Genomic DNA, 57671 nt, shown 5'->3' with positions numbered 1-57671 from the left:
GGACGTCCGGTGGGAGCTGGACAAGTACTTCGGCACGCAGACGACGATCGACCCGTCGGACAACCCGGTGGTCGACCGCCAGGACTACCCGGCCGGCCCCCTCGGCGGCGCGCTGGACTGCGCGGTGCTCGACCTCCCGGCCGCGTTCCAGACCACCTGCGCCTGGGCGGACGGCAACACCGTCGGCATCGTCGTCGACGAGACGGGCGCCAGTGAGCCCGAGGAACTGGCCCGGCGCACGCTGGACATCCGGGCCGCCGTCGAGGTCGAGGCGAAGAAATGACCGACGGCCCGGCCGGAACTGTCGGACACGCCTTGGGGTCGCCGGAATGAAACCCGACCTTGTGGACCCGGCAACGGTCACCACGGAGATGGCCGTGCAGATTCGCACGTGGCGAGTCGACGAGGAGTTCAGCTGGCGCGCCGTGGCCCGGGCCGCCACCGACCTGTGGGGCTCCGAGTACGGCAGCAACCAGATCTATGGCAGGGACCTCTGCGCGGCCGCCGCGAAGGTGCTGGGCGAAGACCCCGACGGGGAACCGTGGAACTGACCCTCGGGGGGTGAGCACAGGAAGTCGGACGGGCCGACTTCCTGTGCGGGCGGCGAACCTTGTGGTCAGTCGCGGGCCAGTGGCGGGGACCAGAGGCCGAGCCACTGGTCGGCGCCGAAGGCCTCGAAGCGCTCCACCTCGGTGAAGCCCAGCTTCGCCGCGAGGCGCATCGAGGGGAGGTTCGCGGTCTGGGTGGCGAGCACCACCGGCTCGCCGGGGAGCACGCCGGCGAACCAGTCGAGTGCCGCCGCACACGCCTCGGCGGCGTAGCCGCGCCCCCACGCCCGCGGCAGGAACAGGTAGCCGAGCTCGGCCCTCTCACCGACCCGGCCGACGCGCCCCGCCTCCTTGCGCAGCAGGACCTGGCCGATCGTCTCCCCGTCCAGATCGACCGCGAGGACGCCGGGGCTGCGGCTGGGCACCCCCGGCATCCCGCGCTCGATCTCGTCACGCGGCCGGGCCCCACCGAGGTAGGTGTTCACCTCCGGCGAGGCCAGCAGCTCGATGAACGCCGCACGGTCCCGAACCTCGGGCTCGCGGAGCACGAGCCGCTCGGTCCTGATCGGGGCGGACGGCGGCCAGGGAAGGGGGCGCACGGTGGTCTCCTGATCCTCTCGGGCGGCGACTTCCGACGCCGTCGAAGATCAGGACGCGCTCCGGCGCGACGCCAGTTGCGTGCGCCCGGAGAACGGGCTCAGCCGTGTGGGTTGGCCGGGGCGGGGAGGGCCAGTTCGCACCAGACGGTCTTGCCGATGTAGCCCTCACCGCGCGGGTGGGCGCCCCAGGAGGTGGAGAGGGAGGCGACGAGTCCGAGGCCACGGCCGGACTCGTCGTCGAAGGTGGCGTGGCGCAGGGTCGGGAGCGTGGCGTTCGCATCGGAGACCTCGATGCGGAGGAGGGAGTCCGTGGGGAGGAGGACGCGGACGCCGATCATCCGGTCGCGCGGGGAACGGGCGTGACGGCAGGCGTTGGTGACGAGTTCGCTGAGGAGGACGAGCCCGGTCTCGGCGGAGTCGACGGGCACCTCCCACTCGAAGGCCTGCCGGATGAAACGGATCCGGGCGCGGCCGGCGCTGCGAGGGAGGCGGGGGAACATCCACTCGACGACATCGACGGGGTGAGTGAGCATCAGAGTCCTTGGGGGCGTACGGACGGCTTCACTCGCAAGAGCTGAGTTCGGCCACTTCACCCTTCAAGCCTCGGCAGGCGGGCATAGCCTCAGCAGTAACGCGATATGTACAGCGAGAGCTTGAACCGCCCTGCGACCAGGGCAGGGAGGAGCACGGGGGCCGTGAGCACGCCGAAGGAAAACCCGATGTCGTGGAAGTACTGCGGCGACCAGCTCAAGCGGTGGCGTACGAAGGCGGGCGTGACCCGGGAGCAGTTGGCCAAGGCGGCCTGCTACGACATCGAGAGCGTGCGGTCGATGGAGGCGGGGAGGCGGCGGCCGTCGCTCAAGCTGCTTCAGGCAGCGGATGAACTGTGCGACGCGAAGGGGATGCTGCTGGGGGCGGCGGACTACCTGACGCCGGAGAAGTTCCCGTCCTACTCGCAGGGCTACACGCACGCCGAGGCCGACGCCATCGCGATCCACACGTACGCAGCCCTCCTCATCCCGGGGCTGCTCCAGACCGAGGAGTACGCCCGCGAGCAGATCAGCCACGCCTGTCCGCCCCTGGACGACGAGACGGTCGAAGCGCGCGTCGCGGGCCGGATGCAACGCCAGGAGAAGCTGGCGAACGCACCGAGGGTGCTGTTCGGCTTCGTGATCTACGAAGCGGCGCTGCGCGCGAAGGTCGGCGGTGCGGAGCTCATGAGGAGGCAGCTCGCGCACATCATCGACGTGAGCAGTCTGCGGAACGTCGCGATTCAGGTGCTCCCCGCGAACCGCGCGGCGTACCCGGCCCTCGCCGGTCCCATCACCCTGCTGGAAACGGCCGAACACGAGCAGCTGGCCTATGTGGAGGGGCACCGAACCGGCGTGCTGCACACCGATCCGGACAAGGTGAACGTCCTCGCACAGCGGCATGGCATGATCCGCACGCAGGCCCTCAGTATCGAGGAGTCCGTAGAGTTCATCGGGAAAGTCTCGGAGGAGCTATGAGCGCCGAAGCCGACTGGTTCAAGTCCAGCTACAGCAGCGACGACGGCGGAGAGTGCATCGAAGTCGCCCCCTCCCCCTCCACCGTCCACGTCCGCGACTCCAAGGACAAGGCCGGTCCGACCCTCGCCTTCTCCCCCGCCGCCTGGTCGGCCTTCGTTGCCTTCGCGGCCGAAGCTCAAGCCACCAAGCCCGAGTGACCCCTTAGTGGAACGGGTGGGCAACCACCTTCCAACCACCCCCGCACGCAGCAGATATGACTTATCGTCACGACTTCTCCACAGGCAGTTCCCCCATGTAGCGTGCGCACTAACGAAACAACCCCCGCCGGTGCAGCAACACCGAACGGGGGTCTGACCGGCACGATCGAAGGCTCGATCCTGTGGCTACCCAGAACTCTACCGTCATGGCCTCCCCCGGATACGGCAAGCAGTCGGCCCCCGGGCAACTCCCCCCGGCGGCGGACGACTTCACTCACCTCCCGGCCCGCGAGGCATACCTCGCCAGCCTGATCAACCAGCTCCCCGACGGCGCCGCGATGGACGTGAAGACCCTCGCCGCACACCAGCCCCTCTTCGGGCAGATGGCCGTCCGCTCGGCTCTCAACAAGCTCTCCACCGCAGGTCACCTGCGCCGTGTCCGGGAACGGGTCAACGCCGAACACCCCCAGTGGGTGTTCCGCACCTACTTCTCCCGAACGCCCCGCTCCGACGCCTGGTGGAACCATTTCCTCGCCACCGGGGGCACCGGGGAGGCGTCAACGGATTCCGCACCCGACCCCCCGGAAGAGCGAACGCGCAACCGCACCCCCCTCACCTCGGTCGCCTATGCCGCCCTCGCCGGCCTCGGCATCGCGGACGCCCGCCTCTCCCTCTCCGCCACCGACTGCGAAGCGCTCGAACCGCTCGCCGCCGAGTGGTTCGCCCGGGGCGCCACCCTGGCCCTCTTCGTGAACGCCCTCACCTCGGGCCTGCCCACCCCGGTCCACAGCGCGGCGGCCCTCACCCGCCGTCGCCTGATCGACAAGCTTCCGCCCGAACGCCCGCATCCGCCGGAAGCCGTCCGCATCCCCGAGTGCACCGACTGCCGGACCCCCTGCCGACCGCAGGTCCTCCTCGGCGGCCTCTGCCGCGCCTGCCGCAGCGGCAGCGGAACCGCGACCCCACCGCCCCGCTCCGGCGGCCTCTCCCCGACCGCCGTCCGCGCGCACGCCGCGCGAGCCCGCCAAGCCATGGTCACATCGCCGCGATCGTGAATATTCACAGGCAATGGCGTTAACCTATGCAAAATCCAAAGGTGAACTAGGTAACAAGCCTTGCATTCCAAGCCGCCTGGTTTGCCCGCATGCTGAGATCCGTGCGATAGTCGAAGCAGCCCAACGGCGGGCGACACCGCACGCCGCCCTGGGCCGATGACTTCGGCGGGCCCGACCTGGCACTGCCGACGCCCATCGCGCGGCACGCACCCCCTTGGCCGGCGCGATGACCTGCAAGGGCCCCCGCCCGCCGGACCACGGCGAATCCGGGGGCCTTGCGTGTTTTCCGGGGAAACCGTCGGCCCCGCCCGGACCCCAGAACCGCGCGGGCCCCAGAGTCACCCGGACCCCGGAGCGGCCCGCCCCGGCCCTCAGAGCCGCTCGCGCACCTTCAGCTCGAACCAGACGCCCTTGCCCCGCGGCAGCAGGTCCGCCCCCCAGCGGTCGGCGAGGTCGTCGACGATCTTCAGCCCCCGCCCCCGCTCGTTCACCGGCCTGGCCTCGGCGAGGATCATGCAGGGCAGCGCCCGGGAGGAGTCCCGGACCTCGATCCGGAGCCAGCCGGGCTTGCGGCTGACGTGCAGGCCGATGGTGCGCCCGGCCGCGTGCCGCACCGCGTTGGCCACCAGCTCGCTGGTGAGCAACTCCCCGGCCTCCAGGCACTGGTGGAGCTCCCAGGACTCCAGGACGGAGAGCACCAGTCTGCGGGCCACCGGGCCGGACTCCGGCCGGGACGGCAGCCGCACCTCGTTGGGCGCCGACTGGTCGCACAGTCTGCCGGAGTACAGCTCCTCCAGTTCCTCGGAGGTGAGCCGCTCCAGCGCCGAGAGCCCGCCGCCCTGGACGTCGATCCAGGACGTTTCGACCACCGCGCCGACTCCGGAAACCAATGACTGATCTGCTTCGCCCCAACCCGCCATGCGGACCATCATTGCGGAACGCAAGCAGCCGCGTACGGACAATGAGCAAACGATCTCCGCGAGTCGGCATATGCCGGAAGCAAGAAGGGGTCACCCGGGCCGACTTCCGTCAATCCCGGGTTGACCCCTCGCATGCCTCAGCAGCCGGTCACCAGTTGCTCCACGGCATGTTCCAGCCGCTCAGCCCGTTCGCCGGGTCGAGCGTCTCCTTCCGGATCGAGTTCTTCACGACCATCACGTCGCCGACCAGCGAGCCGTCGTAGAACTTGCCCATGGAGGTGTTGGCGCCGCCGCCCTCGACGTCCTTGAGGCCCACGCAGCCGTGGCTGACGTTGTCCTCGCCGAAGGTGCTGCTGCTGCTCCAGTAGTTGCCGTGCACGTACGTGCCGGAGTCGGTGAGCCGCATCGAGTGCGGGACCTGGAGGTCGTACGGCGCGCCGGTCATCCCGGGCAGGGTGCTGGACTGCATCCGCACCACGCCCTCCTTGGACATGACCACCATCGTGCCGTTCCAGGTGGGGTGTTCGGGTGCTCCGGCGCTGATGTCGATGTCGCTCGACGCACCGTCCCGTACGACCGTCATCTTGTGTGCCGCGGCGTCAACCGTCGAAACCTGGGACCGCCCGATCGTGAAGGGCTCGTCCCGGTCCGCGCCGTACACCCCCGGGGCGATCTCGACGCTCTTGAGCCGGTAGTGCACGACCACCTTGGTCCCGGGCGCCCAGTACTGCTCCGGGCGGAAGTCCAGCCGACGGTCGTCGAACCAGTGGCCCTTGACCACGGTGCCGTTGTCGGTCTGGAAGGTGATGCCCCGCAGGACCTCGTCCTTGTTCTTGACGTCCTTGCCGAAGTTCACCGAGACGATCATGCCGACGCCGTACGTGGCGTCGTTGTCCACGTTGTCGGAGGCCTTGACGAGCGCCGTCGGCGTCAGCGTGGTGAAGCTGCTGTCCGCCGTGGCGACCGCGCCGTTCGCGTCCGCGGCCATCGCGCTGACCTGGTAGGCGGTGCCCACCTCCAGGCCGGCCGTGGGCGTCCAGGAGGCGCCGTCGGCGGAGATGGTGCCGGGGACCTCCTTGCCCGCCCTGTCGCTCACCTTGACGGTGGTGAGCCTGCCCCCGGTCGCGCCGATCCTGAGCGCGTTCGGCGCCACGTCCACCGAGCCGGCCTTGGGCTCGATGCTCACGGCGGCCGTGGAGACCTTCGGCACCGCGCTGGTGGGCGCCGCCGCGGGCGCCGTCGCCGCGGGCGTGGCAGCGGCCGCGCCGGCCCCCAGATCGGCCTTGGCCGCGCTGCCCCCCGTACCCCCGCCGCAGGCCGCCGTCAGCGTCATCGCCCCGCCGACCAGACCGACCGCCACCACTCTGCGTATCGACCTCAACGTCGATTCCCTCCCTCAGAAGATCCGAGAAACTCCCCGTGGACCCGACGGACCCGACCGGTTGCACGCATCCGGCCACCGGAAAGGTTGCGCCACGCGTGGGGCTCGTCGCCCCGGAAACCGCGGCGGCCCGACCCCAACGGGTGAGGATCGGGCCGCGCGGCGAAGGACTCGCCGGAGGGCCCGGGTATCCGGGCCCTCCGGCGGGTAGGGCCTACCAGTTGGCCCAGTCCACGTTCCAGCCGCCCAGCCCGTTGGAGGGCGCGACGGTCTTCTCCTTGGTGTTCACGACCTTGATCGGGTCGCCGATCATCGAGTCGTTGAAGAACTTGCCCGCGACCGAGCTGTCGCTGCCGCCCTTCACGTCCTGCATCGACACGCAGCCGTGGCTCGCGTTGGTCTTGCCGAACGGGCTGGCCCAGTAGTTGCCGTGCACGAAGGTGCCGGAGGTGGTCAGCCGCATCGCGTGCGGCACGTCCTGGATGTCGTACTCGCCGCCGAGACCGACGGTCTGCGAGTTCATCCGGGTGACCTTCTCCTTGGACATGACCACCATCGTCCCGCCCCAGGACGGCGTGGCGTCCGCGCCCAGGGTGACCGGCAGGGTGGCGCTCTGGCCGTCCCGCTCGACGGTCATCTGGTGCGACTTGGCGTCCGCGGTGGAGATCATCGACCGGCCGATGGTGAACGGCTCGTCCTTGTCCACGTCGCCGTAGATGCCGGGCGCGACCTCGACGTTCTTCAGCCGGTACTTGACGGTCACCTTGGTGCCCGGCGCCCAGTACTGCTCCGGGCGGAAGTCCACCCGGCGGTCGCCGAACCAGTGGCCCTTGACCACGGTGCCGTTGCTGGACTCGATGCTGATGCCCTTGACGACGGCGTCCTTGTTCTTGACGTCCTTGTTGAAGTTCACCGAGACGATCATGCCGACGCCGTAGGTGGCGCCGTCGCTGATGTTGTCGTTGGTGGCGATCTTCTTGTCCGGCGTCAGGGTGGTGAACGAGGTGGTGGACGCGGCCACCAGGCCCTCGCCGTCCTTCGCCTGCGCGTTCACCTTGTACGCCATGCCGACCGCGAGCACCCCCGCGGGCTTCCAGCCGGCACCGTCCGGGGTGATCGCCCCCTCGACCGGCTTGCCGTCCTTGTCGGTCACCTCGACCGTGGTGAGCTTGCCGTTGGAGACGGACACCTGGAGCCCGTTCGGCGGAACGTCCTGAGCACCGTCCTTCGGCTCGACGGCGAGCACCGCGGCCGAGGGCTTCGGCGTGGCCGACCCGCCCCCGTCCGCCGCGGCCGACGCCGAGGCCCCACCGCCGGCCGCCGAACCGCCCGAACCACCCGAACCGCTGCCCTTGTCGTCATTGCAGGCGGCGGTGAGCAGCAGCACCCCTCCCATGACCAGCGCCATCGCACTCCTGCGCCCGTAGCGGTTGGTGGTGCGTATCGCTGCGCCGGCCGTCTTACCCGTCTTCACGGTTTCTCCCCTCCCGGTATTCACTCACTTGACGCGCTGAGTGCCCCCATGAGTTGCACCGTCCGGCCGATCTTTCCGGCCGGACCCCGGACGCGCCGGAGCAGGATAACTAAGCCTTCCGAGTGAAAGCTGAGGGGAGTCGGGTTGACGGCGTGTGAAGCAGCCGTGAAGTCGGGACGGAACGGGACGGAAGCCCCCTCGGGCCCCTGGACGGCCCTTACGGCACGGACGCCACGGCCGGAACGGACGGCGCGAACGACGGCACGGCCGGAACGGACACCAGGGCCGACGGCCCGGCCGGCCCGGACACCGCGGCCGACGGAAGCCCGGCCGACGGAACCCCGGACTCGGCCGCCCCCACCGACGCCGCCTGCGGCAGCGCGCTCCCCGCCACCCACTGCTCCCACGGCACGTTCCAGCCGTTGAGCCCGTTCTGCGGCGGCACGAAGTCCCCGGACGAGGCCGTCACCTCCAGCACGTCCCCCGGGATGGTGTGCTCGAACAGCCAGCCCGCCGGGGAGTCCTTGCTCGCCCCGCCCTTGGCGTCGGCCAGCCCGATGCAGCCGTGGCTGGTGTTGGCGGCGCCGAACACCCTCTGGTCCGCCCAGTAGTTGCCGTGCACGAAGGTGCCGGAGGTGGTGAGCCGCATGGCGTGCGGGACGTCCTTGATGTCGTACTCGTCGCCCATGCCGACGGTCTGCGAGTCCATCCGGGTCACCTTGTACTTCTCCGACACCACCATCACGCCCCGGTAGGTGGAGTGGTCCCGGCTGCCGCCGGAGACCTTGAGCACCCGGACCACCGGGCCGCCCTGGCCGGCCCGGACGGTCAGGGTGTGGGCGTCCAGGTCGACGGTGGAGACCTGCGCCCGGCCGACGGTGAAGTGCAGGTCCCGGCTCTGGGTGCCGAACTCCCCCGGCGCTCCCTGCACGTCCTTGAGCCGCAGCGCCACCGTGACCTTGGTGCCGGCCGCCCAGTACTGCTGCGGGCGGAAGTCCAGCCGCTGGCCGCCGAACCAGTGCGCGGCCACCGGCACCGGCGGGTCGGCGGCGACCTGGACGGCCTTCTCCACCGCCGCCCGGTCGGTGATCGGACGGCTGAAGCGCAGCGAGACCGGCATGCCGACGCCGACCGTTGAGCCGTCCTCCGGGGTGAAGAAGGCCACGAAGGTGTGCGCCCGGGCGACGGTCGTGAACGCCGAGTGCTGGGCCGCCTTCTGGCCCTGGTCGTCCTCGGCGACGGAGTCCAGGGTGAACGCGGTGCCGAGCGGCAGCGGGCCGTCCGGCGCCCAGCCGGTGCCGTCCGGGGCGATCGTGCCGGGCACCTCGGTGCCCTTGGCGTCGGCCAGCCGGACGGAGACCAGCCGGCCCTGCGCGGCGTTCACCCGGACGGCGCCCTCCGGCTGCACGTCCTGCGCGCCGTCGGCCGGCGTCACGGTGAGCACCGCCCGGGACGGCGCCGCCGGCGCGGTGCGCCCACCGGCCGCGGCCGCGTCCCCGTCCGGCGCGGCCGTGGAGCCACCGCCGCCGCAACCCGTCAGGACGGCCAGGCAGCAGGCCACCGCCGCCGCGCCCCGCGCCCACACCCGTCCTCGGCGCCGCATCCCGGGGCCCTCCCACTGTTCGCGTCCGACGCCGGGAACAACGAGGCGCATCGACGCGGGGACACGCCGATCGCCCCGGAATCCCCCCGTTCCGTCAACCCGCCACCCTGGCCGCCATCCGCCGGTAAGCCCCCGTTCAACGGCTTCCGATCTGCGCAATCCGGGAAGGAGAAGGTGAACGGGGTCCGGGACACCCCGCCCAGGGAGGGTGCGGCCATGGCGTCAGGGCAGGAGCTGGAAGCCGGGGTACGGCCGGTCGGCGGTCCGCACCGCACCGCCGAACCGCCCTGGCCCGGCAGCTGGCAGCCGCTCGGCGCCCGCTGCCGCACCGACCGGCGCGGCCGCCGGGGCACCAACTTCGCGCTCTGGGCGGCCGGCGCCGAGGCCGTCGAGCTGTGCCTGTTCGACGAGGACGGCCGGGAGAGCCGGCACCACCTCACCGAGCAGGACGTCCAGATCTGGCACGGGTTCCTCCCCGGCGTGCGCCCCGGCACCCGCTACGGCTTCCGCGTGCACGGCCGCTGGGACCCGTGGACCGGCGCCCGCTGGAACCCGGCCAAGCTGCTGCTCGACCCGTACGCCCGTGCCGTGGACGGCTGTTACACCTCGCACGACGCCGTCTGCTCCGCCGTCCGCAACTGGCCCGAGGCGGACGTCGCCGACACCGTCCGGGACAACCGCGACTCCGCGCCGTACGTGCCCAGATCCGTGGTCGTCCACGACGACGACGACTGGTCCGACGACCACCGCCCGAGGACCCCGTGGGCCGAGACGGTGCTCTACGAACTGCACGTGCGCGGCTTCACCATGCGCCACCCCGAGGTCCCGCCGCAGCTGCGCGGCACCTACGCCGGCCTCGCCCACCCCGCCGCCGTCGCCCACCTCACCCGCCTCGGGGTGACCGCCGTCGAGCTGCTGCCGGTGCACCAGCACGCCAGCGAGGACCACCTGCAGGCCCGCGGACTGGTCAACTACTGGGGCTACAACACGATCGGCTACTTCGCCCCGCACGCCGGCTACTCCGCCTCCGGCTCCCGCGGCGGCCAGGTCGGCGAGTTCAAGCGGATGGTCCGCGCCCTGCACGCCGCCGGGATCGAGGTGATCCTGGACGTGGTGTTCAACCACACCGCCGAGGGCGGCGCACTCGGCCCGGCGCTCTCGCTGCGCGGCATCGACAACGCCGCCTACTACCGCCTCCCGCCCAACCGCCCCCGCGGCTACGCCGACTACACCGGCTGCGGCAACACCCTGGACACCCGCCGCCCCCAGGTGATCCGGCTGATCACCGACTCGCTGCGCTACTGGGTCGCCGAGATGGGCGTGGACGGCTTCCGCTTCGACCTGGCCGCCGCGCTGGCCCGCGGCGGCCCGAACGGCGGCGACGCCGTCGACATGGACCACCCCTTCCTCGCCGCCGTCGCCCAGGACCCCCTGCTCAGCCGGGTGAAGCTGATCGCCGAGCCCTGGGACGTGGGCCCGGGCGGCTACCAGGTCGGCGGCTTCCCCTCGCTGTGGGCCGAGTGGAACGACAAGTACCGCGACACCGTCCGGGACTTCTGGCGCGGCGCCCGCCCGGACGTGCGCGAGCTCGGCTACCGCCTCTCCGGCTCCTCCGACCTCTACCAGCGGGCCGGCCGCCGCCCGGGCGCCTCGGTCAACTACGTGACGGCGCACGACGGTTTCACCCTGCGCGACCTGGTCTCCTACGACCGCAAGCACAACGAGGCCAACGGCGAGGACAACCGGGACGGCACCGAGGACAACCGCTCCTGGAACCACGGCGCCGAGGGCGAGACCGCCGACCCGGCGGTCAACTCCCTGCGCCTGCGCCAGCTGCGCAACCTGACGGCCACCCTGCTGCTCTCCGCCGGCGTCCCGATGATCACCGCCGGCGACGAGCTGGGCCGCACCCAGGGCGGCAACAACAACGCCTACTGCCAGGACAACGAGGTCGGCTGGCTGGACTGGTCGCTGCTGGAGCAGCCCGGCTGGCAGGAGCTGTGCGAACTCACCGCCCGGCTGGTCCGGCTCCGCCGGGCCCACCCGGTGCTGCGCCGCCGGGCGTTCTTCTCCGGCCGCGCCACCGCCCCCGGCGGCCGGCCCGACCTCGTCTGGTTCACCCCGCGGGGCACCGAGATGACCGAGGCCGACTGGTTCGCGCCGACCGCCTGCCTCGGCATGCTGCTCTGCGGCACCGCGCTGTCCGAACGGGACGAGGCCGGGCTGCCGCTGAGCGACGACAGCTTCCTGCTGCTGCTCAACGCGGGCCACGAACCGGTGGTGTTCACCCTGCCCGACGAGCCCCGCGCGGCGCCGGCCGCCGGGCGGGAGGCGATGACCGGTCGGGAGACGGCGGCCGGGCGGGAGACGGCGGCCGGCTGGGAGACGGTGGTCGACACCGCCGCGGGCCCGGACGGACCGTGCCCGCGCGGCGCCGTCGTACTGGGCGGGCGCTCGCTGCGGCTGCTGCGCGCGCCCGCCGTCTGAGGGCCCGGGCTCAGCCGCGGGCGTGCCCGAGCTCGACGTTCTCCAGCACCCCGATCGCGTCCGGCACCAGCACCGCCGCCGAGTAGTAGGTGCTGACCAGGTAGGAGGCGATCGCCTTCTCGTCGATGCCCATGAACCGCACGTTCAGGCCCGGCTCCAGCTCGTCCGGGATGCCGACCTGGGTGAGGCCGACCACGCCCTGGTTGTCCTCGCCGACGCGCATCGCGATGAACGCGGTGGTCTGCTGGCCGGACACCGGGATCTTGTTGCACGGGAAGATCGGCACCCCGCGCCAGGTCGGCCGCTGCTTGCCGAGGACGTCGACGGTGGACGGGTAGACGCCGGCCCGGTTGCACTCCCGCTCGAAGGCCGCGATCGCCCGCGGGTGGGCGAACAGGTAGTCGGTGTCACGGCGCATGCTCAGCAGCTCGTCCAGGTCGTCCGGGGTGGGCGCCCCGGCGCGGGTCTGGATCCGCTGGTCGAAGTCGGCGTTGCCGAGCAGGCCGAACTCCGGGTTGTTGATGATCTCGTGCTCCTGCCGCTCCCGCAGGGCCTCGACGGTCAGCCGCAGCTGCTCCTCGGTCTGGTTCATCGGCTGGTTGTAGAGGTCCGCGACCCGGGTGTGCACCTTGAGCACGGTCTGCGCGACGCTCAGCTCGTACTCGCGCGGCTTCAGCTCGTAGTCCACGAAGGCGCCGGGCAGCTCGTACTCGCCCCGGTGGCCGGCCGAGAGGTCGATCCTCGCCTCGCCGTGCTCGTTCTGCGCCTGCGCGACGTCGGCGGCGAAGCCCAGCAGCTGCTCGCGCAGCGGCTCGGAGCGGCCGATCAGCTCCTGGAGCACCGGCCAGGACAGCGTCATCGCGACCCCGGAGGTGTTCGCCCGCACGGTGTACGGCCAGGTGCCGCCGCCCTCGGTGATCGCCTCGTCGCCGAGGTGGTCGCCGTCCGCGAGCGAGCCGAGCACGGTCTGCTCGCCGTACTTGCCGGTGCCGATCCGGTCCACCTTGCCGTGCGCGATCAGGAACACCTCCTCGATCGGCTCCCCCTCCCGCACCAGCACGTCGCCCTGCGCGAAGTCCCGCTGCACGAACCGGCGGGCCATCTCGGCCAGCACCTCCTCGTCCTCGAAACCGCGCAGCGCCGGAACCTCGGCCAGCGAGGGGGCGATCACCGTCACCGCGGAGCCGGTCTTCGCGAAGCTCACCCGGCCCTGCCCGGGGGCGAAGCTCAGCCGCCGGTTGACCCGGTAGGTGCCCGCGCTGACCTGCACCCACGGCAGCATCCTCAGCAGCCAGCGGGAGGTGATCTCCTGCATCTGCGGCTTCGACTTGGTCGTCGTCGCCAGGTTCCGCGCCGCGGTCGTGCTGAGGCTGAGCTGGGCCCGTACCTGCACGATTGCGGAGCCGGGCCCTGGGGTGGGTTCGGTTTCGACCGTCATGTGTGCACTCCTGTCACTCGCGCATCAAAAGGCATCCGTCAGGAGGTGTCATCGGCCGATCAGCAGGGCGCTCGCAAGAGGCGCACGGCGCACTCCTCCCGCACGAACGGCTGCGCGCGCCCCCCGTCCTTGGCGCCCAACCCGGCCATTCGGGTGGCCGGTTCTCGGCGGGCCGCACCGACAGGCGCGAAAAACCGGATGAGAAGTGACGGGCTCTGTGCCTACCCTCACCGCGATGGCCGAGAACAGGCAGGACCACGACAACCCGCCCCAGGGAAGCCCCCGAACCGACGGCCCCGGGGAGCCCGGCAGAACCGGCGAACCCGACGGAACCGGCCGGACCGGGACCGGGCCGCGGCACTCCGCGGTCCGCTCCCTGCTGCGCCTGTGGCCGTACGCCCGCGCCGTCCGCGGCCGGCTGGCCGTCTCGGTGACGGCCGCGACGCTCGCCATGCTGAGCACCCTCGCCGTCCCGGTGGTCCTCGGCCGGATCGTGGACGGCCCGGTCGCCGAGCGCGACCTCGCCGGCCTCTGGCCCCTGGTCGGCCTGCTGCTGATCCTCGGCCTGGTCGAGTCGGCGCTGTTCTACACCCGCCGGGTGGTGCTGGCCCGCCCGCTGGCCGGGCTGGAGACGGCGATGCGCGGGGACCTCTTCGCCAAGCTCCAGCGGCTGCCGGTCTCCTTCCACGACCGCTGGGGCTCCGGCCAGTTGCTCTCCCGGGCCACCGCCGACATGTACACCATGCGGCTGTTCCTGGCCTTCCCGCTGGTCTTCCTGATCGTCAACTCGGTGATGTTCCTGGCCGGCACGGTACTGATGTTCACCCAGGACTGGCGGCTCGCCCTGATCGCCCTGATCCCGGTCGTCCCGCTGTTCGTGGTCACCCGGCGGTTCGAGACCGGCTACTCCGGCGCCACCCGGCGCGCCCAGGACCAGAACGGGGACCTCGCCACCGTGGTCGAGGAGTCCGTCCTCGGCATCCGCATCCTCAAGGCCTTCGGCCGCCACCGCTCGATGGCCGAGCGCTTCCGCGCCCAGTCCCAGGAGCTGCGCCGCACCGAGCTGCGCAAGGCGCACCTGCTCGCCAACCTGTGGGCGATCACCGTCGGCCTGCCGGAGATCGCGCTGGGCTGCGCCCTCGCCGTCGGCGCCTACCTGGTGGCGAACGACGGCCTGAGCGCCGGCACCCTGGTCGCCTTCCTCTCCACCGCGCTCGCGCTGCGCTGGCCCGTCGAGTCGCTCGGCTGGCTGCTCGCCTACGGCAACGACGCGGCCACCGCCACCGACCGCTTCTTCGAAGTGATGGACGAGCCGGAGACCCCGGACCCGGGCACCGCCGCCGAACTCGCCGCCGCGGACGGCATCCGCTTCACCGGCGTCCGCTTCCGCTACCCCGACGCCCCCGGGGACAGCCCCGACCTGCTGGCCGGCATCGACCTGCACGTCCGCAGCGGCGAGACGATGGCCCTGGTCGGCGCCACCGGCAGCGGCAAGACCACGCTCACCGCCCTGCTCCCCCGGCTGTACGACGCCACCGCCGGCACCATCACGCTGGACGGCCGGGACGTCCGCGAGCTGCCCCGGCAGCGGCTGCGCGAACTCGTCGCGGTCGCCTTCGAGGAGCCCACCCTGTTCTCCGCCACCGTCCGGGAGAACGTCCTGATGGGCGCCCCGGGCGCCGGCGAGGAGCAGCTGCGCACCGCCCTCGCCACCGCCCAGGCCGGCTTCGTCGAGAAGCTGCCGCAGGGCCCGGACACCGAGGTCGGCGAGCAGGGGCTGAGCCTGTCCGGCGGCCAGCGCCAGCGCCTCGCGCTGGCCCGCGCGGTGGTCGGCGACCCGGCCTTCCTGGTGCTGGACGACCCGCTCTCCGCCCTGGACGTGCACACCGAGGCCCTGGTCGAGCGGGCGCTGCGCGAGGTCCTCGGCACCACCACCGCCCTGGTCGTCGCCCACCGCCCCAGCACCGTGCTGCTCGCCGACCGGGTCGCGGTGCTGGCCGACGGCCGGATCGCGGCCGTCGGCACCCACCAGGAGCTGCTGCGCGACTGCGCGCACTACCGAGAACTGATGTCGGGCGAGGCCGCCCCGGTGCCCGAGGGCTCCCTCGCGTCGAATGGAGGGCACGCATGACCACCACCGCCGAACCCGTCCGGACCGGGCCCGCCGAGCCGGCCGAGGAGGAGCTGCCCGCGCCTCCCGCCGACGAGGAGGACATCCCCGTCCCGCCGGGTGCTCCCCGGGCGCTGCTGCGCTCGCTGCTCGGCCCGCACCGGGCCCGGATCACCATCGCGATGGTGATCATCCTGGTCCAGCAGGCCGCGCTCCAGTCCGGGCCGCTGCTGGTCGCGGTGGCGATGGACCGCGGCATCCCGGCGCTGCGCGAGCACGACTCCGGCCCGCTGATCGCGGTGGTCGCGGCCTACCTGTTCTGCGCGCTGCTCAGCCCGGTGCTGCAGTGGGCGTTCATCAAGATCAGCGCCCGGGTCAACCAGGACATCGTGCTGGAGCTGCGCGGCCGGATCTTCCGGCACGCCCAGCGGCTCAGCCTGGACTTCCACGAGCGCTACACCTCGGGCCGGATCATCTCCCGCGCCACCAGCGACATCGACGCGCTGCGCGAGCTGCTCTCCGAGGGCCTGCAGGAGCTGCTGACGGTCTTCCTGTCGGTCTGCTACATCTCGGTGCTGCTGCTGGTGCTGGACTGGCGGCTCGGCCTGGTCTCGCTGGCGGCCTTCCTGCCGCTGGCCCTGATCGCCCGCTCCTTCCGCCACCGCTCGCGCCGGGTCTACCGGCGCTCGCGCACCTCGGCGGCCTCGCTGATCGTCCGCTTCACCGAGACCATGAACGGCATCCGTCCGGTGCAGGCCTTCCGCCGCGAGAAGGCCAACGACGCCGCCTTCGCCGTGGTCAACCAGCAGTCCGCCACCGCGACGGCGGACGGCCTGCTGGAGATCGCCCGCTACGTCGGCCTCTCCCGCGCCACCGCCAACCTGTGGACCACCGGCGTGGTGCTGCTCGGCGCCTACCTGGTCGTGGACGACGCGCTGGAGCTGGGCGTGCTCACCGCCTTCGCGCTCTACCTGCGCCGGCTCTTCGACCCGATCGACCAGCTGGCGATGTTCCTGAACAGCTACCAGTCGGCCGCCGCCGCCCTGGAGAAGATCTCCGGCCTGCTCGCACACGAGCCGACCGTCGCCGAGCCGGCCGAGCCCGTCGAGCTGCCCCGGGCCGACGGCAAGGGCCGGGCGGTGGCCTTCGAGGGCACCCGCTTCGCCTACCGGACCGGCAAGGAGGTGCTGCCGCCCTTCGACCTGTCGATCCCGGCCGGGCAGACGGTGGCGGTGGTCGGCGCGACCGGCGCGGGCAAGTCGACGGTCGCCAAGCTGCTGGCCCGCTTCTACGACCCGACCGACGGCCGGATCCGGCTGGACGGCGTGGAGCTGCGCGACCTGGCCACCCCCGAGCTGCGGCGCGGGGTGGTGATGGTCACCCAGGAGTCCTTCCTGTTCTCCGGCACCGTCGCCGAGAACATCGCGATCGGCCGCCCCGGCGCCACCCGCGCGGAGGTCGAGCAGGCCGCCCGCGACATCGGCGCGTACGGGTTCATCGCCGCCCTGCCGGACGGCTTCGACACCGACGTGCGCAAGCGCGGCGGCCGGATCTCGGCCGGCCAGCGCCAGCTGGTGGCCTTCGCCCGCGCCCTGCTGGCCGACCCGGCGGTGCTGATCCTGGACGAGGCGACCAGCTCGCTGGACGTCCCCGGGGAGCAGGCCGTGCAGCGGGCGATGCGCACCGTGCTGGCCGGCCGGACGGCGGTGATCATCGCCCACCGGCTCTCCACCGTGGAGATCGCCGACCGTGTCCTGGTGATGGATCAGGGCCGGATCGTGGAAGATGGCTCCCCACAGGAGCTGATCGACGGCTCCGGCCGTTTCGCCGCCCTCCACCGGGCCTGGCGGGACAGCCTGGTCTAGGGCCCTCCGGGCCCCCATGAATGTGCCCGCCCGGGTGCGCCGTCACGCACCCGGCCGGGCCTCCCCACTTCCCGACCGGACCTACGGGCCCGGCCGCGGCCGCGGTTCACGGCCGCCCCGCGGGCCGCCGCCGTCCCCGCCGGGACGCACGGCAGCCGCCCGCGGGGTCAGCGCAGCAGTCCGGCGTCCATCCCGGCCGACTCGGCCGGCAGGGCGACCAGCCCCAGCTCGGCCGGCGAGGCCAGCCGGGGGTGCGCGGGCAGCACCCGGACGGTGTAGCCGAACGGGCCGGTCCGGCACAGCTCCAACGAGCCCTCGTACCGGGTGCGGCCGTCCAGGTCCGGACCGCCGACCGGCTTGAGGGCGAGCAGGCAGGCGTCCGAGATCCGGTCCCGTTCGTCCACCCGGCCGGAGACCGCCTGCACCTCGACGTCGCCCGGTTCCAGCGTCCCGAGCGCGACCTGCACCCGCAGCGCCAGCGAGCTGCCCAGCTCCTGCGCCTCGGCCGGGCAGTCCGCCTCGACGTGCTCGACCCGGACGGCCGGCCACGCCTCCCGGACCTTCGCCTTCCAGACCGCCAGCTCGCGCGCGCCCGTGAACCGCCCGGTCGCGTGCTGCCCCGCCAGCTCCCGCTGGGCCTGCGCCGCCGGGGCGTACAGCCGTTCGACGTACTCCCGGACCATCCGCCCGGCCAGCACCTTGGGCCCGAGGGTGACCAGGGTGTGCCGGACCATGGCGATCCACTGCTGCGGCAGCCCGTCGGCGTCCCGGTCGTAGAACCGGGCGGCGACCTGGTTCTCGATCAGGTCGTAGAGCGCGGCCGCCTCGATGTCGTCGCGCCGCTCGGCCTCGCCGCTGTCCGGGTCGAGCGCCCCGCCGCTCTCGTCGGCGGTGGGGATCGCCCAGCCGTTGCGGCCGTCGAACCACTCGTCCCACCAGCCGTCCAGGACGGACAGGTTGAGGCAGCCGTTGAGCGCGGCCTTCATCCCGGAGGTGCCGCAGGCCTCCAGCGGGCGCAGCGGGTTGTTCAGCCAGACGTCGCAGCCCGGGTAGAGGCGCTGGGCCATCGCCATGTCGTAGTCCGGCAGGAAGACGATCCGGTGCCGCACCGCCGGGTCGTCGGCGAAGGCGACCATCTGCTGGATCAGCCGCTTGCCGCCGTCGTCGGCCGGGTGGGCCTTGCCGGCGACGACGATCTGCACCGGCCGGGTGGGGTGCAGCAGCAGTCCGCGCAGCCGCTCCGGGTCGCGCAGCATCAGGGTGAGCCGCTTGTACGAGGGCACCCGGCGGGCGAAGCCGATGGTGAGCACGTCGGGGTCGAGCACCGAGGAGACCCAGCCGAGCTCGGCCGCGCCGGCCCCGCGCCGGCGCCAGGAGTCGTGCAGCCGGCGGCGGGCCTCCTCCACCAGCTGGGCCCGCAGGGTGCGCCGCAGCTCCCAGACCTCGGTGTTGCCGATGCGTTCCAGTCCGCTCCAGCGCCGGGTCTCGCCGGTGGTCATCGCCTCCTCGGCGCGCTCGGCGCCGAGTTCGGCGGCGCCGAGCCGGACCACCGCCGGGTCGATCCAGGTGGCGGCGTGCACGCCGTTGGTGACCGAGGTGATCGGCACCTCCGCGGGGTCGAAGCCGGGCCACAGGCCGTTGAACATCGAGCGGCTGACCTCGCCGTGCAGGGTGGAGACCCCGTTGGCGCGCTGGGCGAGCCGCAGGCCCATGGCGGCCATGTTGAAGAGCTTCGGGTCCCCGTCGGGCCAGCTCTCGGCGCCGAGCGCGAGCACCTGGTCGACCGGTACGCCCGGCAGCGTGGCGTCGCCGCCGAAGTGGCGGGCGACCAGCTCGCGGTCGAAGCGGTCGATGCCGGCCGGGACGGGCGTGTGGGTGGTGAAGAGGGTGCCGGCCCGGACGGCCTCCAGGGCGGCGGCGAAGTCGAGGCCGGCCCGGCCGTCGGCGATCAGTTCGCGGATGCGTTCGACGCCGAGGAAGCCGGCGTGGCCCTCGTTGGTGTGGAAGACGTCGGGGGCGGGGTGCCCGGTGAGCCGGCAGTAGGTGCGCACGGCCCGGACGCCGCCGATGCCGAGCAGCATCTCCTGGAGCAGCCGGTGCTCGCTGCCGCCGCCGTACAGCCGGTCGGTGACGTCCCGCTCGGCCGGCGAGTTGGCCTCGATGTCGGAGTCGAGCAGCAGCAGCGGGACCCGCCCGACCTGGGCCTTCCAGATGTGGGCGGCCAGGGTGCGGCCGCCGGGCAGGGCGAGGTCGACCCGGCCGGGGGTGCCGTCGGCCTCCCGCAGCAGGCTGACCGCGAGTTCGTCCGGATCGAGCAGCGGATAGCGCTCCTGCTGCCAGCCGTCCCGGCTCAGGGACTGCCGGAAGTAGCCGTGCCGGTAGAACAGGCCGACGCCGACGACCGGCACGCCGAGGTCGCTGGCGGCCTTGAGGTGGTCGCCGGCCAGGATGCCGAGTCCGCCGGAGTACTGGGGCAGCGCGGCGGCGATGCCGTACTCGGGCGAGAAGTAGGCGATCGCGGCGGGCAGCGGGGCGGCGTCGGACTGCTGTTGGTTCTGGTACCAGCGGGGGCCGGTGAGGTACTCGCGCAGGTCGTCGGCGAGGTCGCCGAGTCTGCGCAGGAAGCGCCGGTCCGTGGCGAGTGCGGCCAGTCGGGCGGCCGGGACGTCCCCGAGCAGCCGTACCGGGTCCTCGCCGGTCGCGGCCCAGACCTCCGGGTCCACGGACCGGAAGAGGTCCCTGGTCTCGGGGTGCCAGGACCAGCGCAGGTTGAGGGCCAGCTCGTGCAACGGCTGGAGTTGTTCGGGCAGGACGGTGCGGACGGTGAATCTGCGGATTGCCTTCACGGCGTGAAGCGTAGCCTCGGCGGTCGGCCCGACAGTGCGTCAAGTGGGCTATTGGGCATCCGTTCGGGCTATTGATGAGATCGCATTCGGCGCATTGGTCTGCACGAGGGGCGCGCGAGGCGCACATTTCGGGGGCCCGCGCTACCAATACGTGAACTCTTCGGTACGACTCCATTTCCGGGGGCCCGTCCACCCGGGAGAAGGCCCGAAACTACTGTCGTACCGCTGCAAAAACCTTGTCGCCGGTGCGAGGATGACCGAAGGTCGTTGGTGCTGTGGGGAGAGCGACGACGGGTGGCGTCCCCCGCGAAGCAGCACGTCCGAATCCTTTTCGCGTTGGCCGTTCCCGTCCTTCTTAGCCCATTCGGCGCTCACCGCGCACGGACGCGTGTCCTGACGCCCGGCCCGCTCGTTCACGGGTGGACCGGGTCGGCCGGGGCGTGGCCCGCGCGGGCGTGCGCCGGGACGTACACGGGCTCCGGGGCGTCCCACCACCGGCTCGGCGGGCGCCGGGCAGGTTGCCGGGAACAGCGGCGCGGGCAGGCTCCGGTGGCACGTCCTCCCCACCCAGCAGTCCTCCGGTACTCCCCCGGCCCGACCCCGGCCCGCGGGGAGCTGCCGCCGATCTCGGGCAGGAGCTTGGCATGCACGGCGACACGCGGGACCAGTCCACACCGGTGGCCGAAGGCCTCGACGCAGCGGTCGCGGAATCCGCCGGACGGATGGATTCTGACACTCGGACAGATCCGGCGATGCCGGCGCCGAGGACGTCCGGGGCGGTCGGTGGCGGATCCTCCGAAGCCCAGCCCCCCGCGGCACAGCCCTCCGCGACCCGACACCCCGGGAGCGAGGAGGACCGGACCGCGGCGCCCCGCCGGCGCACCACCACGCGCCGCACCACCGCCACCGCGTCGGCCACCACCCCGAAGGCCGGCACTGGGGCCGATCCCGCGCCGCGCCGCCGGACGGCCGCGGCCAAGGCGCCCGCCGAACCGGCGACCGCCCGCCGGACCGCGGCCGAACCCGCCGGGAGGACCGTCGGCAAGGCCGCCGCCAAGCCCTCCACCAAGCCCTCCGCCAAGCCCTCCGCCAAGCCCTCCGCCCGCAAGACGACAGAGAGCGACACCGTGATCGGCCGCATCCCCGTCCTGGACGTCAGTCCCCTCGTCGACGCCGGCCGCCGCCCGGCCAAGGCCGTCGTCGGCGAGACCTTCCCGGTTACCGCGACCGTCTTCCGCGAGGGCCACGACGCCGTCAACGCCAACGTGGTGCTGCGCGACCCGCGCGGCCGCAGCGGCCCGTGGACGCCGATGCGCGAACTGGCCGAGGGCACCGACCGCTGGGGCGCGTACGTCACCCCGACCGCGCCCGGGCGCTGGTCGTACCTGGTGGAGGCGTGGAGCGACCCGGTCGCCACCTGGCGCAGGACCGCCGCGGTGAAGCTGCCCGCCGGGATCGACACCGCGCTGGTCCTGGAGGAGGGCGCCCGGCTGCTGGAGCGGGCCGCGGCCGGGGTGCCCAAGAAGGAGGGCCGCGCCGACGTGCTGGCCGCCGCCGACGCGCTGCGCGACCCGACCCTGCCGCCGCTGTCCCGGCTGGCCGCCGCGCTCGCCCCCGAGGTGCTCGACGTGCTGGTCCGCCACCCGCTGCGCGAGCTGCTCAGCGCCTCCCGCCCGCTGCCGCTCCAGGTGGACCGCGAACGCGCGCTGTTCGGCTCCTGGTACGAGTTCTTCCCCCGCTCGGAGGGCGCCGTGGTGGACCCGGCCGGCGTCGAGCCGCCGCGCCCGGGCAACCTGCGCACCGCCGCCGAGCGGCTGCCGGCCGTCGCCGCGATGGGCTTCGACGTGGTCTACCTGCCGCCGGTCCACCCGATCGGCCGAGCCTTCCGCAAGGGGCCGGAGAACACCCTGACGGCCGGTCCGCACGACGTCGGCTCGCCCTGGGCGATCGGCTCCCCCGAGGGCGGCCACGACGCGGTCCACCCGGACCTCGGCACCATCGAGGACTTCGACCACTTCGTCGCCGAGGCCCGGGCGCTGCACCTGGAGGTGGCGCTGGACTTCGCCCTCCAGTGCTCCCCCGACCACCCCTGGGTGAACAAGCACCCGGAATGGTTCAGCCACCGCGCGGACGGCACCATCGCGTACGCCGAGAATCCGCCGAAGAAGTACCAGGACATCTTTCCGGTCAACTTCGACCAGGACATGGACGGAATCGTCAAGGAAACCATCCGGATCCTCCGGTTCTGGATGTCCCACGGCATCCGGATCTTCCGGGTCGACAACCCGCACACCAAACCGGTGGCGTTCTGGGAGAACGTGCTCGCCGACGTCGCCCGGACCGACCCCGACGTCGTGTTCCTGGCGGAGGCCTTCACCCGCCCGGCGATGATGCACACCCTGGCGAAGATCGGATTCCACCAGTCGTACACGTACTTCACCTGGCGCACCACCAAACCGGAACTCACCGAGTACCTCACCGAACTCACCGGTGACGCCGCCGCCTACATGCGGCCCAACTTCTTCGCCAACACCCCGGACATCCTGCACGCGTACCTCCAGCACGGCGGCCGGGCCGCCTTCGCGGTCCGCGCGGTGCTCGCCGCCACCCTCTCCCCCAGCTACGGCGTCTACGCCGGCTACGAGCTGTACGAGGACGAGCCGGCCCACCCGGGCTCCGAGGAGTACCTGCACTCGGAGAAGTACGAACTGCGCCCGCGCGACTGGAGCCGCACCGACACCCTGGCCCCGCTGCTGACCGTGCTGAACCGGCTGCGCCGCCGCCACCCCGCCCTCCAGCAGCTGCGCGACCTGCGCTTCCACCCCACCGACAACGACCAGGTGCTCGCCTACTCCAAGACCGCGACCACCCCCGAGGGGCTCACCGACCAGGTCATCACCGTGGTGAACCTCGACCCGCACCACGTCCAGGAGGCCACCGTCACGCTGGACGGCGACGGCCCGTACGCGGTGCACGACGAGCTCACCGGCGCCGTCTTCACCTGGGGCCGGCACAACTACGTCCGGCTCGATCCCTCAGCCGAGCCGGCTCACCTCCTCACGGTTCGGAGGAACCCAGCGTGACAGTGAACGAGCCCGTCCCCGACACCTTCCCCGAGACCTCGAAGAAGACGCTCGACCCCGACTGGTTCAAGCGTGCGGTCTTCTACGAGGTGCTGGTGCGGTCCTTCCAGGACAGCAACGGCGACGGGGTCGGGGACCTCAAGGGGCTCACGGCCAAGCTCGACTACCTCCAGTGGCTCGGGATCGACTGCCTCTGGCTCCCCCCGTTCTTCGCCTCGCCCCTGCGCGACGGCGGGTACGACGTGTCCGACTACACCTCGGTGCTGCCGGAGTTCGGCGACCTCGCCGACTTCATGGAGTTCGTCGACGCCGCCCACGCCCGCGGCATGCGCATCGTCATCGACTTCGTCATGAACCACACCAGCGACCAGCACCCGTGGTTCCAGGCCTCCCGGACGGACCCGGACGGGCCGTACGGCGACTTCTACATGTGGGCCGACGACGACAAGCAGTACCCGGACGCCCGGATCATCTTCGTCGACACCGAGACGTCCAACTGGACCTACGACCCCGTCCGCAAGCAGTACTTCTGGCACCGCTTCTTCTCGCACCAGCCGGATCTCAACTACGACAACCCCCGGGTCCAGGACGAGATGATCGCCGGGCTGCGGTTCTGGCTCGACCTCGGCATCGACGGCTTCCGGCTGGACGCGGTGCCGTACCTGTTCGCCCGCGAGGGCACCAACTGCGAGAACCTGCCGGAGACCCACGAGTTCCTCCAACGGGTCCGCAAGGAGATCGACGCCAACTACCCGGACACCGTGCTGCTCGCCGAGGCGAACCAGTGGCCGGAGGACGTCGTCGACTACTTCGGCGACTTCGCCTCCGGCGGCGACGAGTGCCACATGGCGTTCCACTTCCCGGTGATGCCGCGGATCTTCATGGCGGTGCGCCGGGAGTCCCGCTACCCGGTGTCGGAGATCCTCGCCAAGACCCCGCAGATCCCCGGCGGCTGCCAGTGGGGGATCTTCCTGCGCAACCACGACGAGCTGACCCTGGAGATGGTCACCGACGAGGAGCGCGACTACATGTACGCGGAGTACGCCAAGGACCCGCGGATGCGCGCCAACGTGGGCATCCGCCGCCGGCTCGCCCCGCTGCTGGAGAACGACCGCAACCAGATCGAGCTGTTCACCGCCCTGCTGCTCTCCCTGCCCGGCTCCCCGGTGCTCTACTACGGGGACGAGATCGGCATGGGCGACAACATCTGGCTCGGCGACCGGGACGGCGTGCGCACCCCGATGCAGTGGACCCCGGACCGCAACGCGGGTTTCTCCTCCGCCGACCCGGGCAGGCTCAGTCTGCCGCCCATCATGGACCCGGTGTACGGCTACCAGGTGACCAACGTCGAGGCGCAGCAGAGCAGTTCGAGTTCGCTGCTGCACTGGACGCGTCGCATGATCGAGATCCGCAAGCTCAATCCGGCGTTCGGCCTCGGCGGCTACGCCGAACTGCCCTCCAGCAACCCCGCCGTACTGGCCTTCGTGCGCGAGCACGAGGGGGACCTGGTCATGTGCGTGAACAACTTCTCGCGGTTCGCGCAGCCGACCGAGCTGGACCTGCGGCAGTACGGCGGGCGGTATCCGGTCGAGCTGATCGGCGGGGTGCGCTTCCCGTCGATCGGCGAGTGGCCCTACCTGCTCACCCTGGCCGGGCACGGCTTCTACTGGTTCCAGCTCCGGCAGCCCCCGCGCCTGAGCGGGACCAGGCGATCGAAGTAACGATCCGCCGCACGCCGCACACCAGCGTGAACAGCACCATCAGACCCTCCGGGGGCGCGAGTTGAACCCCCGCGCCCCCGGAGTTCTCTGCACCACCGCGTACGGAGAACAGCCCAACGGCCACCCACACGAAGGCGTGACACCCGAGCCGTGCTCGCGTGCCGCGACCGCCGCGCCGCCGCAATCCGGAAGACTGACGGACCCGGCCACGACCCGTCGGGCAGTCCGCGTGCTTCCGGGGAAAGGGAGCCATGTCCGAAACCTCCCGTTCTCAAGCCCACCTCCAGGACGGCGCCCCCGCCGGTTCCGCCGCCGCGGCGGGCACCCGGGGCGCCGGGGTCCGGAGAACCGCCCTGGGCGTCAGCGAACTCGTCCAGGCGGCCCTGCCGCTGATCGCGGCGTGGCTGCCCACCCAGCGCTGGTACGCCGGCAAGGGGCGGCCCATCACCGGCCTCACCCCGGTGGTCGGCACCCCGCTGCAGGTCGGCGACCCGGCCCTGCTCCACCTGTTGCTACGGGTCGAGCACGCCACCACGGCCGGCGCCCCGCACGGCGACATCTACCAACTGCTGCTCGGCATCCGCTCCGGCGGGCTCGGGGACATCGGGCCCGGCGCCGTGCTCGGCCGGCTCAGCCAGGGCCCGTACGACGGCGCGACCCTCTACGACGCGGTGCACGACCCGGAACTCACCGGGCGGCTGCTGGAACACCTGGCCACCGGCGACCGCTTCGGCGCGCTGTCCTTCCGCCGCACCCCCGGCTCGGGGCTGCCCGCCAACCTCCCCGGCCGCGCCTCCACCGCCGAGCAGTCCAACAGCTCGGTCATCTACGGCACCTCGTACATCCTCAAGCTGTTCCGCCGCATCCACCCCGGCACCAACCCCGACCTCGAACTCTCGCTCGCGCTCTCGCGGGCCGGGTCCACCCGCATCCCCCGGGTCGCCGCCTGGTTCGAGAGCCGGATGGAACGCGCCGAGCCCGCCACCCTCGGACTGCTGCAGCGCTACCTGCCGGACGCCGAGGACGGCTGGGAACTGGCCCTCGACCAGGTCGGCCGGCTCAAGGGCGACCGGTCCCCGGGCAACTTCGCCATCGAGGCGCACCGGCTCGGCCGGGCCACCGCCGAGGTGCACCGGGTGCTGGCCCGCTCGATGCCGGTCGCCCGGCTCGACCGCACCCAGACCGGACGCCTGGCCGGCGCGATGGCCGACCGGCTGGACAGCGCCGTGGCCGCCGTCCCCGGGCTGCTGCGCTTCCGGGCCGCGCTGCGCGCCGCCTTCCAGCAACTCGCCGACGCCCACCCGGACGGTCTGCCGGTCCAGCGCATCCACGGCGACCTGCACCTCGGACAGGCGATGCGCACCCCGCACGGCTGGGTGCTGCTGGACTTCGAGGGCGAGCCGGCCAAGTCCGTCAACGAGCGCCGCGAGCCGCAGCCGGCCCTGCGCGACGTCGCCGCGATGCTGCGCTCCTTCGACTACGCGGCCGCCCACCTGCTGGCCGGCGGCCCGGTCGACCCGGAGCTGGCCCACCTGGCCGCCGCCTGGGCCCAGCGCAACCGCACCGCCTACTGCGCCGGCTACACCGCCGGCGGCGGCGCCGACCCGGCCGCCTCGCCGGAGCTGATGCGCGCGCTGGAGATCGACAAGGCGGTGTACGAGGTGGTGTACGAGGCCCGGCACCGGCCGAGCTGGCTGCCGATCCCGCTGGCCGCGATCAACCGGCTGGCCCTGTCCGTCTGACCCCCCGCTTCCTGTACCGCCCGCAGGAGTTCGCCCACCCCCGTCGCAGGAGGACCCCGCCGTGACGCCGATCGACCCGACCGGCCGCCCCACCCGCACCGTACCGGCCACCTTCCTGGCCGGACCGCTCCCAGCCGAAGGGCGGGCGGCCGAAGGGCGCGCCGGCCACGACCGCGAAGCGCGCCGGGCGACCGAGGAGGAGGACGCCGGGACCGCCTCCGAGCCTCCGCCCCCGCCCCGGTCCGCCCCCCGGTCCGGCGCCGGAGAACCCCGGGAGGCCGGACGCCCGGCCCCCTCCGGGGCGCTGCGGCTGCCCGAGGCACCATTGCCGCCGTCCGAGGTGGACCGGCTGGTCGGCGGGCAGCACCACGACCCGCACGCCCTGCTCGGCGCACACCCGGTGCTCGGCGGCACGGCGATCCGGGTACTGCGCCCGTTCGCCGAACGGGTGGTCGTGGAGACCACCCAGGGCCCGGCCGAACTCACCCACCAGCAGGGCGGACTGTTCACCGGCCTGGTGGCCGGCGGCGATCCGCCGGACTACACCCTGCTGGTGACGTACCCCGACGGCGAGCCGCTGCGCCAGCACGACGGCTACCGCACCCCGCCCACCCTCGGCGAACTCGACCTGCACCTGATCTCCGAGGGCCGGCACGAACAGCTGTGGCGGGCGCTCGGCTCGCACGTGCGCACCGTCGACGGGGTGGCCGGCACCGCCTTCGCCGTCTGGGCGCCGAACGCCGCCGGGGTGCGGCTGATCGGCGACTTCAACCACTGGAACGGCACCGGGCACCCGATGCGCTCGCTCGGCTCGTCCGGGATCTGGGAGCTGTTCGTCCCCGGCCTCGCCGAGGGCGCCACCTACAAGTACGAGGTGCACACCCGGCAGGGCTGGGTGCTGGACAAGGCCGACCCGCTCGCCCGGGCCGCCCAGTGCCCGCCCGGCACCGCCTCGGTGGTCACCTCCTCCGACCACACGTGGCAGGACGGCGAGTGGATGGCCCGCCGGGCCCGCTCCGCGCACCACCGGGCACCGATGTCGGTGTACGAGCTGCACCTGCCGTCCTGGCGCCCGGACCTCACCACCTACCGCGCCATCGCCGAGGAACTGCCGCGCTACCTCAAGGAGTTGAACTTCACCCACGTGGAGTTCATGCCGGTGATGGAGCACCCCTTCGGCGGCTCCTGGGGCTACCAGGTGTCCGGCTACTACGCCCCCACCGCCCGGCTCGGCGGCCCCGACGACTTCCGCCACCTGGTGGACACCCTGCACCGGCACGGCATCGGCGTGATCGTCGACTGGGTGCCCGCGCACTTCCCCAAGGACGACTTCGCGCTCGCCCGCTTCGACGGCGAGCCGCTGTACGAGCCGGCCGACCCGCTGCGCGCCGAGCACCCGGACTGGGGGACGCTGGAGTTCGACTACGGCCGCAAGGAGGTGCGCAACTTCCTGGTCGCCAACGCGGTGTACTGGTGCGAGGAGTTCCACATCGACGGCCTGCGGGTGGACGCCGTCGCCTCGATGCTCTACCTCGACTACTCCCGCGAGGGCGGCGACTGGACGCCCAACCAGTACGGCGGCCGGGAGAACCTCGACGCGGCCTCCTTCCTCCAGGAGATGAACGCCACCGTCTACCGCCGCTGCCCGGGCGTGATCACCATCGCCGAGGAGTCCACCGCCTGGGACGGGGTCACCCGGCCCACCGACGCCGGCGGCCTCGGCTTCGGGCTGAAGTGGAACATGGGCTGGATGCACGACTCGCTGGTCTACATCTCCAAGGAGCCGGTGCACCGCAAGTACCACCACAACGAGATCACCTTCTCGATGGTGTACGCCTACTCGGAGAACTACGTCCTGCCGATCTCCCACGACGAGGTGGTGCACGGCAAGCAGGCGCTGGTCTCCAAGATGCCCGGTGACTGGTGGCAGCAGCGCGCCAACCACCGCGCCTACCTCGGCTTCATGTGGTCCCACCCGGGCAAGCAACTGCTGTTCATGGGGCAGGAGTTCGCCCAGGGCGCGGAGTGGGACCACGAGCAGGGCCCGCAGTGGTGGGTGCTCGACGAGCAGTGGCCGGCCCACCGGGACCACCTCGGGGTGCGCCGGCTGGTCGGCGACCTCAACCGGTGCTACCTCGACACCCCGGCGCTGTGGGAGCTGGACACCGTCCCGGACGGCTTCCGCTGGCTCGACGGCGGCGCCGCCGAGGACAACCTGCTCTCCTTCGTCCGGTACGCGGCCGACGGCACGCCGCTGGTCGCGGTCTGCAACTTCTCGCCGGTCGTCCGGCACGGGCACCGGGTCGGCCTGCCCCGGCTGGCGGGCCGCGAGCAGCTCTGGGAGGAGGCACTGAACACCGACGCCGAGGAGTACGGCGGCAGCGGCGTCGGCAACTCCCACCCGGTCAAGGCCGAGCCGGTGGAGTGGGACGGCCAGCCCCGCTCCGCCGAACTGGTCCTCCCCCCGCTCTCCACCGTCTGGCTCCGCCCCGCCCGCTGAGCGCCGCGCGGCCGGGGGGCGCGGACGACGCGGCCCCCGGGGGGCCCCCCCCCCCGGCGGGGGGCGGCCCCCCCCGGGGGGGGGGGGGCCCGTCCCCACCCCGGCCCGCCCCGTTGCGGGGGCCCCCACCGGCCGCCCCCCCCCCCCCCGGCCCGCCGCGGGGCCCGGGGCCCCCCCAACGACGAGGCCCCGGGTGCCCGCCCCACCGGGCGGGCACCCGGGAGGGACCTCCGCCCCTTGCCCGAACCCCGCCGTTCTGCTCGCGGACGGCCGTTCGGGGTGCGAAGGTATGGTCGATATGACCACTTTCCGAGACGACGGGACGGAGACACCCACGTGGCGCGCAGCGTGTACGTGACCGGTATCGACCGGGGGGACGGCCGCCAGGCGGTCGAACTCGGGGTCATGGAACTGCTCACCCGCCAGGTGGACCGGGTCGGGGTGTTCCGCCCACTGGTGCACGCCGCCGCGCCCGGGCGGCCGGGCTCCGACCACGTGGTCGAGCTGCTGCACGGCCGCTACCGGATCGACCTGCCGAGCACCGAGCTGTACGGCCTCACCTACGAGGAGGCCGCCGCGCTCCAGGCCGCCATGGGACAGGACGAGCTGGTCTCCGTCCTGGTCGACCGCTTCCACGCGCTGGAGCGGCGCTGCCAGGCCGTGCTGGTGCTCGGCACCGACTTCTCCGACACCAGCATCCCGGACGAACTGGCCTTCAACGCCCGCCTGGCCAACGAGTTCGGCGCCGCCGTGCTGCCCGTGGTCGGCGGGCACGGCGCGGACGCCGAGACGGTCATCGCCGAGGTCCGCAACGCCCACCGGGCGTACACCGACCTCGGCTGCCAGACCCTCGCGATGATCGCCAACCGGGTCTCCCCCGGCGCCGAGCAGCGGATCCGGAGCACCCTCACCGAGAAGCTGCCGATCCCCGCCTACGTCATCCCGGAGGAGCCGGCCCTGGCCGCGCCCACCGTCGCCCAGCTGGTCGAGGCGACCGGCGCCGAGGTGCTGATCGGGGACGCCGCCGGCCTCGCCCGGGACGTGCGCGGCTACGTCTTCGGCGGCGCCATGCTGCCGACCTTCCTGGAAGCGCTGACCGAAGGCGCGCTGGTGGTCACCCCCGGGGACCGCGCCGACCTGGTGATCGGCTCGCTGGCCGCGCACGCCGCCGGCGCCCCGCCGATCGCCGGCGTACTGCTGACGCTCGGCCAGCACCCCGGCCCCAACGTGATGGCACTGGCCGCCCGGCTCGCCCCCGGCACCCCGGTCGCCGTCGTCCCCGAGGGCAGCTGGCCCACCGCCGCCCATCTGACCCACCTGGAGGGCAAGCTCACCCCGGCCAGCCCCCGGAAGGCCGAGATCGCCCTCGGCCTCTTCGAACTGCACGTCGACACCGCCGAGTTGACCAACCTGATCGAGGTCGGCCGGTCCGACCGGGTCACCCCGATGATGTTCGAGCACGAGCTGCTGGAGCGCGCCCGCGGCGCCCGTCGGCACGTCGTCCTGCCCGAGGGCACCGAGGAGCGGGTGCTGCGCGCCGCCGAGATCCTGCTGCGCCGCAACATCTGCGACCTCACCCTGCTCGGCGACGTGGACGCCGTCCGCCGCAAGGCCTCGGCCCTGAGCATCGCCCTCCCCGACGCGGGCACGGCTCCCGGTCACCAGGCCGGGGGGAACCCGGCCGCCGACCGGGCCCAGGTGCGGATCGTCGACCCGGCCACCAGCCCGCTGCGCCGCCAGTTCGCCGAGCTGTACGCGAAGCTGCGCGCCCACAAGGGGATGACCGTCGAGCTGGCGCTGGACGTCGTCACCGACGTCTCGTACTTCGGCACCCTGATGGTCCAGGAGGGCATCGCGGACGGCATGGTCTCCGGCGCGGCACACTCCACCGCCGCCACCATCCGGCCCGCCTTCGAGGTGATCAAGACCTCGCCGGGTGCCTCGATCGTCTCCTCGGTCTTCTTCATGTGCCTGGCCGACCGGGTGCTGGTGTACGGCGACTGCGCCGTCAACCCGGACCCGGACGCCCAGCAGCTGGCCGACATCGCCATCCAATCGGCCGCCACCGCCGCCCAGTTCGGGGTGGAGCCGCGGGTCGCGATGCTCTCGTACTCGACCGGCACCTCCGGCTCCGGCGCCGACGTCGACAAGGTCCGCAAGGCCACCGAGCTGGTCCGCGAGCTGCGGCCGGACATCCTGGTCGAGGGCCCGATCCAGTACGACGCGGCGGTGGACGCCCACGTCGCGGCCACCAAGCTGCCGGGCTCCCCGGTCGCCGGGCGGGCCACCGTGCTGATCTTCCCGGACCTCAACACGGGCAACAACACCTACAAGGCGGTCCAGCGTTCGGCCGGCGCGGTCGCGGTCGGGCCGGTGCTCCAGGGGCTGCGCAAGCCCGTCAACGACCTCTCCCGCGGGGCGCTGGTGCAGGACATCGTCAACACCGTCGCGATCACCGCCATCCAGTCCCAGGACAGCAAGGAGCCCGTCGCATGAGCGAGCGCAGCGAGCGAGTCATCGGTAGGTGCGTGTTTCGCGAAGCGACCGCCGAGCGCTGCGAGGTGGCCGCATGAGTGGAGGCACCCGCGTTCTCGTGCTGAACGCCGGCTCCTCGTCGGTGAAGTACCAGCTGATCGACATGCTGGACGGGGCCAAGCTGGCCGCCGGGCTGGTCGAGCGGATCGGTGAGACCGGCGGGCGGCTGGTGCACACCCCGCGCGGCGGCGAGGCGCGCGAGACCGTCCAGGTCTTCCCGGACCACGCCGGCGCGCTCAAGGCCGTCGCCGAGGAACTGTCCGCCGACGGCCTCGGGCTGGACTCCCCCGAGCTGGCCGCGATCGGCCACCGGGTGGTGCACGGCGGCCTGCGGTTCACCGAGCCGACCGTGATCACCGACGACGTGCTCCGGGAGATCCGCCGGCTGATCCCGGTCGCCCCGCTGCACAACCCGGCCAACATCACCGGCATCGAGGTGGCCCGCGCGCTGCGCCCCGACCTCCCCCAGGTGGCCGTCTTCGACACCGCCTTCCACGCCTCGATGCCCGAGTACTCGGCCCGGTACGCGATCGACAAGGCCGTCGCCGACCGGCACCGGGTGCGCCGCTACGGCTTCCACGGCACCTCGCACCAGTACGTCTCGCGGGCCACCGCGCGGCTGCTCGGCAAGGACCCGGCCGAGGTCAACGTGATCGTGCTGCACCTGGGCAACGGCGCCTCCGCCTCGGCGGTCGCCGGCGGCCGCTGCGTGGACACCTCGATGGGCCTGACCCCGCTGGAGGGCCTGGTCATGGGCACCCGCTCGGGCGACATCGACGCCGGCGTGGTGTTCCACCTGCACCGGGTCGGCGGCCTCTCGGTGGACGAGATCGACGACCTGCTCAACCGCCGCAGCGGCCTGCGCGGGCTGTGCGGCGAGAACGACATGCGCGAGATCATGCGCCGGGCCGACGAGGGGGACGCGGACGCGAAGCTGGCCTTCGACTCGTACGTCCACCGGCTGCGCAAGTACATCGGCGGCTACTACGCGGTGCTCGGCCGGGTGGACGCGATCGCGTTCACCGCCGGCGTCGGGGAGAACGCGGCGCCGGTGCGCGCGGCGGCCACCGCGGGACTGGAGGAACTGGGCATCGCCGTCGACCCGGAGCTGAACTCGGTGCGGTCCGGCGAGGCCCGGATCATCTCGCCCGAGTACGGCCGGGTGGCGGTCGCCGTGGTGCCCACCGACGAGGAGCTGGAGATCGCCCGACAGGCCTTCGCCCTGGTGCACCGGGAACGCCGGGAGTCCGAGGACTGACACGGAACCGTCTCACTCCTCGGAACTTTTCGTCGGCGATTCCTCCCGGTGCGTGCCGAATGCACCTATAACACGAACGGATAGACTGATCCATATGCGCCGAGCGAAAATTGTCTGCACCCTGGGTCCGGCGACGGACTCCTACGAACAGCTGAAGGCCATCGTCGAGGCGGGCATGAACGTCGCCCGACTGAACATGAGCCACGGCAACCACGCGGACCACGAGGAGCGGTACCGCAAGGTCCGCCAGGTCTCGGAGGACACCGGCAAGGCCATCGGCGTCCTGGCCGACCTCCAGGGTCCGAAGATCCGTCTGGCGACCTTCGCCAACGGCCCGGTGACCGTCGACAACGGCGACGAGTTCACCATCACCACCGAGGACGTCCCCGGTGACCAGCACATCTGCGGCACCACCTACAAGGGCCTGCCCGGCGACGTGAAGCCCGGCGACCCGATCCTGATCAACGACGGCGTCATCGCCCTGGAGGTCGTCAGCGTCGACGGCCCGCGGGTGAGGACCGTGGTGGTCGAGGGCGGCGTGCTCTCGAACAACAAGGGCATCAACCTGCCCGGCGCGGCCGTGAACGTGCCCGCCCTGTCCGAGAAGGACAAGGACGACCTGCGCTTCGCGCTGCGCCTGGGCGTCGACATGATCGCCCTGTCCTTCGTCCGCAACGCGGACGACGTCAAGGACGTCCACGAGGTCATGGACGAGGTCGGCATCCGGGTGCCGGTCATCGCCAAGATCGAGAAGCCGCAGGCCGTCGAGGCCATGGAGGAGATCGTCCTCGCCTTCGACGCCATCATGGTCGCCCGCGGCGACCTGGCCGTGGAGTACCCGCTGGAGCGGGTGCCGCTGGTCCAGAAGCAGCTGGTCACCCTGGCCCGCCGCAACGCCAAGCCGGTCATCGTCGCCACCCAGATGATGGAGTCGATGATCCACGCCTCGCGCCCGACCCGCGCCGAGGTCTCCGACGTCGCCAACGCCATCCTGGACGGCGCCGACGCGGTCATGCTGTCCGCCGAGTCGAGCGTCGGCAAGTACCCGGTCGAGACCGTCCGCACCATGAGCCGGATCTGCGAGAAGGCCGAGGAGGAGCTGCTCTCCCAGGGCCTCCAGCCGCTCAACCCGGGCCGCAAGCCGCGCACCCAGGGCGGCTCGGTCGCCCGCGCCGCGTGCGAGCTGGGCGACTTCCTGGACGGCAGGGCGCTGGTCGCCTTCACCAAGTCCGGTGACACCGCCCGCCGGCTGTCCCGCTACCGCTCGCCGATCCCGGTGATCGCCTTCACCCCGGACACCGCCACCCGCAACCAGCTCTCGCTGAGCTGGGGCGTCGAGGCGTACGTGACGGAGCAGGTGGCCACCACGGACGCGATGGTCGCGCAGGTCGACCGGGAGCTGCTGAAGCTGGGCCGGCTCGGCGAGGGCGACACCGTCATCGTCACCGCCGGTGTCCCGGTCGGCATCCCCGGCACCACCAACATGGTGCAGGTGCACCACCTCGGCACCCGGAGCGAGTGACCGCCCGCCCGACCCGAACGCCCGTGGGGCGGTCCTCCTTCCGGAGGGCCGCCCCACGGGCCTTGCGGCGCACGCCGCTCGTCGCCCTCGCCGCCCGTCGCCGCTACTTGTCGCTGTAGGGGGCGTCGTCGTTGAACATGCGCATCCCGGGGATCCGCAGGGTGCCGCCGAACTGACCGGCCTGCTTGGCGGTGACGCCGGTCAGCTCCAGGTCCAGCGGGATCGGGATGGCGCCGATCAGGTCGTACAGCCAGCGCGGCAGGGTGTCCGGGGTGAGGGTGATCTCGCCCAGGTCGATCAGGATCGGCAGGCCGAGCACCTTGGAGAGGTGGCCGGACAGCCGCTCCACGTACATGGTGACCGGGCCCTTGCGCATCGTCGAGGTGGACCCCGGGGCGCCCTGGACGTGGAAGGTGACGCCGTTGCCCTCCAGGGTGGACATGTCGAGGTTGTCGATGTCCACGCTGTCGACCACGAACTTCAGGACGCGCTTGCTGCCGGTCGGGGTCTTCACGTCGTAGACGCCGTGGAAGGCCGCGCCGTGCAGGGCGAGCCGGCTGGTCTTCAGGGTCCAGTTCTGCTCCGGGACGACGTGCCCGGGGGCGGGCGCGCCGGCGGTCAGGGACCGGGCGTCCACATCGCAGTTGGGGTTCTCGGTGGGCGTGGCGGACGGGCTGCCGGAGGCGCCCGCGGAGGGCGTCGCCGAGGCGTCCGCGGACGGCTTCGGCCTGCCGGTCGCCTTGCCGCTCGGCGCGGCGGTGGGCGTGGCGGTGGGCGAGGGCTCGTCGTCGGCCGGCCGGGTCGCGGGCGGCTCGGCCTGCGGGGCGGCGGCCCGGGCCTGCGGCTGGGCGGGCTGGGCCGGGGCGCCCGTGCTCGGGGCGGGTGCGGTCGGGGCGGTCGGCGCCGTGGTGGCCGCCGGTGTGGTGGCCGGCGTCGGGCCCGGCGCGGAGTTCGGGTTCAGCAGGTGGCTGATGCCGCCGACCAGGTCGTCGATCAGGCCGGTCCGGACCGCCGTGCCGGTGTCGGCGGAACCGGCGACGGCGGAACCGGCGACGGACGGCTGGGCGGTGGCGGCCGACGGCTTGACCGGCGAGGTGGGCTGCTGGGCGGGCGCGGTGGTCGGCACCTGGGTCGGCACCGAGCCGGGGTCGGTCGAGGGACCGGCCGGGGGCGCCGTGGCCGGGGCCTGGCTCGGCGCGGTGGACGGGCCCGGCGGCGGCTCCGGCAGCTCGCTCTTGGGCACCGGCGTCTCGATCGGCGCGACGTCCGGCACGGTGGCCGGAGCGGTGCCGCAGGGCTTGCCCGCCGCGGACTCGGCGACCGCCGGGCTGGGCGTGTAGGCCGCGGCCATCAGCAGCGCGGTCGGCACCGCCGCCATCGCCAGCGCCCGGCCCCTCAGCCGGACCCGTACGGGCGTGCGCGGGGCCGCGTGCCGGCCGGAGCGCTGCGCGGGAACGGTCGTACCGTTGTCGGCTTGCTCGGCCGGCCCGGTCACCGCGCCTCCTCCTGGTCCACGACGCCGGCCTGCTTCGGGACGGTGCTCCCGGCGACGGTTTCGGCGGCCGCGGGGACGGTCACGGGGACAGCCGCGGCAGCGGTCCGGGTCTCGGCGTTCGACTCGGCGATCGGCTCGGCATTCGACTCGGCGTTCGGCTCGGCGTTCGGCTCGGCGTTCGGCTCGGTGGCGACGCTCTGCGCGACGGCGCTCCCGGCCGCCGCGTCCCCGGCGCCGCTCTCGGCCCGGCGCCGGCGCCGGCCCTTGGCGGCCTTTCCGGCCTCGGCCTCCGGCAGCGGGGCCCAGGAGACCATCAGCCCGCCGCCGATCAGGCCCGGCAGCAGGGCCAGCCCGAAGCCCCCCAGGTTGGAGACCGGGATCGAGACCAGCGTCAGCAGGGTGGTGGCGATACCGGCGAAGACCCGCACGGCCGGCTGGAACCACGCGGTCAGTCCGAGCACCACCAGCAGCACGCCGATGATCAGTGACCCGGCACCCGCCGTGGTGGCCATGGCCACCGTCATGCCGCCCAGCGAGAGCTTGGCGTACGGGAAGTACATGATCGGGACGCCGGCGATCATGGCCAGCAGACCGCCGTAGTACGGCCGCGTCCGGCGGAACGTACGGAACACCCGGCGCAGCCACTGGGCGGGGTTCTCGTGCTCGGCGGGCCGGTAGGAGGCAAGGGCGCTGGACACGGTGCAGCTCCTCGATGGTGTGAACGAGGGGATGGACGAGACACGGGATCCGGGGACGGCGCACGCACCGTCCCCGGTCCCGCAGGTGCCGTCGTGGCGGGCGGACCGGGCCCGGTCCGCCGCCGTCAGCGGCTTAGTAGCACTCGCCGGAACCGTCGGTGTGCAGCGCGAGCTTCAGGCCCTGGAGCTTGAAGGTGCCGGCCGAGGTGGCCCAGGCGGTCTGCTGCACGTTGTACAGGTCGGCCTTCTCGGCGGCCTGGGCGAAGCCGGTCTGCCCGGACGGCAGGCCGCCGAGCTTGGACTGCCAGCCCTGGGTGGCCGAGCCCTTGAGGGTCGAGGCGTCCTGGCCGATGTTGATGTTGGTGAACTCGGCGTCGGCGTTCAGCTGGTCGAGGTCGATCAGCAGGTTCTTGGCGTAGACCTGCTTGTTGACGTCGTCGCTGTTGCCGGCCTCCAGGCGCAGGACGATCTTGGGCAGCTTCCACGGCAGGTGGGGGATGACGTTGGGGTCGGTCACCACCGACTGGCAGAGGCCCTTGATGGTGGCCTCGTCGAAGGCCGAGACGGCGACCGGGTGCGGAGTGCCGTTCGTCTCCGCGTCGATCGAGCCGAACTGGGCGAAGTTCTTGCCGTGCAGCTCCGGCGTGGTGACCTTGAAGCTCTGGCCGGACACGCTGAACGAAGCCGCCAGCGCGTTGTTGGCGATCGAGATGCCGACCATCGCGGTGGCCGCGACGCTCGGCACCATCACCAGGGCGAAGCGCTTCCAGCGGGTCTTGCCGTAGGTCTGGGACATGCGAGTCCTCCTTCTAGGACGTACATCTCCGGCTCCCCGGCGGTGCGTCCCGCACCGGTGGGGGCCTGGGATGGGAGAGAGCTACGTCCTCGGTAGCGGAGAGCGCCTTGGGCGTCGTCGGACGCGGGAGCGACCCGCGTGCAGCGGGCGTCCCGTCCGAGCACCGGCCGACCTTGCGGGGCGGCGGGCAGGACCGACGACATCGGCGATCACCCCCGAGCGACAACCAGCGACCGCGCAGGGCCGCGCGGCCGGTCGAAGGACAGGAACCGCCGTGGGACCGCGGATACCCCCCTGCCCTCCCTCCCGCCGGCCGGGGCCGGCGGATCACCCGGTGGGGATCCCGCGCTCCGCGTGGCCGACCGGGGTCGGCGGAGGTGGAGTCTGGGACCGGGCGTGGCCGATCGTGCTTGAATCCCGGGCGAAGCACAAGAGGTTCCTTACTGACGGGTAATGCAACATCAGGTGACGTTGATCATGAAATCGACCCGAGCCGCACCCTGTGTGACGCCTTGAAGGAATCGTGATGGCGAAATCCGCCGGAAACACCAGCGAAACACCCGCGGGTGGTCACACATGGTGACCACCCGCGGGTGAAATCAAGATTTGGTAAACCTCTGTTCGGTTGACCGGATTGTCGCCAAATCCCCAGCGACACCGCAGGTCATCCGCCGTGCCAGACGGCGGGCCTGATCCGGACTCAGAACAGCACGCGCGCCAGCGCCGTACGGGCCGCGACGACCCGCGGGTCCTCCACGCCGATCACCTCGAACAGCTCCAGCAGGCGCAGCCGGGCGGCGTCCCGGTCCTCACCGGCCGTCCGCCCGACGGTGGTCACCAGACGCCCGAAGGCGTCCTCGACGTGACCGCCGACCAGGTCCAGGTCGGCCGCCTTGAGCTGGGCCTCGACGTCCTTCGGGTCGGCGGCGGCGGCCGCCCGGACGGCCTGGAGGTCCAGGCCCTCGATCCGCTTCAGCAGCTCGGCCTGGGCCAGGCCCAGCTTGGCCTCGGTGTTGCCCGGCTGCTCGATCAGCACGTTCTGGTACGCCCGGATGGCACCGCCCAGGTCACCGGAGTCCAGCGCGTCGTGCGCGGCGGACAGCGCCGGGTCCTCGGGACGCTGCGGCGCGGCGGCCTCGGCCCCGCCCGGGACGGCCGCGCCGCCGGCCACGCCGAAGCGCTGCTCGGCGACCAGGATCAGCTGGTCCAGGATCTTGCGGATGTTGGCGGCGCTCTCCGCGCCCTGGAACAGCGGCACCAGCTGGCCGGCCACCACGGCCATCACGGCCGGGATGCCCTGGATGCCGAACTGCTGGGAGAGCAGCTGGTTGGCGTCCACGTCGATCTTGGCGAGCACGAAGCGGCCGGCGTACTCCTCGGCCAGGTCCTCCATGATCGGGCTCAGCTGCTTGCAGGGCCCGCACCACTCGGCCCAGAAGTCGATGACGACCGGCACCTCGGTGGAGCGCTGGACGACCTCGGTCTCGAAGGTGTCCTCGGTGACGTCGATGACGAGCTGGTGGGCGGACTGGGCGGGGGCGGCTCCGGCCGAATCGGCGGCGGCCGCCTGTCGGGCCCGCTCGGCCCGGGCCTGCTCGGCCTTCTGGGCGGCTTCGCCGGCCGCCTTCACTGCGGCGAGGTCGACCGCGCCGCGCAGGGCGGAGCTGTTGAGACGCGAATTCCGTGGCTGCATGGCACCATCCTCCCCCGTCCGCGCTGCTCGCGGGCACCATCCTCCGGAAAGTCGCCCCGCGCGGACCGCGCGGCGCGGAATTCCGGGCGCGGTGCCGCTCCCCCGGTAGCCTGGACCGTTCGGCGCGGATCCCCACCCGCGCCCGCGCCGCTCCCGTCCCACGGGACGCGGCGCCTGGTTGTCACTGCTTTCGCTACGAGTCGTAGCGTAACTGGAGCCGGTGCCCCGCCCGCAAGCCCCACCGGCGGTTCGGGGACGTGACCTGCCCCACTTTCCCGGGCCGCCCCGCTGCCCGAACGGGCGAACAGTCGCTACCGTTACCAACCCCACCCAAGTTACTTACCAGTAAAGCGCGAGGAGGCCCGGTGCCGGCCGCCCAGCCCCCAGCGAGCCCGGACAGCGTGGAGCGCGCCGAGCCCACGGCCCGGACCTGCCCCGACCCGGCCGGCGCGGCCCCCCACCGGGCCGCCGCCACCCCGGAACCCGCGGGCGCCGCCCGGGCCAAGGGCCGCCCCCGCAGCGCCGCCGCCGACCGCGCGATCCTCGACGCCACCCGCGAGGCGCTGGCCGAACTCGGCTGGGGCGGACTGACCATGGGCCACGTGGCGAGCCGCGCCGGGGTCGCCAAGACCACCCTCTACCGCCGCTGGCCGTCCAAGAACGAGCTCGTGGTGGACGCCGTCGCCACCCTCTTCGACGACCTGGTGATGCCCGACCTCGGCAGCCTGCGGGCCGACATCGAGGCCGTGGTGGCCCAGTTCGCCGATCTGCTGGCCCGCCCGGAGACCCAGGCCGCGCTGCTCGCGCTGTTCGCCGAGGGGACCCGCGACCGCCAGCTGCGGCGCCGGATCCGCGAGTCCATCGTGGATCCGCAGAAGCGGCTGGTCCGCCAGGGCCGGGCGGCCGCCCAGGCACGCGGAGAACTCGGGGCGGACTGCGACGCCGACTCGGCCCGCGAGGAGGTCGACATCATCTTCGACACCATCGCCGGCACCGTCGAGCACCGCGTCCTGGTCAGCGGCGAGCCGATCACCCCGGAGTGGACCCGCCGCTTCACCGACCTGCTGCTCGGACCGCTGCTCGCCGGCTGAGCGCACGGCGGAGCCGCCGTACGGGATCCCGGTCCCGTACGGCGGCCCCGCTCCGGCCGCGGCCTCGGCCTCAGAACATCGCGTTCTCCTGGTACGTCCCCCACTCCTGCCGCAGCGCGTTGCAGATCTCGCCCAGCGTCGCCTCGGCGCGCACCGCGTCCAGCATCGGCGGGATCATCGACTCGCCCGAGCGGGCCGCCGCCAGCATGGCGTCCAGCCCGGCGCGGACGGCCGCCTCGTCCCGGGCCGCCTTGCGCGCGCCCAGCGCCCGGACCTGCTCGCGCTCGACCTCGTGGCTGACCCGCAGGATCTCCAGCTCGGGGGTGACGCTGCGCGGGTGGCAGTTGACGCCGACCACGCGCTTGTCGCCCTTCTCCACCGACTGCTGGTACTGGAAGGCCGCCTCGGCGATCTCCCCGGTGAACCAGCCCTCCTCGATGCCGCGCAGGATGCCGGAGGTGATCGGGCCGATCTCGTGGTCCTCGCGGCCCTTGTCGAGGATCCGCTGGAAGATCGCCTCGGCCTGCTGCTCGATCCGGTCGGTCAGCGCCTCGACGTACCAGGAACCGCCCAGCGGGTCGGCCACGTTGGCGACGCCGGTCTCCTCCATCAGCACCTGCTGGGTGCGCAGGGCGATCTCGGCGGCCTGCTCGGAGGGCAGCGCCAGGGTCTCGTCCAGGGCGTTGGTGTGCAGCGAGTTGGTGCCGCCGAGCACCGCGGCCAGTGCCTCCACGGCGGTGCGGACCACGTTGTTGTACGGCTGCTGCGCGGTCAGCGAGACGCCGGCGGTCTGGGTGTGGAAGCGCAGCCACTGCGCCTTGTCGGTCTTGGCGCCGAAGCGGTCGCGCATCCAGCGGGCCCAGATCCGGCGCGCGGCGCGGAACTTGGCGATCTCCTCGAAGAAGTCCAGGTGCGCGTCGAAGAAGAAGGACAGGCCGGGCGCGAAGACGTCCACGTCCAGGCCGCGGGACAGGCCCAGCTCGACGTAGCCGAAGCCGTCCGCGAGGGTGTACGCCAGCTCCTGCGCGGCCGTCGCCCCGGCCTCGCGGATGTGGTAGCCGGAGACCGACAGCGGCTTGTACGCGGGGATGCCCTCGGCGCAGTAGGCCATCAGGTCGCCGATCAGGCGCAGGTGCGGCTCGGGGGCGAAGAGCCACTCCTTCTGCGCGATGTACTCCTTGAAGATGTCCGTCTGGAGGGTGCCGTTGAGCACCGCCGGGTCCACGCCCTGGCGCTCGGCGGCGACCAGGTACATGCAGAAGACCGGCACGGCCGGGCCGCTGATCGTCATCGAGGTGGTGACCTCGCCGAGCGGGATGCCGTCGAACAGCACCTCCATGTCGGCGGCCGAGTCGATGGCCACGCCGCAGTGGCCGACCTCGCCGAGCGACTTCGGGTCGTCCGAGTCGTAGCCCATCAGGGTGGGCATGTCGAAGGCGACCGAGAGGCCGCCGCCGCCGGCGTCCAGGATCATCCGGTAGCGCTCGTTGGTCTGCTGGGCGTTGCCGAAGCCGGCGAACTGGCGGATGGTCCAGGTGCGGCCCCGGTAGCCGGTCGGGTGCAGGCCGCGGGTGTACGGATACTCGCCCGGCCAGCCGATCCGCTCGAAGCCCTCGTGGGCCTGCCCGGCGGGCGGGCCGTAGACCGGCTCGACCTCGTCACCGGAGAGGGTGGTGAAGTCCGCGTCCCGCTTGCGGGCCTTGTCGTACCGCTGCTGCCAACGCTGCCGGCCGCGCTCGATCTCCTCGGCGTCCATGACCCCGAACTCCGCTCCGTACGGCCGCCACGGCGACGGGCGGCACAACTAGTAGGACGTCCTAACAATTTACTCGGACGTCCTAGTACTTGTCGATGGACGACCGCCCGCACGGCCCGGAATCCACTCCGAAGGACCCACGAAACGCCGAGAGCGCCCCTCCCCCTTGATCGGGGAGGGGCGCTCTCGGCGGCGCGGGCGGCGGGGCTCAGACCCCGGCCGGCTGGCGGGCGGCGCCGCCCGCCGGGAGCTTCTCGGCGACCTCGCGGGCCACCTTGCGCTCGAAGACGAAGGAGAGGAAGGGGATGCAGCCCGCCGCCAGGGTCAGCACCAGCCGGCCCATCGGCCACTTCAGCTTCTGCCCGAGCAGGAAGGTCACCACGAAGTACCCGATGTAGAGGTAGCCGTGCAGCATCGCGACGTACGTGGTCACGTCCTCGGCCGCGCCGAAGCCGTACTTCGCGACCATGAAGCCGCAGAACACCAGCAGCGCCACACCGGTCGCAACGGCCAGGGCCCGGTACCAGCCCAGCAGGGGGGTCGCCTTCATGATCTTCCTCGCGTCGCTCGGCAGCATCGGCCGGTACGCCCGGATCCGCGCACCGCTCCAACGAGGGTAGCCGCCCTCACGCCGTCCCCTTCGCAGCCCCCTCGCCCGGATCGGTGAAGTCGCCGGCGGCCACCCTCAGCGGCCTGAGCAGATCGAAGACCTGGCGGCACTGCTCCTCGCCGTACTCCTCCAGCCCGAACTCCATCGCCATCAGCCGCCCGGTCGCCTCCTCGACCACCTCACGGCCGCGCCCGGTGATCGTGGCCAGCACGCCGCGGCCGTCCAGCGGATTGGGCCGGCGGGCGACCAGACCGGCCCGCTCCAGGCGGTCGACGGTGTTGGTGACGCTGGTCGGGTGGACCATGAGCCGCTCGCCGATCTTGGAGAGCGAGAGCTCGCCGGTCCGGCTGAAGGTCAGCAGCACCAGGGCCTCGTAGCGGGCGAAGGTCAGCCCGTACGGCTTGAGCACCGCGTCCACCCGGGAGAGCAGGATCTGGTGGGCGCGCATGACCGAGGTGATCGCCGCCATCGAGGGGACTGCGCCCCAGCGGCGGGTCCACAGCTCGTCGGCGCGGGCGATCGGGTCGAAGTCGAGAGCGAGGGGCTTGGCCACCTCCTTACCGTACCGGCGGACGGGACGCGTGTTACCAGGCGTCCTGATGGTGGACAAGCGCAACACGTGGCGGGAACCCGCCAATCGGACGGCCAGGTCCATACCAGGACATTGCGTCGATGTGAACGCGCGACAACGGGCTCCCGGCGCACCGGGGTTGACCCCCGATCGGCCCGGCGCCGTGCCACCAGGCCTCGGTTCGGACAGCAACCCGCTGCGAGGCCGGGCGATTCACCCCTTTCGTCCGCCCGTTCACATTCCCCGGCCGTGGCGGGACTTGGCCAATTCATGAGCAAGACCTGTCATTTGATTTGCTCGATTGTCATGCTTTCGGCCAACCCCGTTCGGTAGCCACCACCCCCACCCACCGGTGGCACAGCCGCTCCGACCGCACGGGGACCTGCACGTCAGCGCTCGTTCCGCCCCTCAGGTGCCGGCCCGGCCCCCCGGAACGCCGCGCGACCGCGTCCGTTCGCGGTTTCCCGGAAGGACTCGTTCGTGAAGCGAAAGCTCGCCGCAGTCGCCGTACTCTCCGCCACCGCCCTGATCACCGGCGTCGTCCAGGTGAGCGCCGTGGCCGTCGCGGACCCCGCCCCGCAGTCCCAGGGCGCGCAGCAGCGTGCCGACCTGATCGCCCTGGCGAACGGCCAGGCCGGCAAGGTGGCGCACGCCCTGGCCCTGGGCGGCCAGGAGCAACTGGTGGCCAAGGACGCCGTGGTGGACGCCGACGGCACCCGCCACCTGCGCTACGAGCGCACCCTGGCCGGCCTCCCGGTCCTGGGCGGGGACCTGGTGGTGCACCAGAAGGCCGACGGCTCGACCACCTCCGTGGACAAGGCGACCGGCGCGACCCTCGCGGTGCCGAGCCTCACCCCGCAGATCCCCGCCGACCAGGCCGCCGCCCAGGCGACCGGCGCCGTGCAGTCCACCGTGGGCATCGCCGCCGACGAGGACGAGTCCCCGCTGACCGAGGTCCACCAGGCCGGCAAGGCCGAACTGGTCGTCTGGGCCGCCGACGGCAGCCCGCGCCTGGCCTACCGCACCACGGTCGAGGGCCTGCGCGCCGACGGCACCCCGAGCCGCCAGCTGCTGGTCACCGACGCGGCGAGCGGCCAGGTGCTCTCCAGCCACGAGCAGGTCCGGACCGCCTCCGGCACCGGCAAGGGCGTCTTCGTCGGCACCGTCCCGCTGACCACCACCCAGAGCGGTTCGAGCTACCAGCTCAAGGACGCGAGCCGCGGCGGGCAGGCCACCTACACCCTGAAGGGCAAGACCTCCGGCTCCGGCACCCTGGTCGCCAAGACCACCAACAGCTTCGGCAACGGCCTGGCCTCCAACGCGGAGTCCGCCGCGGTCGACGCCCAGTACGGCGCCGCGGCGACCTGGGACTTCTACAAGAACACCTTCGGCCGCAACGGCATCAAGAACAACGGCGTCGGCGCCGCGAGCCGGGTCCACTACGGCTCCAACTACGTCAACGCGTTCTGGGACGACTCCTGCTTCTGCATGACCTACGGCGACGGCACGAGCAACACCCACCCGCTGACCGAGCTGGACGTGGCCGGCCACGAGATGAGCCACGGCGTCACCTCCGCCACCGCCAACCTCAACTACTCGGGCGAGTCCGGCGGCCTCAACGAGGCCACCTCGGACATCTTCGGCACCATGGTCGAGTTCTACGCCAACCTGCCCGCCGACAAGCCGGACTACCTCATCGGCGAGCTGATCAACATCAACGGCGACGGCACCCCGCTGCGCTACATGGACAAGCCGTCCAAGGACGGCGCCTCGGCCGACTACTGGTCCTCCACCGTCGGCAACAAGGACGTCCACTACTCGTCCGGCGTCGCCAACCACTTCTTCTACCTGCTGTCCGAGGGCAGCGGCGCCAAGACGATCAACGGCGTCAGCTACAACAGCCCGACCTCCAACGGCTCGACCCTCGCCGGCATCGGCCGGGACAAGGCCGCGCAGATCTGGTACCGCGCGCTGACCACCTACTTCACCTCCACCACCAACTACGCGGGCGCCCGCACCGGCACCCTCAAGGCCGCCGCCGACCTGTACGGCGCGAGCAGCGCCGAGTACAGCGCCGTCGCCGCCACCTGGAGCGCCGTCAACGTCAACTGACGCACCGCACAGGCGCACCGGACGCCCGGGACCTCCATGGGGAGGGCCCGGGCGTCCGGCCGTTGCGGAGGGCTGTCAAGGCCGGGCGGCTGGCGGAGTCCCGCCAGGGGGACGAACCGCCGAAACCGGGCAGCGGGCGGCAACCGAACCATCCGTACCGGGATTGGCGGTTCCTGGCCAATCCCCGGAGGCACCCTGTCCATCCCTGCCAACGATTGTCATGCTTCTGACCAAGTCCCGTCCGACCCTCCGCCGCCCCCACCCACACCCGGCGGAGCGTCAGGAACCGCACGGGACCGGCACGTCCGCGCCCTACCGCCCCAAGGCGCCAACCCCGGCGCCCCGGTACGCGGCGCACCCGCACGCACCCGCGGGTCTCGTGGAAGGAACCCCCGCACGTGAAGCGAAAGCTGACTGTCGGAGCCGTACTCTCCGCCACCGCCCTGCTGGCCGGCGTCATCCAGATCGCCGCCGCCCCCGCCCAGGCCGCCGCCCCCTCGCCGGCCCAGCAGCAGTCCGCGCTGCTGGCGCTGGCCTCCGGGCAGAGCGCCCCGGTCGCCCAGGCCCTCGCCCTCGGCGGCCAGGAGAAGCTGGTGCCCAAGGACGTCGTGGTGGACAAGGACGGCACCCGCCACCTGCGGTACGACCGGACCTACGCGGGCCTGCCGGTCATCGGCGGCGACCTGGTCGTCCACCAGAAGGCCGACGGCTCGGTGAAGTCCGTCGACCAGGCCTTCGCCGGCCGGCTGTCGGTGCCCAGCCTCACCCCGGGCCTCGCCGCGCCGCAGGCCGCCGAGGCGGCCACCGCCGCGGTGCGGGCGACCGTCGGCATCACCGCCGACGCGGACGAGGCGGCGCTCAGCCGGGTCGACGGCGCCGGCGCTCCCGAGCTGGTCGTCTGGGCCGCCGACGGCACCCCGCGCCTGGCCCACCGCACGGTGGTCTCGGGCCAGCGCTCGGACGGCACCCCGAGCCGCCAGGAAGTGATCACCGACGCCGCCACCGGCCAGGTGCTCGCCAGCGACGAGAAGGTGCAGACCGCCACCGGCACCGGCAAGGGCGTCAACGTCGGCACCGTCACGCTGACCACCACCCAGAGCGGTTCGAACTACCAGCTCAAGGACGCCTCCCGGGGCAACCAGTCCACCACCGACCTGAAGGGCGGCACCTCGGGCAGCGGAACGCTCTTCAGCAACACCACCAACAGCTTCGGCAACGGCACGCCCTCCAACCGCGAGTCCGCCGCGGTCGACGCCCAGTACGGCGCCGCGGCGACCTGGGACTACTACAAGAACACCTTCGGCCGCAACGGCATCAAGAACAACGGCGTCGGCGCCGCGAGCCGCGTCCACTACAGCACCAACTACGTCAACGCGTTCTGGGACGACTCCTGCTTCTGCATGACGTACGGCGACGGCGCGAGCAACACCCACCCGCTGACCGCCATCGACGTCTCCGGCCACGAGATGAGCCACGGCGTCACCTCCGCCACCGCCGGCCTGATCTACTCGGGCGAGTCCGGCGGCCTCAACGAGGCCACCTCGGACATCTTCGGCACCATGGTCGAGTGGTCCGCCAACCTCCCGGCCGACCCGCCGGACTACCTCATCGGCGAGAAGCTCAACATCAACGGCAACGGCACCCCGCTGCGCTACATGGACAAGCCCTCCAAGGACGGCGCCTCGGCCGACAACTGGTCCTCCACCGTCGGCAACAAGGACGTCCACTACTCCTCGGGCGTCGCCAACCACTTCTTCTTCCTGCTCGCCGAGGGCAGCGGGGCGAAGGTCATCAACGGGGTCAGCTACAACAGCCCGACGTCCAACGGCTCGACGGTGACCGGCATCGGCCGGACCAAGGCGGCCGCGATCTGGTACCGCGCCCTGACCGTCTACATGACCTCCACCACCAACTACAAGGCCGCCCGCACCGCGACCCTGAAGGCCGCCACCGACCTGTACGGCGCGAGCAGCACCGAGTACAACACGGTCGCCGCGGCCTGGAGCGCGGTGAACGTCAACTAGGGCGTGCCCGGCACGCCCCGACCGGCCCCGGCGCGAACCGCCGGCAGGACCGGCCCGAGCCACCCCCGGTAAGAAACGGCGACAGGCTGCCGCGGCCCTTTGGGAGAGGAGGCCGCGGCAGCCTGTCGACCGTCCACGATGACGCCGGGGCTCAGGCGGTGGCGGGCTTCGGCTCGCCCCGCTCCTCGCGGGCGAGCATCCGCTCGGCGAAGAAGCCGCCGGTGGGCAGCACCGCGAGCACGAACATCAGGACGCCGCGCTTGGCGTCCCACTTCTGCGCCTGCCAGGCCTGGATCCAGAAGACCGCGTAGAGGATGAACAGGACGCCGTGGACCATGCCCATCACCGGGACGGCGTCGAACGAGGTGGTCCGCTTCAGCACCGAGCAGATCAGCAGCAGGATGAAGGAGACCCCTTCGGGGCCGGAGACCAGGCGCAGGCGGTGGACGGCGCTGCTGTTCACGATGGATACCTCAATACGGGGGTCGGCGGCGCGGGCGCGCTTGTGAAGCAACTCACAAGCATTCCGGCCATTATCGCCGAGCACACGTACGGACCCCCGGCCGGGGGTGGCCACCCTGCCCGATCTCACAGCGCCCGCCCGCCCTGTCACAGCTGTGTGCCGGAACGCCTCCGGGCGCGACCGCCCGTTACCGGGAACCCCTATCCTGCTGCCCGCGCGCCCACCGATCCGGGCGCCGACGCATCGCACACGGGGGTAGTCGCCACATGCTCAAGCTCGACTGGGACCGCAGGACCTGCGCCAGGCGCGGTCACACCACCTACGCGCCGACGGAACCCGAACTGGCCTCCCGGCTGCACGCCTCCACCGCCCTCGGCGACGCCTGGCGCTGCCTGCGCTGCGGCGACTTCGCGCTGGGCGACCCGCACGGCTCCGGCCCGGCCGAGGACGCGCCGCTGGTGCCGCGCGGCAAGGCGCTGCGGGACCTGTTCATCCTGCGCTTCCTGGCCGTCGAACGGGTGCTGCGCGGGCTGCTGATCATCGTCGTCGCCTGGGCCGTGTGGAAGTTCTCCAACAGCCAGGACGCGGTGCACCGGGTGTTCGACGAGAACCTCACGGTCTTCAGGCCGGTCACCGACCACTTCCACTGGGACCTCGAACACGCCCCGATCGTCGAGACCATCCGCAAGACCTTCGACTTCAAGAAGAGCACCCTGCTGATCGTCGCGGGCGCCCTGATCGCCTACGCGGTGATCGAGATCGTCGAAGCGGTCGGCCTGTGGCTGAACAAGCGCTGGGCCGAGTACCTGACGGTGGTCGCCACCGCGGCCTTCCTCCCTCTGGAGGGCTACGAGCTGAGCCACCACGTCAGCGCGCTGAAGGTCTGCACCCTGGTGCTGAACATCGCGGCGGTCCTCTGGATCATGCTCTCCAAGCGCCTGTTCGGACTGCGCGGCGGCGTGGTGGCCTTCGAGGCGGAGCGCCACTCGGCCTCGCTGCTGGAGGTCGAGCAGGCGGCCGGCACCGTTCCGCGCCCCGGACAGGGGGCGCACGCCCGAGCCTGAGCGGGGCGCGCGCCCCGGCCTGACCGGCGCGTTTGTCGCAGGCCGGTACCAGTTGGCCCGCGCACCCTCCCCGGACCACGGCCGCAGCGGCTAGATTGCGGCCGTGGCACAGTTCAGACTCCAGGGATCGCGCGTGCTCGCCGTCGAATTGGGCGGGGACGCCGTCAAGGCGCGAAACGGTTCGATGGTCGCCTACACCGGGCAGATGGCCTTCAAGAAACTGACCGGCGGCGGGGACGGCCTGCGCGGCATGGTCACCCGCCGGCTGACCGGCGAGAAGATGACGGTCATGGAGGTGAAGGGACAGGGCACCTGCTACTTCGCCGACAAGGCCACCGAGATCAATCTGGTCCGGCTGAACGGCGAGACGCTGTACGTCGAATCGGACAACCTGCTCTGCACCGAGTCGACCCTGCACACCGGCACCAGCTTCACCGGGCTCAACGGCATGTCCTCCGGCAACGGCCTGTTCACCACCAAGGTGGAGGGCCACGGCTGGGCGGCGGTCACCTCCAACGGGCCGGCCGTCATCCTGCGGGTCGACAAGAGCATGCCGCTGCGGGTGGACCCGGGCGCGTACGTCGCGCACACCGGCACCCTGCAGCGCAGCCTGAAGTCGGGCGCGGGCTGGACGACGATCATCGGCGAGGGCGGCGGCGAGGCCGTCCAGATCGAGTTCACCGGCGAGGGCCTGGTGTACGTCCAGCCCTCCGAGAAGGTCACCATCGGGGGCGACGTCTGATGGGCTTCACGAAGATCAACGGCAAGATGGTCGAGGCCCAGGTCCTACCCGGGCAGCGGCTGTTCAGCCAGCGCGGCGCGATGCTCGCGTACAGCGGCGACGTCCGCTTCACGCCGAACATCACCGGCGGGCAGGGCGGCGTGATGTCAATGATCGGCCGCCGGGTGGCCAACGAGGACACCCCGCTGATGACCGTCGAGGGCCAGGGCCGAGTGATGTTCGGCCACGGCGGCCACCACGTCCACGTGATCGACCTGTTCGGCGACACCCTCTACGTCGAGGCGGACCGGCTGCTCGCCTTCGAGGGCACGCTGCGGCAGTCCACCATGTTCATGGGCTCGCAGGGCGGGGTGATGGGCATGGTCCGCGGCCAGGTCACCGGGCAGGGCCTGTTCACCACCAAGCTGGAGGGCCAGGGCGCGGTCGCGGTGATGGCCCACGGCGGCGTCTTCGAGCTGCCGATCGTCCCCGGCCAGTCGGTGCACGTCGACCCCCAGGCGTACGTGGCGCACCGCGGCGACGTGCGCAACAAGCTGTCCACGGCGCTGGGCTGGCGCGACATGATCGGCCGCGGCTCGGGCGAGGCGTTCCAGCTGGAACTGTCCGGGCAGGGCGCGGTGTACGTCCAGGCGAGCGAGGAGAAGCTCTGATGTCCCACCCGCCGCAGCCCCCGTACGGCTCCCCGCACAACCAGCCGACCCAGCCCGGCTTCGCGGTCCCGCCGCCCCCGCCGAACTACGGCCCGTCGCAGGGCTACCCGCCGCCCCCGCCCGGCGGCTACCCCCCGCCGCCGCAGCAGCCGTACGGCCAGCAGGCCCCGCCGCCGTACCAGCAGCCGCACCAGCAGCAACAGCCGTACGCCCAGGAGCAGTTCGGCGGACCGGTGGCCCCGCTGCCGACCGGCCACGGCGGCACCGGACCGGTGGTGTGGGACGCCCACAGCCTGCCGGCCGGCGACAACGTCAACCCGTACGCCTTCTCGGTCGACCTGAACGGCTCGTACTTCCTCCAGAAGGGCAAGATGGTCGCCTACTACGGCGACATCACCTTCAAGGGCGTCGGCGCCGGGGCGATCGACCGGATGCTCGGGCAGCACTTCAACTCGCCGATGCACGCGGCGGACTGGGTGGTCGCCGAGGGCCGGGGCAAGCTGCTGCTGGCCGACCGGGCGTTCGACCTCAACTCGTACGACCTGGACGAGGGCAACCTGACCGTCCGCTCCGGCAACCTGCTGGCCTTCGACCCGACGCTGCGGCTCAAGCAGTCGATCATCCCGGGCTTCCTGACCCTGATCGGCACCGGCCGCTTCGTCGCCGCCTCCAACGGGCCGGTGCACTTCGTCGAGCCGCCGATCCGGGTCGACCCGCAGGCGCTGGTCGGCTGGGCGGACTGCCCGGCGCCGTGCCACCACTACGACCACGACTACATGCACGGGCTGATCGGCGGCCTGCGCCGGCTGACCGGCTTCGGCGGGGCCTCCGGCGAGGAGCACCAGTTCGAGTTCATCGGCGCCGGCCAGGTGCTGCTGCAATCGAGTGAAAAACTCCTGGCCGAGCGGTCGGTCGGCGCGGTCGGTGCCGAGGCGGGCGTGCCGATGGGCGGCGTGCCGTCCCAGCCGGGCACGGCCGGGCACGGCGGCGGGAATCCCAACATCCCCGGGCTCGGTAACCTGGGCGACCTCGGCCGACGTTTCGGTCTGTAAACTTGTACAAGATTGAACTAAATCGGCTATGCTGGGGAGCATGGATACGCACACGATCGACACTGCGGACACCCCTCCGCCGCAGCCCGAGGAGGAGACTCCCTGGCTGACCGCCAGGGAGCAGCGGATGTGGCGCGCCCATCTGGAGGTCGCCAAGCTGCTGGACTACCAGCTCAGCCGCGAACTCCAGCCGCACAACCTCGCGATCAACGACTACGAGATCCTGGTGGTGCTCTCGGAGGCGCCGGACCGCCGGATGCGGATGACCGACCTCGCGACCGCCACCCTCCAGTCGAAGAGCCGCCTCTCCCACCAGATCACCCGGATGGAGAACGCCGGCCTGGTCCTGCGCCAGGAGTGCCCCGGCGACCGCCGCGGCCTCTACGCCCACCTCACCGAACACGGCTGGGAGACCATGCAGCGGGTCGCCCCGGACCACGTGCGCAGCGTCCGCGCCCACTTCATCGACCGCTTCACCCCGGAGCAGCTCGACGACATGTACCAGGCCCTCGCCCCCATCGCCGAACACCTCCGCGGCCTGCGCGGCAAGCCGTAGCGCCGCCCCCGCACCACCCCGCCCCGCCACGACCACCGTCGCGGCGGGGCGGACCGCGTCTCAGCTCGCGGTCAGGCCGGCGACCAGTTCGTCGGCCGCGCCGTACGGGTCCAGCGCGCCCTCGGCCACCCGTTCGGCCAGGACGGCCAGCCGCCGGTCCCCGCGCAGGTCGCCGATCCGGGCGCGCAGTTCGGCCAGGGCGATCGCCTCGATCTCCTCGGCGGCCCGGCGGCGGCGCCGCGCGGCGAGCTCGCCGTGCTCCTCCAGCCAGGCCCGGTGCTTCTCCAGCGCCTCGACCACCTCGTCCACGCCCTCGCCGCGGGCCGCGACGGTCTTGACGATCGGCGGACGCCAGTCCCCCGGCTCCCGGGCCTCGCCGAGGCCCAGCATGTGGTTGAGCTCCCGGGCGGTGGCGTCGGCGCCGTCCCGGTCGGCCTTGTTGACCACGAAGACGTCGCCGATCTCCAGGATCCCGGCCTTGGCCGCCTGGATGCCGTCACCCATCCCGGGGGCCAGCAGCACCACGGTGGTGTCGGCCTGGGCGGCGACCTCGACCTCGGACTGGCCCACCCCGACGGTCTCCACCAGGATCACCTCGCAGCCGGCCGCGTCCAGCACCCGCAGCGCCTGCGGCGCCGCCCAGGAGAGCCCGCCGAGGTGGCCGCGGGTGGCCATCGAGCGGATGAACACCTCCGGGTCGGTGGCGTGGTCCTGCATCCGGACCCGGTCGCCCAGCAGCGCGCCGCCGGAGAACGGCGAGGACGGGTCGACGGCCAGCACCCCGACCCGCTTGCCGAGCCGCCGGTAGGCGGAGACCAGCGCCGAGGTGGAGGTGGACTTGCCGACCCCCGGCGAGCCGGTCAGGCCCACCGTGTACGCCCGCCCGGTGTGGGGCGCGAGCGCGGCCATCGCCTCCCGCAGCTGCGGCGCGGCGTTCTCGACCAGCGTGATCAGCCGGGCGACCGCCCGCGGCCGGCCCTCCCGGGCCTGCTCGACCAGCGTGGCGACATCGATCATCAGGAGCTCCTAGCGCAATGCCGTCGAATGCCGAAAGGGGCTGCGGACCGCCACTCGCGGTCCGCAGCCCTGGAGCGATCGGCCGGTCAGGCCTTCGGGACGCGCACGATCAGCGCGTCGCCCTGGCCGCCGCCACCGCACAGCGCGGCCGCGCCGACCCCGCCGCCGCGGCGCTGCAGCTCCAGCGCCAGGGTCAGCACCACGCGGGCGCCGGACATCCCGATCGGGTGGCCGAGCGCGATGGCGCCGCCGTTGACGTTGACGATGTCGGAGGAGACGCCCAGGTCCTTCATGGACTGGTGGGCGACGGCCGCGAAGGCCTCGTTGATCTCGATCAGGTCGAGGTCGGCGACCTCCAGGCCCTCCTTGGCCAGCGCGTGCTTGATCGCGTTGGACGGCTGCGACTGGAGCGAGTTGTCCGGGCCGGCCACGTTGCCGTGGGCGCCGATCTCGGCGATCCAGGTCAGGCCCAGCTCCTCGGCCTTGGCCTTGCTCATCACGACCACGGCGGCGGCGCCGTCGGAGATCTGCGAGGAGGTGCCGGCGGTGATCGTGCCGTCCTTGGCGAAGGCCGGGCGCAGCTTGGCCAGGCCCTCGACGGTGGTGTCCGCGCGGATGCCCTCGTCCTGGCTGAACAGCACCGGCTCGCCCTTGCGCTGCGGGATGGCGACCGGGGTGATCTCGGCGTCGAAGACCCCGTCGGCCTGCGCCTTGGCGGCCCGCTGGTGGGAGGCGGCGGCGATCTCGTCCTGCACCTCGCGCGGGATGCCCAGGCGGGTGTTGTGCTTCTCGGTGGACTCGCCCATCGGGATGTTCTCGTAGGCGTCGGTGAGGCCGTCGTGGGCCATCGCGTCGAGCATCGCGATCGCGCCGTACTTGAAGCCCTCGCGGGACTTCGGCAGCAGGTGCGGGGCGTTGGTCATCGACTCCTGGCCGCCGGCCACCACGATGTCGAACTCCCCGGCGCGGATCAGCTGGTCGGCCAGCGCGATGGCGTCGAGGCCGGAGAGGCAGACCTTGTTGATGGTCAGCGCCGGGACGTTCATCGGGATGCCGGCCTTGACGGCGGCCTGGCGGGCCGGGATCTGGCCCGCGCCGGCCTGGAGCACCTGGCCCATGATCACGTACTGGACCTGCTCGCCGGTGATCCCGGCCCGCTCCAGAGCGGCCTTGATCGCGACGCCGCCGAGGTCGGCGCCGGAGAAGCCCTTGAGGGAGCCCAGCAGGCGGCCCATCGGGGTCCGCGCACCGGCAACGATCACAGAGGTGGTGTTGGTCATGGGACGGGCCCCTTCGCACGTCGTGGCCAGGTGAGGATGCGCTCAATGTACTGACCTGTTACCCGCCCGTCACCGGAGCGACGGTGTGATCGAGCGCACTGGCACCCTCCAGTCAACACCGTGCCGACCCGCTCCGGGTGAACCGCCCGCCGTGTGAGCAGGCTCGCACGCCCGGTACTGGCGTACGGCGCGGGCCATGCGCTGCACTTGATGCACCTTTCCCACCGCCCTTCCCCACCCCGGAGGCCGTCGTGCTGACCCGCATCGACCACATCGGCATCGCCTGCCGAGACCTCGACAAGACGGTCGAGTTCTACCGCGCCACCTACGGCTTCGAGGTCTTCCACTCCGAGGTCAACGAGGAGCAGGGCGTCCGCGAGGCCATGCTCAGGATCAACGGCACCGACGACGGCGGCGCCTCCTACCTCCAGCTGCTGGAGCCCACCCGGCCCGACTCCACCGTGGCCAAGTGGCTGGAGAAGAACGGCGAGGGCGTGCACCACATCGCCTTCGGCACCGCCGACGTGGACGGCGACTCCGAGGCCATCCGGGACAAGGGCGTCCGGGTCCTCTACGACCAGCCGCGGATCGGCTCGATGGGGTCGCGGATCACCTTCCTCCACCCCAAGGACTGCGGGGGCGTCCTGACCGAGCTGGTGACCTCCGCGCAGCAGGGCCACGACGAGCACTGATCCCCTCCCGGCCGGCCCCGGGGCGGGCCCCGCCCCGGCGGCGACCGACGGCCCGTCGGTCATGACCCGTCAGTAACCTGGCGGGAAGAGCCGGAAAACACCCCTGCGGCCATTCCCCCGCAGTGCGCTCCCACTACAATGCCCAGGTGCGCGACGGCTCCGGGGGACGGAGGCGACGGGCACGGCCGAAGACAGGCCCGTCCGCCCTCCGGTGGTCGGCCCGTCGCAAGGGGAGTCCATTACGCGGGCACGGCTGAACAGTCGCAAGACGGATCTGTCACCATTCTCCACAAGGCAAGAGTTCGCCCAGGAGTCCACTCGGACGGGGGAACGCGGCATCCCCGCGCTCCCGCGCCCCGGACTCCGACGACCGCGGCGGGCGGCCCCGACATGGCGGGGAGCCGTCCACCGGCTGCGGATGCAAGGACCAGTCGGACCGGCGCCCGGGATACCGGAGCCCGGCCCCGGCCCGGTCGAGGACGCGACCAGGAGATGGATGGGACCGCGGAGTGCGGGGCAACGACCGCTACGAGGCTGACGATCACCTCTCCCAGTTCGAGGCCGAGATGGGTCGGACTCGGAAGGAGCGGGACAAGGCAGTCGAGCATGCCGAGGACCTCGCCTACCAGGTGGAGGTACTGCGGGCGAAACTGCACGAGTCCCGCCGCATGCTCGCCCAGCCGCGCGCCTTCGACGCCGTCTCCGGCCAGGCCGAGCAGATGCTCCGCACCGCCGAGATGCAGGCCCAGCAGCTGCGCGCCGACGCCGAGCGCCAGCTGCGCGACTCCCAGGCCGCCACCCAGCGGATCATGGCCGAGGCCGCCGAGCGCACCGCCCGGCTGGAGGCCGACCTGGCCGCTCGCCGCCGCCAGCTGGAGGACGAGCTCACCGAACTGCGCCGCTCCGCCGAGCAGCACGTCAACGGCTGGGCCGAGCAGACCCGGGCCGGCTCCGAGCAGGAGGCCCAGCGGCTGCTCCAGGAGGCCCGCGCCGAGGCCGAGCGGATGGTCGCCGCCGCCCGTGCGGAGGCCGTCGCCCTCTCCGATCACGCCCGCGCCCGGACCGCCGCCGACGTGGACGCCGCCCGCGGTGAGGCCCAGGCCGCCGCCGAGGCCGCCCTGCAGCGGGCCCAGAACGACGCCGAGCGCCTGCTGCGCGCCGCCTCCGAGCAGGCCCAGCAGGCCGGCGCCCAGGCCGCCGCCGACGTGGACGCCGCCCGGGGCGAGGCCCAGCAGCAGCTGGCCGCCGCACACGCCGCCGCCGAGGGCCAGCTGGCCGGCGCCCAGGCCGAGATCGGCCGGCTCAAGGCGCAGGCCGCCGCCGAGCAGGCCCGGGCCGAGCAGCAGCTCGCCGCGGCCAAGGCCGAGATAGAGCGGCTGCGCGCCGAGGTGATCGCCGAGGCGGAGCGCACCCGCTACGAGGTCACCGAGCTGCGCGCCCAGGCCGAGCAGGCCGCCGAACAGCTCCAGGCCGACGCCGAGGCCGCCGCCGAACGCAGGGTCGCCGACGGCGAGGCCGCGAACGAGCAGCGCTCGCAGACCGCCCGGGCCGAGGTGGCCCGGATGGTCGCCCAGGCCACCAAGGAGGCCTCGGCGATCCGCGCCGAGGCCGAGGCCGTCCGCGACGAGGCCGCCACCAAGCAGGCCGAGGCCGACGCCGCCAAGGCCGCCGCGGCGGAGGAGAGCGAGCGGCTGCGCGCCACCGCCGAGTCGGTGGCCACCGAGCTGAAGGCCGAGGCCGAGGCGGCGATCGCCGAACTGCGGGCCCAGGCCGAACGGGACGTCGCCGAGCTGCGGGCCCAGGCCGAGGCCGACGCCCAGCGGCTGCGCGGCGAGGCCGAGGAGGCGGGCCGGGCGGCCGGCGCCAAGGACGCCACCGTCCACCTCGCCAAGGCCGCCAAGACCGCCGAGGAGGTGCTCGGCCGGGCCGACCAGGACGCCGAGAACGCCCGCGGCGAGGCCGCCGCCGAGGCCGAGCGGATCCGCGCGGAGGCCGCCGCCGAGGCGCAGCGGCTGCGCGAGCAGGCCCAGGCCGCCGTCGAGCAGGCCCAGAACGCCGCTCTGGACGACGCCGCCGCGATCCGCGAGCGGATCGAGCAGATGCAGGACGAGGCGGCCCGGCTGCGGGCCGAGGCCGAGGAGCTGCGCGCCCAGGCCGCCGCCGAGGCCGACCGGGTGCGCGGCGAGGCCCGCCGCCAGGCCGTGGTCCAGATCGAGGAGTCGGCGAAGAACGCCGAGGAGCTGCTCAGCAAGGCCAAGGCCGACGCGGACGAGCTGCGCGCGGGTGCCGCCGGGGAGATCGAGCGGCTGCGCGAGCAGGCCCAGGAGCAGGCCGCCGAGACCCAGGGCCGGGCCGAGCAGACCCTGACCCGGGCCCGCGCCGAGGCCGGGAAGATCACCGAGGCGGCCGAGCAGCAGGGCCAGGACGCGCTCGCCGCCGCCAAGGCCGCGGCCGCCGAGAACCGGGCCGCGGCCGAGCGCGAGACCGCCGAACTCCGGCGCGAGGCAACCGAGTTCGACCAGCAGGTGCGCGCCGGGGCGACCGCTGCGGCACAGGCCCTGACCACCGAGGCGCAGGCCGAGGCGGCCTCCGTCCGGGACGCCGCGGTGGCCGACGCCAAGCGGGTGCGCACGGAGGCCGACACCGAGGCCGCCCGGGCCCGGGCCGAGGCCGAGGCCGCCGCCGACGCGCTGCGCGAGGAGAGCCGGCGCGAGCGGGAGGAGGCGGCCGAGGGGCTGCGGCGCGAGCGCGAGGAGACCTCCGAGCACCTGGACGCCGCCGAGGCCGCCCGCGAACAGGCCGAGCAGGCCGCCGCGGAACTGCGGGCCCTGGCCCAGCAGGAGACCACCCAGCAGCGCGAGACCGCCGAGGCCTACGCCGACCGCGTCCGCACCGAGGCCGAACAGCACGCCACCGA

General features: G+C 72.6%; 42 protein-coding genes and 1 pseudogene (1 of these 43 only partly in view). 25 read left to right on the top strand and 18 right to left on the bottom strand.

Translation table 11 applies throughout. The features are described from left to right. Both ACFVHV_RS04390 and ACFVHV_RS04385 read left to right on the top strand, forming a co-directional pair. Positions 1 to 283: the final stretch of a hypothetical protein gene (locus ACFVHV_RS04390; RefSeq protein WP_380348713.1), read on the top strand. It extends 413 nt beyond the left edge of the window; 283 of the gene's 696 nt are visible here — the last part of the coding sequence; its start codon lies beyond the left edge, outside the window; it ends in the stop codon at positions 281 to 283. Between the two features lie 94 nt (positions 284 to 377). Continuing rightward, positions 378 to 551: a hypothetical protein gene (locus ACFVHV_RS04385; RefSeq protein WP_359901454.1), complete on the top strand. Its 174-nt coding sequence runs from the start codon at positions 378 to 380 to the stop codon at positions 549 to 551. 65 nt (positions 552 to 616) lie between these two features. On the opposite strand, the gene ACFVHV_RS04380 is transcribed toward ACFVHV_RS04385, so the two are convergent. Further along, complete coding sequence (locus ACFVHV_RS04380; RefSeq protein ID WP_380348711.1) at positions 617 to 1147, bottom strand: GNAT family N-acetyltransferase; 531 nt, start codon at positions 1145 to 1147, stop codon at positions 617 to 619. Between the two features lie 98 nt (positions 1148 to 1245). Beyond that, positions 1246 to 1680 (bottom strand): ATP-binding protein, encoded by a 435-nt coding sequence (locus tag ACFVHV_RS04375; RefSeq protein ID WP_380348709.1) that lies wholly within the window; start codon positions 1678 to 1680, stop codon positions 1246 to 1248. 162 nt (positions 1681 to 1842) lie between these two features. Here ACFVHV_RS04375 and ACFVHV_RS04370 point away from each other — a divergent pair, with 162 nt between their 5' ends. The 3 genes from ACFVHV_RS04370 to ACFVHV_RS04360 all read left to right on the top strand — a co-directional run bounded on the left by ACFVHV_RS04370 (position 1843) and on the right by ACFVHV_RS04360 (position 3907). Then, positions 1843 to 2655 (top strand): helix-turn-helix domain-containing protein, encoded by an 813-nt coding sequence (locus ACFVHV_RS04370; RefSeq protein WP_380348707.1) that lies wholly within the window; start codon positions 1843 to 1845, stop codon positions 2653 to 2655. Continuing rightward, positions 2652 to 2852 carry a DUF397 domain-containing protein gene (locus tag ACFVHV_RS04365; RefSeq protein ID WP_380348706.1) on the top strand — a complete coding sequence of 67 codons (201 nt, stop codon included), beginning with the start codon at positions 2652 to 2654 and terminating at the stop codon, positions 2850 to 2852. The genes ACFVHV_RS04370 and ACFVHV_RS04365 overlap by 4 nt, the downstream gene beginning before the upstream one ends. Before the next feature lie 206 nt (positions 2853 to 3058). Continuing rightward, positions 3059 to 3907, top strand: a complete 849-nt coding sequence (locus ACFVHV_RS04360) for a hypothetical protein (RefSeq protein WP_380348704.1) — start codon at positions 3059 to 3061, stop codon at positions 3905 to 3907. Between the two features lie 371 nt (positions 3908 to 4278). On the opposite strand, the gene ACFVHV_RS04355 is transcribed toward ACFVHV_RS04360, so the two are convergent. From ACFVHV_RS04355 to ACFVHV_RS04340, 4 genes are all read right to left on the bottom strand, one after another. Continuing rightward, positions 4279 to 4797 (bottom strand): ATP-binding protein, encoded by a 519-nt coding sequence (locus ACFVHV_RS04355; protein ID WP_380348702.1) that lies wholly within the window; start codon positions 4795 to 4797, stop codon positions 4279 to 4281. A gap of 178 nt (positions 4798 to 4975) precedes the next feature. After that, complete coding sequence (locus tag ACFVHV_RS04350; protein ID WP_380348700.1) at positions 4976 to 6208, bottom strand: Ig-like domain-containing protein; 1233 nt, start codon at positions 6206 to 6208, stop codon at positions 4976 to 4978. A 214-nt stretch (positions 6209 to 6422) separates the two neighbouring features. Continuing rightward, on the bottom strand, positions 6423 to 7682 hold the full coding sequence (locus ACFVHV_RS04345) for an Ig-like domain-containing protein (RefSeq protein ID WP_380348698.1): 1260 nt from the start codon (positions 7680 to 7682) through the stop codon (positions 6423 to 6425). 217 nt (positions 7683 to 7899) lie between these two features. Then, positions 7900 to 9285 carry an Ig-like domain-containing protein gene (locus ACFVHV_RS04340; protein ID WP_380348696.1) on the bottom strand — a complete coding sequence of 462 codons (1386 nt, stop codon included), beginning with the start codon at positions 9283 to 9285 and terminating at the stop codon, positions 7900 to 7902. Between the two features lie 216 nt (positions 9286 to 9501). Here ACFVHV_RS04340 and glgX point away from each other — a divergent pair, with 216 nt between their 5' ends. Next, on the top strand, positions 9502 to 11772 hold the full coding sequence (glgX, locus tag ACFVHV_RS04335) for a glycogen debranching protein GlgX (protein WP_380348694.1): 2271 nt from the start codon (positions 9502 to 9504) through the stop codon (positions 11770 to 11772). 10 nt (positions 11773 to 11782) lie between these two features. Here glgX and ACFVHV_RS04330 read toward each other — a convergent pair whose 3' ends face one another. Continuing rightward, a complete protein-coding gene (locus ACFVHV_RS04330; RefSeq protein ID WP_380348692.1) occupies positions 11783 to 13210 on the bottom strand; it encodes a family 2B encapsulin nanocompartment shell protein in 1428 nt (475 codons plus the stop codon). Positions 13211 to 13445: 235 nt separating this feature from the next. Between ACFVHV_RS04330 and ACFVHV_RS04325 the strand changes: the two genes are divergently transcribed. Both ACFVHV_RS04325 and ACFVHV_RS04320 read left to right on the top strand, forming a co-directional pair. Then, the gene (locus tag ACFVHV_RS04325; RefSeq protein WP_359901421.1) at positions 13446 to 15341 is read left to right on the top strand and encodes an ABC transporter ATP-binding protein; all 1896 of its coding nucleotides are present in this window, start codon (positions 13446 to 13448) and stop codon (positions 15339 to 15341) included. Continuing rightward, positions 15338 to 17185 carry an ABC transporter ATP-binding protein gene (locus tag ACFVHV_RS04320; RefSeq protein ID WP_359901418.1) on the top strand — a complete coding sequence of 616 codons (1848 nt, stop codon included), beginning with the start codon at positions 15338 to 15340 and terminating at the stop codon, positions 17183 to 17185. Before ACFVHV_RS04325 ends, ACFVHV_RS04320 begins: the two co-directional genes overlap by 4 nt. 167 nt (positions 17186 to 17352) lie before the next feature. Here the strand turns inward: ACFVHV_RS04320 and glgP are convergent, their stop codons facing one another. Beyond that, the gene (glgP, locus tag ACFVHV_RS04315; protein WP_359901415.1) at positions 17353 to 20031 is read right to left on the bottom strand and encodes an alpha-glucan family phosphorylase; all 2679 of its coding nucleotides are present in this window, start codon (positions 20029 to 20031) and stop codon (positions 17353 to 17355) included. Positions 20032 to 21158: 1127 nt separating this feature from the next. On the opposite strand from glgP, the gene ACFVHV_RS04310 reads away from it, so the two are divergent. The 7 genes from ACFVHV_RS04310 (at position 21159) to pyk (ending at position 34392) form a co-directional block, all read left to right on the top strand. Then, on the top strand, positions 21159 to 23114 hold the full coding sequence (locus ACFVHV_RS04310; RefSeq protein ID WP_359901567.1) for an alpha-1,4-glucan--maltose-1-phosphate maltosyltransferase: 1956 nt from the start codon (positions 21159 to 21161) through the stop codon (positions 23112 to 23114). Next, on the top strand, positions 23111 to 24835 hold the full coding sequence (gene treS, locus ACFVHV_RS04305; protein WP_380348689.1) for a maltose alpha-D-glucosyltransferase: 1725 nt from the start codon (positions 23111 to 23113) through the stop codon (positions 24833 to 24835). The genes ACFVHV_RS04310 and treS overlap by 4 nt, the downstream gene beginning before the upstream one ends. Positions 24836 to 25086: 251 nt before the next feature. Continuing rightward, on the top strand, positions 25087 to 26577 hold the full coding sequence (locus ACFVHV_RS04300) for a maltokinase (protein ID WP_359901409.1): 1491 nt from the start codon (positions 25087 to 25089) through the stop codon (positions 26575 to 26577). Positions 26578 to 26638: 61 nt separating this feature from the next. After that, positions 26639 to 29077 carry a 1,4-alpha-glucan branching protein GlgB gene (gene glgB / locus ACFVHV_RS04295; protein WP_380348687.1) on the top strand — a complete coding sequence of 813 codons (2439 nt, stop codon included), beginning with the start codon at positions 26639 to 26641 and terminating at the stop codon, positions 29075 to 29077. A 336-nt stretch (positions 29078 to 29413) separates the two neighbouring features. After that, positions 29414 to 31573, top strand: a complete 2160-nt coding sequence (pta, locus tag ACFVHV_RS04290) for a phosphate acetyltransferase (protein ID WP_359899888.1) — start codon at positions 29414 to 29416, stop codon at positions 31571 to 31573. A 73-nt stretch (positions 31574 to 31646) separates the two neighbouring features. Next, the gene (locus ACFVHV_RS04285; protein ID WP_380348685.1) at positions 31647 to 32870 is read left to right on the top strand and encodes an acetate kinase; all 1224 of its coding nucleotides are present in this window, start codon (positions 31647 to 31649) and stop codon (positions 32868 to 32870) included. A gap of 94 nt (positions 32871 to 32964) precedes the next feature. Next, a complete protein-coding gene (gene pyk, locus ACFVHV_RS04280; protein WP_359899892.1) occupies positions 32965 to 34392 on the top strand; it encodes a pyruvate kinase in 1428 nt (475 codons plus the stop codon). A 103-nt stretch (positions 34393 to 34495) separates the two neighbouring features. Here the strand turns inward: pyk and ACFVHV_RS04275 are convergent, their stop codons facing one another. The 4 genes from ACFVHV_RS04275 to ACFVHV_RS04260 form a co-directional block, all read right to left on the bottom strand. Next, positions 34496 to 35887: a hypothetical protein gene (locus ACFVHV_RS04275; RefSeq protein ID WP_380348683.1), complete on the bottom strand. Its 1392-nt coding sequence runs from the start codon at positions 35885 to 35887 to the stop codon at positions 34496 to 34498. Then, positions 35884 to 36585 carry a DUF6114 domain-containing protein gene (locus tag ACFVHV_RS04270; protein ID WP_380348681.1) on the bottom strand — a complete coding sequence of 234 codons (702 nt, stop codon included), beginning with the start codon at positions 36583 to 36585 and terminating at the stop codon, positions 35884 to 35886. The genes ACFVHV_RS04275 and ACFVHV_RS04270 overlap by 4 nt, the downstream gene beginning before the upstream one ends. Before the next feature lie 133 nt (positions 36586 to 36718). Then, the gene (locus tag ACFVHV_RS04265; protein WP_359899897.1) at positions 36719 to 37381 is read right to left on the bottom strand and encodes a DUF6230 family protein; all 663 of its coding nucleotides are present in this window, start codon (positions 37379 to 37381) and stop codon (positions 36719 to 36721) included. Positions 37382 to 38081: 700 nt separating this feature from the next. Next, a complete protein-coding gene (locus tag ACFVHV_RS04260; protein WP_380348679.1) occupies positions 38082 to 39074 on the bottom strand; it encodes a tetratricopeptide repeat protein in 993 nt (330 codons plus the stop codon). Positions 39075 to 39613: 539 nt separating this feature from the next. Here ACFVHV_RS04260 and ACFVHV_RS04255 point away from each other — a divergent pair. Next, positions 39614 to 40165 carry a TetR/AcrR family transcriptional regulator gene (locus ACFVHV_RS04255; protein WP_359900018.1) on the top strand — a complete coding sequence of 184 codons (552 nt, stop codon included), beginning with the start codon at positions 39614 to 39616 and terminating at the stop codon, positions 40163 to 40165. A 70-nt stretch (positions 40166 to 40235) separates the two neighbouring features. Here the strand turns inward: ACFVHV_RS04255 and ACFVHV_RS04250 are convergent, their stop codons facing one another. The 3 genes from ACFVHV_RS04250 to ACFVHV_RS04240 form a co-directional block, all read right to left on the bottom strand. Beyond that, positions 40236 to 41921: a methylmalonyl-CoA mutase gene (locus ACFVHV_RS04250; protein ID WP_380348677.1), complete on the bottom strand. Its 1686-nt coding sequence runs from the start codon at positions 41919 to 41921 to the stop codon at positions 40236 to 40238. A 208-nt stretch (positions 41922 to 42129) separates the two neighbouring features. Next, the gene (locus tag ACFVHV_RS04245) at positions 42130 to 42471 is read right to left on the bottom strand and encodes a DUF3817 domain-containing protein (RefSeq protein ID WP_380348676.1); all 342 of its coding nucleotides are present in this window, start codon (positions 42469 to 42471) and stop codon (positions 42130 to 42132) included. Positions 42472 to 42547: 76 nt separating this feature from the next. After that, positions 42548 to 43084: a MarR family transcriptional regulator gene (locus ACFVHV_RS04240; protein WP_359899905.1), complete on the bottom strand. Its 537-nt coding sequence runs from the start codon at positions 43082 to 43084 to the stop codon at positions 42548 to 42550. Positions 43085 to 43582: 498 nt separating this feature from the next. Between ACFVHV_RS04240 and ACFVHV_RS04235 the strand changes: the two genes are divergently transcribed. Then, on the top strand, positions 43583 to 45214 hold the full coding sequence (locus ACFVHV_RS04235) for a M4 family metallopeptidase (protein ID WP_359899907.1): 1632 nt from the start codon (positions 43583 to 43585) through the stop codon (positions 45212 to 45214). Positions 45215 to 45612: 398 nt separating this feature from the next. Further along, positions 45613 to 47238 carry a M4 family metallopeptidase gene (locus ACFVHV_RS04230; RefSeq protein ID WP_380348673.1) on the top strand — a complete coding sequence of 542 codons (1626 nt, stop codon included), beginning with the start codon at positions 45613 to 45615 and terminating at the stop codon, positions 47236 to 47238. A 151-nt stretch (positions 47239 to 47389) separates the two neighbouring features. Here the strand turns inward: ACFVHV_RS04230 and ACFVHV_RS04225 are convergent, their stop codons facing one another. Then, positions 47390 to 47701 (bottom strand): DUF3817 domain-containing protein, encoded by a 312-nt coding sequence (locus ACFVHV_RS04225; protein ID WP_380348672.1) that lies wholly within the window; start codon positions 47699 to 47701, stop codon positions 47390 to 47392. Positions 47702 to 47967: 266 nt separating this feature from the next. Here ACFVHV_RS04225 and ACFVHV_RS04220 point away from each other — a divergent pair, with 266 nt between their 5' ends. The 5 genes from ACFVHV_RS04220 (at position 47968) to ACFVHV_RS04200 (ending at position 51765) form a co-directional block, all read left to right on the top strand. Continuing rightward, complete coding sequence (locus ACFVHV_RS04220) at positions 47968 to 48765, top strand: DUF2127 domain-containing protein (protein WP_359899911.1); 798 nt, start codon at positions 47968 to 47970, stop codon at positions 48763 to 48765. A gap of 103 nt (positions 48766 to 48868) precedes the next feature. Continuing rightward, positions 48869 to 49507, top strand: coding sequence for an AIM24 family protein (locus tag ACFVHV_RS04215; RefSeq protein ID WP_359899913.1), 639 nt, complete (start codon positions 48869 to 48871; stop codon positions 49505 to 49507). Next, positions 49507 to 50157: an AIM24 family protein gene (locus tag ACFVHV_RS04210; protein ID WP_359899915.1), complete on the top strand. Its 651-nt coding sequence runs from the start codon at positions 49507 to 49509 to the stop codon at positions 50155 to 50157. The genes ACFVHV_RS04215 and ACFVHV_RS04210 overlap by 1 nt, the downstream gene beginning before the upstream one ends. Positions 50158 to 50399: 242 nt before the next feature. Further along, positions 50400 to 51209, top strand: coding sequence for an AIM24 family protein (locus ACFVHV_RS04205; RefSeq protein ID WP_359900022.1), 810 nt, complete (start codon positions 50400 to 50402; stop codon positions 51207 to 51209). 40 nt (positions 51210 to 51249) lie between these two features. Next, positions 51250 to 51765, top strand: a complete 516-nt coding sequence (locus ACFVHV_RS04200; protein WP_359899917.1) for a MarR family transcriptional regulator — start codon at positions 51250 to 51252, stop codon at positions 51763 to 51765. Positions 51766 to 51825: 60 nt separating this feature from the next. On the opposite strand, the gene meaB is transcribed toward ACFVHV_RS04200, so the two are convergent. Next, positions 51826 to 52782 (bottom strand): methylmalonyl Co-A mutase-associated GTPase MeaB, encoded by a 957-nt coding sequence (gene meaB, locus ACFVHV_RS04195; protein ID WP_359899919.1) that lies wholly within the window; start codon positions 52780 to 52782, stop codon positions 51826 to 51828. An 86-nt stretch (positions 52783 to 52868) separates the two neighbouring features. Continuing rightward, entirely contained in the window at positions 52869 to 54062 is a 1194-nt protein-coding gene (locus ACFVHV_RS04190; protein ID WP_359899921.1) for an acetyl-CoA C-acetyltransferase, read from the bottom strand. Positions 54063 to 54313: 251 nt separating this feature from the next. On the opposite strand from ACFVHV_RS04190, the gene mce reads away from it, so the two are divergent. Together mce and ACFVHV_RS04180 are read left to right on the top strand one after the other, a co-directional pair. Further along, positions 54314 to 54754: a methylmalonyl-CoA epimerase gene (gene mce, locus ACFVHV_RS04185; RefSeq protein WP_316526247.1), complete on the top strand. Its 441-nt coding sequence runs from the start codon at positions 54314 to 54316 to the stop codon at positions 54752 to 54754. 509 nt (positions 54755 to 55263) lie between these two features. Then, positions 55264 to 57671 (top strand): annotated as a pseudogene (locus tag ACFVHV_RS04180) (hypothetical protein); the annotation flags it as partial.

Source organism: Kitasatospora sp. NPDC127116, assembly GCF_042677365.1.
Lineage (GTDB): Bacteria > Actinomycetota > Actinomycetes > Streptomycetales > Streptomycetaceae > Kitasatospora > Kitasatospora lactacystinica.
Note: the sequence above shows the minus strand (reverse complement) of the source record. Positions and strands in the feature narration are given on the sequence as shown.

Excerpts from the sequence above, each read along its gene's own strand:
- ACFVHV_RS04375 (WP_380348709.1), bottom strand. The coding sequence starts at position 1,680 with ATGCTCACTCACCCCGTCGATGTCGTCGAGTGGATGTTCCCCCGCCTC.
- ACFVHV_RS04365 (WP_380348706.1), top strand. The coding sequence starts at position 2,652 with ATGAGCGCCGAAGCCGACTGGTTCAAGTCCAGCTACAGCAGCGACGAC.
- ACFVHV_RS04360 (WP_380348704.1), top strand. The coding sequence starts at position 3,059 with ATGGCCTCCCCCGGATACGGCAAGCAGTCGGCCCCCGGGCAACTCCCC.
- ACFVHV_RS04340 (WP_380348696.1), bottom strand. The coding sequence starts at position 9,285 with ATGCGGCGCCGAGGACGGGTGTGGGCGCGGGGCGCGGCGGCGGTGGCC.
- glgX (WP_380348694.1), top strand. The coding sequence starts at position 9,502 with ATGGCGTCAGGGCAGGAGCTGGAAGCCGGGGTACGGCCGGTCGGCGGT.
- ACFVHV_RS04330 (WP_380348692.1), bottom strand. The coding sequence starts at position 13,210 with ATGACGGTCGAAACCGAACCCACCCCAGGGCCCGGCTCCGCAATCGTG.
- ACFVHV_RS04325 (WP_359901421.1), top strand. The coding sequence starts at position 13,446 with ATGGCCGAGAACAGGCAGGACCACGACAACCCGCCCCAGGGAAGCCCC.
- ACFVHV_RS04320 (WP_359901418.1), top strand. The coding sequence starts at position 15,338 with ATGACCACCACCGCCGAACCCGTCCGGACCGGGCCCGCCGAGCCGGCC.
- ACFVHV_RS04300 (WP_359901409.1), top strand. The coding sequence starts at position 25,087 with ATGTCCGAAACCTCCCGTTCTCAAGCCCACCTCCAGGACGGCGCCCCC.
- ACFVHV_RS04285 (WP_380348685.1), top strand. The coding sequence starts at position 31,647 with ATGAGTGGAGGCACCCGCGTTCTCGTGCTGAACGCCGGCTCCTCGTCG.
- pyk (WP_359899892.1), top strand. The coding sequence starts at position 32,965 with ATGCGCCGAGCGAAAATTGTCTGCACCCTGGGTCCGGCGACGGACTCC.
- ACFVHV_RS04265 (WP_359899897.1), bottom strand. The coding sequence starts at position 37,381 with ATGTCCCAGACCTACGGCAAGACCCGCTGGAAGCGCTTCGCCCTGGTG.
- ACFVHV_RS04260 (WP_380348679.1), bottom strand. The coding sequence starts at position 39,074 with ATGCAGCCACGGAATTCGCGTCTCAACAGCTCCGCCCTGCGCGGCGCG.
- ACFVHV_RS04250 (WP_380348677.1), bottom strand. The coding sequence starts at position 41,921 with ATGGACGCCGAGGAGATCGAGCGCGGCCGGCAGCGTTGGCAGCAGCGG.
- ACFVHV_RS04245 (WP_380348676.1), bottom strand. The coding sequence starts at position 42,471 with ATGAAGGCGACCCCCCTGCTGGGCTGGTACCGGGCCCTGGCCGTTGCG.
- ACFVHV_RS04220 (WP_359899911.1), top strand. The coding sequence starts at position 47,968 with ATGCTCAAGCTCGACTGGGACCGCAGGACCTGCGCCAGGCGCGGTCAC.
- ACFVHV_RS04210 (WP_359899915.1), top strand. The coding sequence starts at position 49,507 with ATGGGCTTCACGAAGATCAACGGCAAGATGGTCGAGGCCCAGGTCCTA.
- ACFVHV_RS04200 (WP_359899917.1), top strand. The coding sequence starts at position 51,250 with ATGGATACGCACACGATCGACACTGCGGACACCCCTCCGCCGCAGCCC.
- meaB (WP_359899919.1), bottom strand. The coding sequence starts at position 52,782 with ATGATCGATGTCGCCACGCTGGTCGAGCAGGCCCGGGAGGGCCGGCCG.
- ACFVHV_RS04190 (WP_359899921.1), bottom strand. The coding sequence starts at position 54,062 with ATGACCAACACCACCTCTGTGATCGTTGCCGGTGCGCGGACCCCGATG.